Annotated in this window: 53 protein-coding genes and 2 tRNA genes (1 of these 55 cut by a window edge); 12 read left to right on the forward strand and 43 right to left on the reverse strand. The window is 67.7% G+C overall.

Translation table 11 applies throughout. The features are described from left to right. Window positions 1-472 precede the first annotated feature (472 nt). From murA to NY1_RS37465, 5 genes are all read right to left on the reverse strand, one after another. On the reverse strand, window positions 473-1,735 hold the full coding sequence (murA, locus tag NY1_RS37445) for a UDP-N-acetylglucosamine 1-carboxyvinyltransferase (protein WP_084536091.1): 1,263 nt from the start codon (window positions 1,733-1,735) through the stop codon (window positions 473-475). Window positions 1,736-1,745: 10 nt separating this feature from the next. Beyond that, on the reverse strand, window positions 1,746-2,339 hold the full coding sequence (locus tag NY1_RS37450; RefSeq protein WP_067722073.1) for a cob(I)yrinic acid a,c-diamide adenosyltransferase: 594 nt from the start codon (window positions 2,337-2,339) through the stop codon (window positions 1,746-1,748). A 36-nt stretch (window positions 2,340-2,375) separates the two neighbouring features. After that, a complete protein-coding gene (locus tag NY1_RS37455; protein WP_067722075.1) occupies window positions 2,376-2,798 on the reverse strand; it encodes a DUF2550 domain-containing protein in 423 nt (140 codons plus the stop codon). Window positions 2,799-2,960: 162 nt separating this feature from the next. After that, on the reverse strand, window positions 2,961-3,653 hold the full coding sequence (locus tag NY1_RS37460) for an MspA family porin (protein WP_067722077.1): 693 nt from the start codon (window positions 3,651-3,653) through the stop codon (window positions 2,961-2,963). A gap of 26 nt (window positions 3,654-3,679) precedes the next feature. Next, window positions 3,680-4,321 (reverse strand): MspA family porin, encoded by a 642-nt coding sequence (locus NY1_RS37465; protein ID WP_067722079.1) that lies wholly within the window; start codon window positions 4,319-4,321, stop codon window positions 3,680-3,682. A 219-nt stretch (window positions 4,322-4,540) separates the two neighbouring features. On the opposite strand from NY1_RS37465, the gene NY1_RS37470 reads away from it, so the two are divergent. Beyond that, entirely contained in the window at window positions 4,541-5,629 is a 1,089-nt protein-coding gene (locus NY1_RS37470; protein ID WP_067722081.1) for an NAD(P)-dependent alcohol dehydrogenase, read from the forward strand. Between the two features lie 77 nt (window positions 5,630-5,706). Here the strand turns inward: NY1_RS37470 and NY1_RS37475 are convergent, their stop codons facing one another. From NY1_RS37475 to argS, 23 genes are all read right to left on the reverse strand, one after another. Continuing rightward, window positions 5,707-6,084 carry a F0F1 ATP synthase subunit epsilon gene (locus tag NY1_RS37475; protein WP_067722083.1) on the reverse strand — a complete coding sequence of 126 codons (378 nt, stop codon included), beginning with the start codon at window positions 6,082-6,084 and terminating at the stop codon, window positions 5,707-5,709. A gap of 6 nt (window positions 6,085-6,090) precedes the next feature. After that, window positions 6,091-7,533: a F0F1 ATP synthase subunit beta gene (gene atpD, locus NY1_RS37480; RefSeq protein WP_067722085.1), complete on the reverse strand. Its 1,443-nt coding sequence runs from the start codon at window positions 7,531-7,533 to the stop codon at window positions 6,091-6,093. A 17-nt stretch (window positions 7,534-7,550) separates the two neighbouring features. Beyond that, window positions 7,551-8,522: a F0F1 ATP synthase subunit gamma gene (locus NY1_RS37485; RefSeq protein WP_067722087.1), complete on the reverse strand. Its 972-nt coding sequence runs from the start codon at window positions 8,520-8,522 to the stop codon at window positions 7,551-7,553. Between the two features lie 55 nt (window positions 8,523-8,577). Next, a complete protein-coding gene (atpA, locus tag NY1_RS37490; RefSeq protein WP_067722089.1) occupies window positions 8,578-10,218 on the reverse strand; it encodes a F0F1 ATP synthase subunit alpha in 1,641 nt (546 codons plus the stop codon). 69 nt (window positions 10,219-10,287) lie between these two features. Continuing rightward, window positions 10,288-11,100, reverse strand: coding sequence for a F0F1 ATP synthase subunit delta (locus NY1_RS37495; RefSeq protein ID WP_067722091.1), 813 nt, complete (start codon window positions 11,098-11,100; stop codon window positions 10,288-10,290). 19 nt (window positions 11,101-11,119) lie between these two features. Then, entirely contained in the window at window positions 11,120-11,677 is a 558-nt protein-coding gene (locus NY1_RS37500; protein ID WP_067722093.1) for a F0F1 ATP synthase subunit B, read from the reverse strand. 28 nt (window positions 11,678-11,705) lie between these two features. Then, window positions 11,706-11,951 carry an ATP synthase F0 subunit C gene (locus NY1_RS37505; RefSeq protein WP_067722095.1) on the reverse strand — a complete coding sequence of 82 codons (246 nt, stop codon included), beginning with the start codon at window positions 11,949-11,951 and terminating at the stop codon, window positions 11,706-11,708. Between the two features lie 72 nt (window positions 11,952-12,023). Further along, complete coding sequence (gene atpB / locus NY1_RS37510) at window positions 12,024-12,803, reverse strand: F0F1 ATP synthase subunit A (RefSeq protein ID WP_501193566.1); 780 nt, start codon at window positions 12,801-12,803, stop codon at window positions 12,024-12,026. A 365-nt stretch (window positions 12,804-13,168) separates the two neighbouring features. Continuing rightward, window positions 13,169-13,597, reverse strand: coding sequence for a Cg1360 family ATP-synthase-associated protein (locus NY1_RS37515; RefSeq protein ID WP_067722099.1), 429 nt, complete (start codon window positions 13,595-13,597; stop codon window positions 13,169-13,171). Between the two features lie 11 nt (window positions 13,598-13,608). Then, window positions 13,609-14,802 (reverse strand): MraY family glycosyltransferase, encoded by a 1,194-nt coding sequence (locus NY1_RS37520; protein WP_067722101.1) that lies wholly within the window; start codon window positions 14,800-14,802, stop codon window positions 13,609-13,611. An 11-nt stretch (window positions 14,803-14,813) separates the two neighbouring features. Further along, window positions 14,814-15,479 carry an L-threonylcarbamoyladenylate synthase gene (locus NY1_RS37525; RefSeq protein ID WP_067722103.1) on the reverse strand — a complete coding sequence of 222 codons (666 nt, stop codon included), beginning with the start codon at window positions 15,477-15,479 and terminating at the stop codon, window positions 14,814-14,816. 170 nt (window positions 15,480-15,649) lie between these two features. Then, window positions 15,650-16,657, reverse strand: a complete 1,008-nt coding sequence (locus NY1_RS37530; protein WP_067722105.1) for an RNA polymerase subunit sigma-70 — start codon at window positions 16,655-16,657, stop codon at window positions 15,650-15,652. A gap of 47 nt (window positions 16,658-16,704) precedes the next feature. After that, on the reverse strand, window positions 16,705-17,445 hold the full coding sequence (locus NY1_RS37535; protein WP_067722107.1) for an SDR family oxidoreductase: 741 nt from the start codon (window positions 17,443-17,445) through the stop codon (window positions 16,705-16,707). 82 nt (window positions 17,446-17,527) lie between these two features. After that, window positions 17,528-18,406, reverse strand: coding sequence for a peptide chain release factor N(5)-glutamine methyltransferase (gene prmC, locus NY1_RS37540; protein WP_067722109.1), 879 nt, complete (start codon window positions 18,404-18,406; stop codon window positions 17,528-17,530). Between the two features lie 105 nt (window positions 18,407-18,511). Further along, a complete protein-coding gene (gene prfA / locus NY1_RS37545; RefSeq protein WP_067722111.1) occupies window positions 18,512-19,594 on the reverse strand; it encodes a peptide chain release factor 1 in 1,083 nt (360 codons plus the stop codon). A gap of 120 nt (window positions 19,595-19,714) precedes the next feature. Then, window positions 19,715-19,936: a 50S ribosomal protein L31 gene (gene rpmE / locus NY1_RS37550; RefSeq protein WP_067722113.1), complete on the reverse strand. Its 222-nt coding sequence runs from the start codon at window positions 19,934-19,936 to the stop codon at window positions 19,715-19,717. Window positions 19,937-20,095: 159 nt separating this feature from the next. After that, window positions 20,096-20,425 carry a hypothetical protein gene (locus NY1_RS43930; RefSeq protein WP_169815462.1) on the reverse strand — a complete coding sequence of 110 codons (330 nt, stop codon included), beginning with the start codon at window positions 20,423-20,425 and terminating at the stop codon, window positions 20,096-20,098. Between the two features lie 619 nt (window positions 20,426-21,044). After that, window positions 21,045-23,093 carry a transcription termination factor Rho gene (gene rho / locus NY1_RS37560; protein WP_084536097.1) on the reverse strand — a complete coding sequence of 683 codons (2,049 nt, stop codon included), beginning with the start codon at window positions 23,091-23,093 and terminating at the stop codon, window positions 21,045-21,047. 368 nt (window positions 23,094-23,461) lie between these two features. Then, a complete protein-coding gene (gene thrB, locus NY1_RS37565; RefSeq protein WP_067722190.1) occupies window positions 23,462-24,415 on the reverse strand; it encodes a homoserine kinase in 954 nt (317 codons plus the stop codon). A gap of 26 nt (window positions 24,416-24,441) precedes the next feature. After that, complete coding sequence (thrC, locus tag NY1_RS37570; protein ID WP_067722119.1) at window positions 24,442-25,530, reverse strand: threonine synthase; 1,089 nt, start codon at window positions 25,528-25,530, stop codon at window positions 24,442-24,444. Beyond that, the gene (locus NY1_RS37575) at window positions 25,527-26,861 is read right to left on the reverse strand and encodes a homoserine dehydrogenase (RefSeq protein ID WP_067722121.1); all 1,335 of its coding nucleotides are present in this window, start codon (window positions 26,859-26,861) and stop codon (window positions 25,527-25,529) included. The genes thrC and NY1_RS37575 overlap by 4 nt, the downstream gene beginning before the upstream one ends. After that, window positions 26,858-28,279 carry a diaminopimelate decarboxylase gene (gene lysA, locus NY1_RS37580; protein WP_067722123.1) on the reverse strand — a complete coding sequence of 474 codons (1,422 nt, stop codon included), beginning with the start codon at window positions 28,277-28,279 and terminating at the stop codon, window positions 26,858-26,860. The genes NY1_RS37575 and lysA overlap by 4 nt, the downstream gene beginning before the upstream one ends. Further along, complete coding sequence (gene argS, locus NY1_RS37585; RefSeq protein ID WP_067722125.1) at window positions 28,280-29,938, reverse strand: arginine--tRNA ligase; 1,659 nt, start codon at window positions 29,936-29,938, stop codon at window positions 28,280-28,282. A gap of 123 nt (window positions 29,939-30,061) precedes the next feature. On the opposite strand from argS, the gene NY1_RS37590 reads away from it, so the two are divergent. From NY1_RS37590 to NY1_RS37600, 3 genes are all read left to right on the forward strand, one after another. Continuing rightward, window positions 30,062-31,015, forward strand: coding sequence for a thioredoxin-like domain-containing protein (locus NY1_RS37590; protein WP_067722127.1), 954 nt, complete (start codon window positions 30,062-30,064; stop codon window positions 31,013-31,015). Next, window positions 31,015-31,746, forward strand: a complete 732-nt coding sequence (locus NY1_RS37595) for a DUF305 domain-containing protein (protein WP_067722129.1) — start codon at window positions 31,015-31,017, stop codon at window positions 31,744-31,746. Before NY1_RS37590 ends, NY1_RS37595 begins: the two co-directional genes overlap by 1 nt. A 115-nt stretch (window positions 31,747-31,861) precedes the next feature. Then, window positions 31,862-31,934 (forward strand) — tRNA-Arg (locus NY1_RS37600). A gap of 57 nt (window positions 31,935-31,991) precedes the next feature. Here the strand turns inward: NY1_RS37600 and NY1_RS37605 are convergent. Next, the gene (locus tag NY1_RS37605; RefSeq protein ID WP_067722131.1) at window positions 31,992-32,795 is read right to left on the reverse strand and encodes an SDR family oxidoreductase; all 804 of its coding nucleotides are present in this window, start codon (window positions 32,793-32,795) and stop codon (window positions 31,992-31,994) included. Between the two features lie 123 nt (window positions 32,796-32,918). On the opposite strand from NY1_RS37605, the gene NY1_RS37610 reads away from it, so the two are divergent. Beyond that, complete coding sequence (locus tag NY1_RS37610) at window positions 32,919-34,190, forward strand: alpha/beta hydrolase family protein (protein ID WP_067722133.1); 1,272 nt, start codon at window positions 32,919-32,921, stop codon at window positions 34,188-34,190. On the opposite strand, the gene NY1_RS37615 is transcribed toward NY1_RS37610, so the two are convergent. The 6 genes from NY1_RS37615 to NY1_RS37640 form a co-directional block, all read right to left on the reverse strand. Further along, entirely contained in the window at window positions 34,145-35,530 is a 1,386-nt protein-coding gene (locus NY1_RS37615) for a hypothetical protein (RefSeq protein ID WP_067722135.1), read from the reverse strand. The two genes, NY1_RS37610 and NY1_RS37615, sit on opposite strands and share 46 nt — an antisense overlap. A 140-nt stretch (window positions 35,531-35,670) precedes the next feature. After that, window positions 35,671-36,279, reverse strand: coding sequence for a TIGR03086 family metal-binding protein (locus NY1_RS37620; protein ID WP_067722137.1), 609 nt, complete (start codon window positions 36,277-36,279; stop codon window positions 35,671-35,673). Between the two features lie 48 nt (window positions 36,280-36,327). Further along, window positions 36,328-36,675: a hypothetical protein gene (locus NY1_RS37625; protein ID WP_067722139.1), complete on the reverse strand. Its 348-nt coding sequence runs from the start codon at window positions 36,673-36,675 to the stop codon at window positions 36,328-36,330. A 308-nt stretch (window positions 36,676-36,983) separates the two neighbouring features. After that, a complete protein-coding gene (locus NY1_RS37630; protein WP_067722141.1) occupies window positions 36,984-38,084 on the reverse strand; it encodes an ABC transporter ATP-binding protein in 1,101 nt (366 codons plus the stop codon). Continuing rightward, window positions 38,081-39,631 carry an ABC transporter permease gene (locus NY1_RS37635; protein ID WP_067722143.1) on the reverse strand — a complete coding sequence of 517 codons (1,551 nt, stop codon included), beginning with the start codon at window positions 39,629-39,631 and terminating at the stop codon, window positions 38,081-38,083. The genes NY1_RS37630 and NY1_RS37635 overlap by 4 nt, the downstream gene beginning before the upstream one ends. Before the next feature lie 2 nt (window positions 39,632-39,633). Further along, the gene (locus tag NY1_RS37640; RefSeq protein ID WP_067722145.1) at window positions 39,634-40,653 is read right to left on the reverse strand and encodes an iron ABC transporter substrate-binding protein; all 1,020 of its coding nucleotides are present in this window, start codon (window positions 40,651-40,653) and stop codon (window positions 39,634-39,636) included. Between the two features lie 152 nt (window positions 40,654-40,805). On the opposite strand from NY1_RS37640, the gene NY1_RS37645 reads away from it, so the two are divergent. Next, window positions 40,806-41,288 carry an Rv0361 family membrane protein gene (locus NY1_RS37645; RefSeq protein WP_067722147.1) on the forward strand — a complete coding sequence of 161 codons (483 nt, stop codon included), beginning with the start codon at window positions 40,806-40,808 and terminating at the stop codon, window positions 41,286-41,288. A gap of 54 nt (window positions 41,289-41,342) precedes the next feature. Here NY1_RS37645 and NY1_RS37650 read toward each other — a convergent pair. After that, a tRNA-Cys gene (locus tag NY1_RS37650) sits at window positions 41,343-41,414 on the reverse strand. 110 nt (window positions 41,415-41,524) lie between these two features. On the opposite strand from NY1_RS37650, the gene NY1_RS37655 reads away from it, so the two are divergent. Both NY1_RS37655 and NY1_RS37660 read left to right on the forward strand, forming a co-directional pair. Then, on the forward strand, window positions 41,525-42,067 hold the full coding sequence (locus NY1_RS37655; protein ID WP_067722148.1) for a MarR family winged helix-turn-helix transcriptional regulator: 543 nt from the start codon (window positions 41,525-41,527) through the stop codon (window positions 42,065-42,067). 76 nt (window positions 42,068-42,143) lie between these two features. Next, entirely contained in the window at window positions 42,144-43,193 is a 1,050-nt protein-coding gene (locus tag NY1_RS37660) for an acetate and sugar kinases/Hsc70/actin family protein (protein ID WP_067722192.1), read from the forward strand. A gap of 6 nt (window positions 43,194-43,199) precedes the next feature. Here NY1_RS37660 and NY1_RS37665 read toward each other — a convergent pair whose 3' ends face one another. From NY1_RS37665 to NY1_RS37690, 6 genes are all read right to left on the reverse strand, one after another. Beyond that, complete coding sequence (locus NY1_RS37665; protein ID WP_067722150.1) at window positions 43,200-44,528, reverse strand: hypothetical protein; 1,329 nt, start codon at window positions 44,526-44,528, stop codon at window positions 43,200-43,202. Between the two features lie 116 nt (window positions 44,529-44,644). Further along, the gene (locus tag NY1_RS37670) at window positions 44,645-45,421 is read right to left on the reverse strand and encodes an enoyl-CoA hydratase (protein WP_067722152.1); all 777 of its coding nucleotides are present in this window, start codon (window positions 45,419-45,421) and stop codon (window positions 44,645-44,647) included. Next, complete coding sequence (mmsB, locus tag NY1_RS37675; RefSeq protein ID WP_267888490.1) at window positions 45,418-46,326, reverse strand: 3-hydroxyisobutyrate dehydrogenase; 909 nt, start codon at window positions 46,324-46,326, stop codon at window positions 45,418-45,420. Before mmsB ends, NY1_RS37670 begins: the two co-directional genes overlap by 4 nt. Continuing rightward, on the reverse strand, window positions 46,323-47,408 hold the full coding sequence (locus tag NY1_RS37680; protein ID WP_067722154.1) for an enoyl-CoA hydratase/isomerase family protein: 1,086 nt from the start codon (window positions 47,406-47,408) through the stop codon (window positions 46,323-46,325). The genes mmsB and NY1_RS37680 overlap by 4 nt, the downstream gene beginning before the upstream one ends. Then, window positions 47,405-48,544: an acyl-CoA dehydrogenase family protein gene (locus NY1_RS37685; RefSeq protein WP_067722156.1), complete on the reverse strand. Its 1,140-nt coding sequence runs from the start codon at window positions 48,542-48,544 to the stop codon at window positions 47,405-47,407. The genes NY1_RS37680 and NY1_RS37685 overlap by 4 nt, the downstream gene beginning before the upstream one ends. Window positions 48,545-48,547: 3 nt before the next feature. Beyond that, window positions 48,548-50,047: a CoA-acylating methylmalonate-semialdehyde dehydrogenase gene (locus NY1_RS37690; protein ID WP_067722158.1), complete on the reverse strand. Its 1,500-nt coding sequence runs from the start codon at window positions 50,045-50,047 to the stop codon at window positions 48,548-48,550. A 136-nt stretch (window positions 50,048-50,183) separates the two neighbouring features. Between NY1_RS37690 and icmF the strand changes: the two genes are divergently transcribed. The 3 genes from icmF (at window position 50,184) to NY1_RS37705 (ending at window position 55,618) form a co-directional block, all read left to right on the forward strand. Continuing rightward, on the forward strand, window positions 50,184-53,393 hold the full coding sequence (gene icmF, locus NY1_RS37695; protein WP_067722160.1) for a fused isobutyryl-CoA mutase/GTPase IcmF: 3,210 nt from the start codon (window positions 50,184-50,186) through the stop codon (window positions 53,391-53,393). A 51-nt stretch (window positions 53,394-53,444) separates the two neighbouring features. Continuing rightward, entirely contained in the window at window positions 53,445-54,503 is a 1,059-nt protein-coding gene (locus NY1_RS37700) for an amidohydrolase family protein (RefSeq protein WP_233434659.1), read from the forward strand. Between the two features lie 128 nt (window positions 54,504-54,631). Next, entirely contained in the window at window positions 54,632-55,618 is a 987-nt protein-coding gene (locus NY1_RS37705) for a methyltransferase (RefSeq protein WP_084536103.1), read from the forward strand. Here the strand turns inward: NY1_RS37705 and NY1_RS37710 are convergent. Next, a complete protein-coding gene (locus NY1_RS37710) occupies window positions 55,611-56,027 on the reverse strand; it encodes a hypothetical protein (protein ID WP_067722166.1) in 417 nt (138 codons plus the stop codon). The genes NY1_RS37705 and NY1_RS37710 overlap by 8 nt on opposite strands. 117 nt (window positions 56,028-56,144) lie before the next feature. Between NY1_RS37710 and NY1_RS37715 the strand changes: the two genes are divergently transcribed. Further along, window positions 56,145-56,890, forward strand: partial view of a helix-turn-helix domain-containing protein gene (locus NY1_RS37715; RefSeq protein ID WP_067722196.1) — the 5' portion only. The gene runs 61 nt beyond the window's last position; the window shows 746 of its 807 coding nt (coding positions 1-746); its start codon is at window positions 56,145-56,147; its stop codon lies off the right edge, out of view.

The following is a 56,890-nucleotide window of genomic DNA, read 5'->3' on the forward strand; positions in this document are numbered from 1 at the left end:
CGAATCCATCCTTGCGGATGTAATCGGAAGAATTAACCAGAGTCCGAAAACCTTGGCAAAATCAAACGCCAGCAAAAAGTATTTGCTGACTAAATGTCCAGCCCCATCACACGGGGGGTGTGAGGCCGGAACCAAATTAAATATTTGGCACTGACATTCATCGACACACTATTGAGTTCTCAAAGAACACACGCACACACCAACATCCCCGGTTTGAACCGGCTAGTCGGTGAGGCTGCTTGTTTCTTGCTGGTGAAGCTTAGCTCAACCCTTTCAGCAGAACCAAATCCGCTGTTCGGGTGAAGCTGATGTGATCATCAGGCGCTCGCCGTCCAACCTCGTGTCCCTGGCCTCTCGGCTCCGGGTCGGTGTCCGTGTCGCTCTGACCTGGAATAAGTTACGTGTTGGTTGTTCGCATGTCAAATCGCCTGTTCAGGAGGGGTTTTCGCGAACACGTCCCGACACCTGTTGTTCAGTCGGCGGTTCCGACCCGTTCGATCTCGGCCCCGAGCGAGCGCAGGTTCTCCACGAAATCCGGGTAGCCCCGGTCGATATGGAAGACATCGTGGACTTCGGTGACCCCGTCGGCGACCAGACCGGCGAGTACGAGTCCGGCGCCGGCGCGAATGTCGGAGGACCAGACCGGCGCGCTGGACAGCCGCGGAATCCCGCGCACCACAGCGTGATGCCCGTCGGTGCGCGCATCGGCGCCCAGCCGGATCATCTCTTCCACGAAGCGGAAGCGCGCTTCGAAAATGTTCTCGGTGATCATCGAGGTGCCGTCCGCGATCGCGGCCAGGCCGATGGCCATGGGCTGCAGATCGGTGGGGAAACCCGGGAACGGCAGGGTCGAGAAGTTCACCGCGCGAGGGCGATCCGACTGCACCACCCGGAAACCGTCCGGCTCGAAGGAGATTCGCGCGCCCGCGGAGCGCAGCTTGTCCAGCACCAGGGACAGGTGCTTGGGGTTGATACCGGTGACCCGCACATCGCCCTGCGTCATGGCGGCGGCGATACCCCAGGTGGCGGCGACGATGCGGTCGCCGATCACGCGGTGGGTGGTGGGCGAGAGCTTGTCCACGCCCTGCACGGTCAGCACCGAGGTGCCCGCGCCGGCGATCTGCGCGCCCATCTGGACGAGCATGTTGCAGAGGTCGACGATCTCCGGCTCGCGTGCGGCATTGTCGATGACCGTCTCACCGTCGGCGAGCACCGCGGCCATCAGGATGTTCTCGGTCGCGCCCACCGACGGGAAGTCGAGGCGGATGCGCGCGCCCTGCAGCTCCTCGGCACGCGCCACCAGGCAGCCGTGCTCGATTTCGCTGGTCGCGCCGAGCAGCCGCAGTCCCTGCTGATGCATATCGAGGGGACGCGAACCAATGGCGTCGCCGCCGGGCAGCGCGACGACCGCGCGCTTGCACCGCGCCATGAGCGGACCGAGCACGCACACCGAGGCGCGGAACTGGGTGACCGCCGGGAAGTCCGCGTGGTACTTGGGTTCCGGCGGCGTCACGATGGTGACCGTGGCGCCCGCCACCGTCACATCGCAGCCGAGACCGCGCAGCACGTCCGCCATCAACGGCACATCGAGGATGTCCGGGCAGTTGGTGATGGTGGTCGTACCCTCGGCCAGCAGCGCGGCGGCCATCAGCTTGAGGACGCTGTTCTTCGCGCCGCCCACCGCGACCTCACCGACGAGCCTGCTGCCCCCGGTCACCAGAAACCGTTCACTCACGGCAGTCAGCCTAATGGCCCTCACCCTCCCCCGTGGCTTCTCCGCCCGGGCGCCAGAGGATGTCGCCGTCGGGATTGGCGACACGGCTGAGGATGAACAGCAGATCCGACAGGCGATTGAGGTATTTGGCGGGCAGCACGCTGGTGTCGTCCGGATGTTCGGCGACGGCGGCCCAGGCGGAGCGTTCGGCGCGTCGCGCGACGGTGCGCGCGGTGTGCAGGAGGGCGGCGAGCGGGGTGCCGCCGGGCAGGATGAACGAATTCAACGGCGGCAGAGGCTCATTGAACTCGTCGCACCACTTCTCCAGGCGATCGATATAGGGCTGGGTGATGCGCAGCGGCGGGTACTTGGGGTCCGCGACGACGGGCGTGGAGAGATCGGCGCCGGCGTCGAAGAGGTCGTTCTGTATGGAACGCAGCACACCGAGAATGCGATCGTCCGGCTGCCCGAGCGCGATGGCGACTCCCAGCGCCGCATTGGTCTCATCGCAATCCGCGTACGCGATCAGCCGCGGATCGGTCTTGGCAACTCTGGAGAAATCACTCAATCCCGTCGTACCGTCATCGCCGGTCCGGGTATAGATCCTCGTCAGATGCACACTCACGGGTTCACACTAACCGGGCCCGCGAACACTGGGGAGTCAGCTCGCGCGGCGGCGGCGGATACGTTCCGAGGGGCGGGATTCCACCCAGGAGAGCAGGGAGACCAGGGCGCCGCGATCCAGCGCGACCTCGAAGCTGCCGTCACCGTCGGACAGTTCGATGATGAGCTCGTCGGTCATGATGTCGTACTCGTCGCCGTCCGGGGAGCGCCGCTTGCCGACCTCGACGGTCAGGCGGCGCAGGGTGGAGTCCGGGCCGAGTTTCAGGCTCGAGAGTTTGTAGAAGACCAGCTGATCCTCGTCGTAGCGGATCAGGCCGTGCCGCCAGCCGCCGCCGTGCCCGCGGGCCGGCATGACGCGCATCAAGGCGGCGGTGCCGCCGCGACGAAGCATGACGAGGCGATATGTCGAGGCCAAGGCCAAACCGACAAGCAGCACCACCAGAATGATCAGCACAACCATCCCGGTCCGCAATGCTGGTCCGTCCCTTCACTTCTACCGCGCTGTCGGGTCCGTATCGGCCGGTAGGCCGGGACCCGTTCGCTCGATCCTAGCGACCGCGCGAGCGGAGGTCCCGACCATCCACCGAATGTGACGTATGCCCTGTTCAGGGAACGGGGTCGATCACCCGATGCTGAACGGCTGGCCGTAGAGCACCAGGTTGCCGATGTAGTACGTGCTGTCGACTTCGGCGGCGACGAACGACCGCGCCTGGGCGTACCCGCCGCAGCCGTCCACGGCGAAGGTCTCGTCCACCCAGGTGACCCCGGCGTGCGGGCCGGGCACCTTGTTGTAGCGCTTGTGCGACTCCTGGCCGTAGTCGTCCGGCTTCTCCAGATCGAGCATCAGCAGCGCCTTGGCCTGCCCGGGCCCGAGCGTGATGCCCGCGCCCATGGTCTCGGTCGGCAGGCCCGGCGTGATCCCGCTCTGGCCGATGGTCGCCTGCTCGCTGGCGTTCTCGCTCGGCGAGAAGGAGCCGATGTCCACCTGGCAGCCGACGATATAGCCGGGGCTGATCTTGATGGTGGCCGACGACGCGGTCGGTCCGTCCAGATCGATGGTGGCGCGCGCCGAGGTCCACACATTGCGGTGCATCGGCGTACTGCCCATGGAACCGCTGATGTTCGCCGATTCCTCCGTGATCCGGACCGTCATGACGGTGCCGTCGCCGAGCGTCCGGCTGATGGCCGCGCCCGGCAGCGGAACGAAGGTGTCCGCCCGCGCCACGTCCGCCGGACCCAGCCCGAACGCCAGCGCCGCGGCCAGCGCGACACCCAGGACCCGGCCGCCGCGGACGCGAATTCCCTTGCCGTACATACGATCCCTCCCTAGAAGTGGATCCGTCAGCCGATGCTGAACGGCTGACCGTAGAGGCTGACCTTGGCGTAATCGGTGCCGATGATCTCGACCACGGAGACCTGCCGGGCCTGCGCGTAACCGCCGCAGCCCTGGATCTCCATCGGGACGTCCTGGTAGTTGATGGTGTAGGTGCCGCTCTTGACCAGCTCGATGTTGTTGATCGCCACCCAGACCACCTGTCCCGGCGAGATCGGGAAGCTGAACCCGCCCGCGATGGTGGGCGTCAGGCTCAGGGCGAACGACGAGTTCGCGCTCAGCACGCCCAGGTTCACCTGACAGCCGACGATGTATCCGGTGGTGAGGTTGGACGACCCGTGAGTGCCCGAATTATTGGTGCCCGGGAAATTCTTCGGGCCGTTGTTGGGGCCGACCGTGCCGTCCGGGGTGTCCACCTCGGCGATCACATTGCCGGTCACCCAGGAGGTGCGGCCCGCGCCGTTGGCCGCGAGCGACGGCGAAATGATCGCGCGCTCACCGACACTCGTGAGCTTGACGCCCGCGCGCTCGATGTGACCGTCCGGCAGCGGGACCCACGTATCCGCGTTCGCCGCGCCCGGTGAGAGGAAACCGAGGGCCACGGCGGCTACGACCGCCACGCCCCACTTGCCAATTCGAAGCCCGCTCATCAACCCCTCGCTCGTCGTGCAGATGTGCATCGCATGAGGCAAAGCTGAAAACGCTGGAATTGCCATGGCTTTGCCGGATGCTTCAGATCACATCCGGATACCGGCGAGAGCATTTAACCACACGTCTAGTCCCCGGCCCACTCAGTGGGATAGGGCATGTCCCACAACTGGAACATGTTCTTATGCTCCGGACAATTCGGATGTGTTGGAGGAGATTCCGTGGAAATTACCGCAGCGGTCGCCCGTGGCGCGGCAGCGCCGTTCTCGCTGGAGAACGTGACGATGGAAGAACCGCGAGCCGGTGAAGTGCTGGTTCGCCTGGTCGCGACCGGGGTGTGTCACACCGATCTGGTGACCAAGAGCGTGTTCCCCGCCGAATTGCCGATCGTGGTCGGACATGAAGGCGCGGGCATCGTCGAGGCGATTGGCTCGGAGGTAACCGGCATCGCGGTCGGCGATCACGTACTGATGACGTACGCCAGTTGCGGTACGTGTTCACGCTGCACGAACGGGCTTCCGCCGTACTGCGAGAATTTCGTCATTCTGAACACTTCGGGCGGTCGATCGGATTTCACTTCCGCGCTGAGCGTCAATGGGGAACGGGTGATGGGCTCGTTCTTCGGGCAGTCGAGTTTCGCCACCCACGCCTTGGTCCCCGCGCGTTGCATCGTCGTGGTTGACGAGAGTGTGGATCTGGTGGCGACAGCGCCGTTCGGGTGCGGCGTACAGACCGGTGCGGGTGCGGTCGCGAATGTCATGAAGCCGGGGCCCGAAGACTCCATCGCCATTTTCGGCGTGGGTGGCGTCGGTATGGCGGCGCTCATGGCTGCCCGCGCGATCGGCGTCGGAACGATTGTCGCGGTGGATCTTTCGGCTGACCGCCTGGCGGTGGCCAAGGAGCTCGGGGCGGACGTCACCATCGATGGCGCGGCCGAGGATGTGGTGGCTCAGGTGATCGCCGCGACGAACGGCGGGGCGAATTTCGCGCTCGACACCACCGCACTCAACGCGGTCATCGCCAAGGGCCTGGAAGCCCTCGCCCCCATGGGCACGCTCGTGCTCGTCGGCCTCGGTGAAGCCACCATGAATGTCGAGATCGGACATCTCACCGGAAACGGCAAGGCAATTCGCGGCTGCATCGAGGGCTCCACGGATCCGCAGAAGTTCATCCCCCAGCTCTTGCAATGGCATCGCGAGGGCAAGTTCCCCATCGAGAAGATCAGCAAGACCTACAAATTCGAAGACGTCAACCAGGCCTGTGACGACGCCCACCACGGCACCACGATCAAGCCGATCCTGACCTTCTGATCGGCCCGCAGCACGAAAAAGGCGGCGGCCCCGGGGAATTCCCCGGGGCCGCCGCTTTTTCGCTCTAGCGAGAAAGGCTAGGCCGAAGCCGCCTTCTCGAGGGCACGGATCTGCCCCTGCGCCTTCGCCAGCGCCGCCGGCGAGGCGTCGGCATCGGCGAGCACGGCCTTGGCCGCGGCCTCGTCGATGTCGTCGGAGAAATCAGCGGACTCCGCGAGCACGCGCACCGAAGTGCCGGTGACCGAGAAGAACCCGCCGTGCACGGCCGCGACGATGCGCTCGTCGTTGTCCGACACGATGGTCACGGTCCCGGCCTCGACCAGCTGGCCGAGCAGCGGCTCGTGACCCGCGAGAATGCCGATCTCACCTTCCGTGGTCTGCGCCGAGACGAACTTCGCCCGGCCCGACCACAGCAGTCGCTCGACGGCGACCAGATCAACGGACATATCTGCCATGGGTGACTACTTCCCGAGGATCTTCTTCGCAGCAGCCTCGACGTCATCCAGGCCACCGCAGGAGTTGAACGCCTGCTCCGGCAGGTGGTCGAACTCGCCCTTGCAGACGCGATCGAAGTCGTCGATGGTCTGCTCCAGCGGCACGACCGAACCCGGCTGACCGGTGAACTTCTCGGCCACGATGAAGTTCTGGCCGAGGAACTTCTCCAGACGACGGGCGCGGCCGACGAGGACCTTGTCCTCTTCGGAGAGCTCGTCCATGCCGAGGATGGCGATGATGTCCTGAAGTTCCTTGTACTTCTGCAGGATTCGCTTGACCTCGTTGGCCACCCGGAAGTGACGCTCGCCGACGATCGACGCCTCGAGGATACGAGAGGTCGAGGACAGCGGGTCCACGGCCGGGTAGATGCCCTTCTGCGAAATCGGACGCGAAAGCTCGGTGGTGGCGTCCAAGTGCGCGAAGGTGGTGGCCGGCGCGGGGTCGGTGTAGTCGTCGGCGGGGACGTAGATCGCCTGCATGGAGGTGATCGAACGGCCACGGGTCGAGGTGATGCGCTCCTGGAGCTGACCCATCTCGTCCGCCAGGGTGGGCTGGTAACCCACGGCCGAGGGCATACGACCCAGCAGGGTCGAGACCTCGGAGCCGGCCTGGGTGAACCGGAAGATGTTGTCGATGAAGAGCAACACGTCCTGGTTCTGCACATCGCGGAAGTACTCCGCCATGGTCAGGGCCGACAGGGCGACGCGCATACGGGTGCCCGGCGGCTCGTCCATCTGGCCGAAGACGAGGGCGGTGTCCTGGAGGACGCCCATCTCTTCCATTTCCAGGTGGAGGTCGGTGCCCTCACGGGTACGCTCACCGACGCCCGCGAACACCGAGGTGCCGGAGAACTCGCGAGCGATACGGGTGATCATCTCCTGGATCAGCACGGTCTTGCCGACGCCGGCGCCACCGAACAGACCGATCTTGCCGCCCTTGACGTACGGGGTCAGCAGGTCGATGACCTTGATGCCGGTCTCGAGGATCTCGGTCTTGCCCTCGAGCTGATCGAAGGCGGGCGGCTGACGGTGGATGCCCCACTGCTCGCCGTCACGGCCGAGGCCCGGGGTGTCCAGGCAGTCGCCGAGGGCGTTGAACACGTGGCCCTTGACGATGTCACCGACGGGCACCGAGATCGGCTTGCCGGTGTCGCGGACCTCCACGCCACGCACCAGACCGTCGGTCGGCTGCATGGAGATGGTGCGGACGATGTTGTCGCCCAGGTGCTGCGCGACCTCGAGGGTCAGGGTCTTGGCCACCGACGGGAGCGCGATGTCCACGTTGAGGGCGTTGTACAGATCAGGGATCGACCCGCGCGGGAACTCGACGTCCACGACGGGGCCGATGACACGGGAGACGCGGCCGGTGCCGGCGCCAACCCGGGTTTCGTTGCTGACAGCTGCGGTCATTGGTTCTCTTCCTGGGCCTAGTCGCGGTCCGAGCTCGACGCCAGCGCGTTGGCGCCACCGACGATTTCCGTGATTTCCTGCGTAATCTGTGCCTGGCGCAAGGAGTTCGCGGTACGGGTCAGGCTGTTCACCAGATCCGTAGCGTTATCCGTTGCGGCCTTCATGGCGGTGCGGCGCGCAGCCGACTCCGATGCCGCCGCGTCGAGCAGCGACGAGTAGATCCGGGTGTTGACGTACTTCGGCAGCAGCGCGCCCAGCAGGCGATCCGCATCCGGCTCGAACTCGTACTGCGCGGTCAGCACAGCCTCGTTCGAATCGGTGAAGCTGTCCGGACCGAGCTCGTAGTTCTCGTCCACGTAGCTGACCTGGATCGGGGCCAGCCGGCGAACCTCCGGCTGCTGCGACAGCATCGACACGAAACGCGTGTAGACGATGTGCAGTTCGTCGACGCCGGCCATGGTGCCCTCGCCGTCCGGCGCGGGAACCTCGCCGTCGGCGCCGGCCATGAAGGCCTCCACCAGGTGGTTGCACGCCGCGGACGCGTCCGCGTAGTTGGGCGTCTGGGAGAACCCGGTCCAAGATCCGTTCACGGCACGCTTACGGAAGTTGTAGTAGGTCAGGCCCTTCGAGCCCATCACGTAGATCACCGGCTCTTTGCCCTCGGAACGCAGGGTGGTGACGAGCTCCTCGGCGCGCTTGAGCACGTTGGAGTTGTAACCACCGCACATACCGCGGTCGGAGGTGATGACCAGAATCGCTGCGCGACGCGGGTTCTCACGCTCGGTCAGCAGCGGGTGCGAGAGATTGCCGCTGGCACTGGCCAATTCGGCCAGTACCTTGGTGATCTCCTCGGCGTAGGGCTTGGCCGCGGCAACGCGGGCCTGCGCCTTGCTGATTCGCGAAGTCGCGATCAGCTCCTGCGCCTTGGTGATCTTCTTGATCGAGCTCACGGAGCGAATTCGGGAGCGAAGTTCACGCACGCTTGGCATTAGCGGTCCAGCCTCCCTTCATTCGTCGATTCGGTCAGTCGCATAGCAGTCTCGATTACTTCTCGACGTGCTTGCGGGTGACGGAAAGGGACTCGACCTCTTCGTGGTCCAGCTGGCCCGCGGCGGCCTCGTTGACGACACGGCTGCCGTCGGAAGCCAGGAAGCCCTGCTTGAACTTGTCGGTCGCGGCCTTGATGGCGTCGGCGGCCTCGCCCTCGAGCACCTTCGCGCCGCCCTGCAGGGCGTCGAAGGAGGACTGCACGGTGGCGTGCAGGTTCTCCAGCAGCTCCGAGTTGAAGCGACGCACGTCGGCGACCGGCACCGAGTCGTAGTAGCCGCCGTCGACCAGGAACAGCGAAACGACCTGGTCCTCAACGGAAACCGGGGCGTACTGGTCCTGCTTGAGCAGCTCGACCCAGCGCGCGCCGCGCTCCAGCTGCGCCAGCGACGCGGCATCGAGGTCGGAAGCGAACGCGGAGAACGCCTCCAGCTCACGGTAGGAGGCCAGCTCCAGACGCAGCGAGCCCGAGACCTTCTTCATGGCCTTGGTCTGCGCGGCGCCACCGACTCGGGACACCGAGATACCGACGTTGATGGCCGGGCGGACACCCTTGTTGAAGAGGTCCGACTCCAGGAACACCTGGCCGTCGGTGATGGAGATGACGTTGGTCGGGATGAACGCCGAGACGTCGTTGGCCTTGGTCTCGATGATCGGCAGACCGGTCATCGAGCCCGCGCCCAGCGCGTCGGACAGCTTGGCGCAACGCTCCAGCAGACGCGAGTGCAGGTAGAAGACGTCACCCGGGTACGCCTCGCGGCCCGGCGGGCGACGCAGCAGCAGCGAGATGGCGCGGTAGGCCTCGGCCTGCTTCGACAGGTCGTCGAACACGATCAGGACGTGCTTGCCGTCGTACATCCAGTGCTGGCCCAGGGCCGAACCGGTGTACGGCGCCAGCCACTTGAAGCCGGCGGAGTCGGACGCGGGGGCCGCGACGATGGTGGTGTACTCCATCGCACCGTGGGCCTCCAGCGCGGCCTTCACGCCCGCGATGGTGGAGCCCTTCTGGCCGATCGCGACGTAGATGCAGCGCACCTGCTTCGACGGATCGCCGGTGGCCCAGTTGGCCTTCTGGTTGATGATCGCGTCGATGCAGACCGCGGTCTTGCCGGTCTTGCGGTCACCGATGACCAGCTGACGCTGGCCGCGGCCGATCGCGGTCAGGGCGTCGATGGCGGTGATGCCGGTGGCCATCGGCTCGCCGACGGGCTGGCGCTCCAGCACGGTGGCGGCCTGCAGCTCGAGCACGCGACGCTCGTCGGCCTCGATCTCGCCGAGGCCGTCGATGGGGGCGCCCAGCGGGTTGATCACGCGACCGAGGAACTTGTCGCCGACCGGGACCGAGAGCACGTCGCCGGTACGACGGACCTGCTGGCCCTCTTCGATGGTGTCGAACTCACCCAGGATGACGGCACCGATCTCGGTGTCCTCCAGGTTCAGCGCCACGCCGAGGACGCCGCCCGGGAACTCCAGGAGCTCGTTGGCCATCGCGGACGGCAGGCCACTGATGTGGGCGATACCGTCGCCGGTGTCGGTGACGACACCGATCTCTTCGATGGAGGTCTCGGGGGTGTAGCTCTGGGTGTAGCTCTCGATCGCGCTACGGATCTCATCGGGGGAGATCGTCAGCTCCGCCATGTTCTTCCTGCTCTCGCTGTGGTCTCGAATGTCGGTGTGTTTATGCGCTTTTCAGCGGCCGGGCGTCTCTTAAGCGAGAGACTGGCGCAAGCGCTGCAGCCGGCCGACGGCGCTGCCGTCGATCAGGTCGTCGCCCACGCGCACGACGACGCCGGCCAGCAGGCTCGGGTCTTCCTGCACGTGCACCGTGATCGGCTTGTCGTAGATGCGCTGCAACGAGGCAGCCAGCTGCTCCCGCTGCTGCGGCGTCAGGGCCACCGCGGCGCGCACGTGCGCCACGATCTGCTCCCGGAGCGACGCGGCCAGGTCGGACAGGGCGTCGAAGGCGTCGCCGATATCACCCTTCTTGCTGCGGGCCACGGCCTGCTGCACGAGTTCCAGGGTGATGTCCTCGACCTTGCCCGCGAGCAGACGCTGCACCAGTTCACGCTTGGCCGAGACCGGCTTGCCGTGATCGGTCAGCGCCTGCTCCAGCGCGGGGTTGTCCTCGACGATCCGGCCCAGCCGGAACAGCTCGTCCTCGACGGCGCCCAGGCGACCGCGATCCTCCGCGGCGCGCAGCAGGGCTTCGCGGCCGAGCAGCACCAGCGTGTCGACCAGGTCGCGAGCCCGCGACCAGTCCTGGGCCACCGCGGTGGTCAGCACCGCCTGGGTGGTCCCGCTGATCTTGCCGCCGAACACGCGTTCGGCGAGCTCGGCACGGGCCGAGCTCGACACCGACTTATCCGCGAGCGCCACACGCAGCGAGCGCTGGTCGTCGAGTACGGCGACAACGGCGAACAGTTCGGAGCCCGTCGTGGCCGCGACGGTGTCGCTTCCGGTCAGAGCGGCCCGAAGAGCTTCCCGCGCACGGGAGCTCGCCTCGCGGCTCGCTGCGTACATGCTTCCCACTTTCGGTTCGTTACCTTCCGACCCCGATGCCGGCGTTCGAATCCAGTTCCGCCAGGAACCGGTCGATCGACGCCGCCTGCTTGGCCTCGTCGGCCACCGACTGACCGATGATCTTCTCGGCCAGGTCGACCGCGGTACGGCCCAGTTCGGACCGCAGCTCGGTCACGATCTGCTGGCGCTGAGCCTCCAGCTGGGAGTGACCCGCGGCGACGATGCGGTCGGCCTCGGCCTGAGCCTCGGTGCGCATCTGAGCGAGGATCTGCTGGCCCTGCGTACGGGCCTCTTCGCGGATCCGGGCAGCCTCGAGGCGAGCCTCGGCCAGCTGCTCCTGGTACTGCTGCAGGGTCGCCTGCGCCTCGGCCTGCACGGCCTCGGCCTTCTTGATGCCGCCCTCGATCTTCTCCGAGCGCTCGTCCAGCACCTTGGTCAGGCGCGGGACGACGTACTTGGCGAAAGCGAAAGCGATAACGATGAAGACGACGGCAGACCAGAAAATGTCATACACCTCGGGGATGAGGGGGTTGACTTCTTCGGCCCCCTCAGCCGCGAGCAAGTAAGTGCTGTTCATCGTCGATTCCTAGTCTTGGGAGCCGGAATCAGAAAATGAAGCCGGCGACGAGACCGATCAGCGCCAGGGCTTCGGTGAACGCGATACCCAGGAACATGGTGGTCCGGATCTGGCCCTGCAGCTCGGGCTGACGGGCGATGCCCTCGATGGCCTTGCCGACGACGATGCCGACGCCGATGCCGGGGCCAATCGCAGCGAGGCCGTAACCGATGGCGCCGTAGCCCTTGGCCTTGGTCTCAACGGCTTCCTGGGCCAGGTACGCGAGGGTGCTCATTTGTGTTTATTCCCTTTCTGTCGCCCACCCGCCGATGGCGCGTGTAGCAGATTTGGTGTTGGTACCGGTCGGTCAGTGAGAGTCAGCGTGCTGCGCGAGACCGATGTACACAGCGGTCAGCAGCGCGAACACGTACGCCTGCAGGAAGACCACCAGCAGCTCGAAGAGGGTGAAGCCGAAGCCCGCGAGCAGCGAGAACGGCGAGAACACCTTCATCCAGTTGGCGGCATCGAACAGGAAGAACTGGGTGGCACTGAAGAACAGCACCAACATGATGTGGCCGGCCAGCATGTTCGCCATGAGACGGACGGTGAGCGTGAACGGACGCAGCAGGAAGGTCGAGATGAACTCGATCGGGATCAGCAGCACGTGCAGGGCAGGCGGCACATTCGGCACCACGATGCTCGAGCGCATGTACTTCAGGAAGCCGTACTTCTTGATACCCACGTAGTTGAAGGTGACGTAGGCGACGACGGCCAGGACCAACGGCATACCGATTCGCGCGTTGGACGAGATATTCAGGCCCGGAATGACACCCGAGATGTTCAGGAACAGGACCGTGAAGAAGATCGACGCGATGAGCGGGAAGAACTTCTTTCCGGATTCCTTGCCCAGGACTTCATCGCAAATCTGTTCCCGCACGAACACCAGACCGGTTTCCGCGACGTTCTGCAGACCCCGGGGAACCAGTTTCGGACTCCGGAATGCAAGGAACATGAAAGCCAGCAGCACGGCCGACATCAGGATGCGAATGAGCATCAGACGGTCGAGCTCGAACGGCGTCCCCTCGAACAGCACAGCTGGAGGGAAGAAGTCGTTAAGCGACGGCGCGTGGAACTCGCCCGCCAAAATGGTGACGCTCAGCGTTCTCTCCCGTGTTCGGGCCGCAGAAGATAGTTTTCTCCTGCGGTTCGATCGGACATTGACGATCTGGTGGGTCGACTCAGGTCGGCTCGAAGTTCGTCAGCAGCTGTTCGGGCATGGCCCGGGGCGTCTGTACGCGCGTCGGCGACATCGTCGACGGTGCAGAACCGTGACCCGATGGGTCCGGTACGGCTGTAAGCATAACCTGCTCTCAGGCGGGTCTCAGGTGACCCCCCCTGTTGATTCGGTTGGCTACAGGTAAAGAGTTTATCAAGTTATCTACGACAACGTGTAGGGGGTCGCGGAAACTCGCGGTGAACTGTGTCGCAGGGCCTCGGTTTGCCGGCCGATGGCTACAGGTCGCGGTCGACCTGAACGTACGGAACCTTGTGGCGCAGAAGGCCATACGTCTCCGCGCCGAGCACCACCAGCAGGGCGCCGACGACGGTCAGGAACAGGGCGGGGCGGCTGTAGAAGTCGTAGTTCTGCAGCACCGCGACCACGATCACGGCGACCAGCAGCTTGCCGACCCAGCTACCGAGCAGCACGACGCCCTGCAAACCCGATTCGATCTTGGCGCTGAACAGCACCGAAGCCGCGGTCGTCAGGATGAAACCGCCGCCGATGGCGGAACCGATCAGGGCGCCCCAGAGACCGGGGAGACCGGCGAAGATCGACGACAGAATCGCCGAAATCACCACCAGCACAGCCAAACCGGCAATGCCATAGCGCAGCGCCGCGCGGAGCGGGGCATCGGGATGGGAATCGGAAGGCGTGCTCACGTTCGGCCACTTTACCCGGCGGCGGATTCCGGGCCGGGCGGCGGTTTACGCCCGGCGCGCGCGCTCAGTTCCCGCCAGGACGGGACGGCGGTGACGATCAGCGCGAAAACCAGTCCGGCCGCGAACAACAGCACCACCAGCGTGCGATCCATCAGCGAGGTGCCGACCGCGCCGAATGCCAGCACGCTCACCCACAAGTAGATCAACAAGACCACCCGGCGATGGGAATGGCCGATCTGCAGCAGGCGGTGATGCAGATGCATTTTGTCCGGAGTGGAAAAACTCACACCCGCGCGGACGCGGCGCACGATGGCCATTACAAGATCGAGAACGGGAATGAACATCACCGCCCCCACCAGCAACAAAGGCGACAGCAGACCCACGATGTCGCGCGGGCCGTAACCCTGCAGCGGAATTCGGCCCGAAGCGCCGGTGGAGACCGCGGCGAGCATCAAACCGATGAGCATCGAGCCGGAATCGCCCATGAATATTTTTGCGGGCTGAAAATTGTGCGGCAGAAATCCGAGACAGCCACCGGCCAGCGCGGCGGCCAGCAACGCCGGCGGATAGGTGTCGGTGGCGCCGCCGACTTCGTAGAGCAGGCCGACCGTGAACACGAACACGGCCACCGAGGCGATGAATCCCAGGCCCGCGGCCAAGCCGTCCAGGCCGTCCACGAAATTCATGGCATTGATCATGGTGACCGTGATCCCGACGGTAACCAGGCCGCCCTGCAGCGGATCGAGCACCACGGTTTCGTTGGTAAAGGGGTTGTAGATCGCCACCCAACTCAGGCCCATCACGGCCATCACGCCCGCGGCGGTGACCTGTCCGACGAACTTGGTGAGCGCGTCCAGGCCCCAGCGGTCGTCGATGATGCCGACCAGCACGATCAGAGTGCTGGCCGCCAGCACGGCCGGAATGTCCTTCGGATATTCGAATCCGCGCCGCAGGGCGGGCAATTGGTGCGCGAAGGCGACCGCGGCCAGCACACCCAGATAGATGCCCACACCGCCCATCCGCGGAATCGGCTTCACGTGCACGTCGCGCTCACGCGGGACGGCGACCGCGCCGAACCCGATGGCCAGCGAGCGCACGCCGCCGCCCACCAGATAGGTGATCACCGAGGCGACCAGCAGCACCAGCAGCAGCTCCCGCAGCGGGACGACCGCACCCTGGCTGAAAACGCCCTGACTCAGCAGCATCTATCGGGCCGTCACCGCGTGCCCGGCTCCCGGAGTTCCTCCGGCGACATGCCGAGGACCTCCGCGACCTTCTCCGCCGGGATCGCGCCCTCGCGCAGAATGCGCGGCGAATCCGAAGTCAGGTCCACGATGGTCGAGGCGACCGCGTGATCGGCGGGCCCGCCGTCCAGGTAGACGCTCACCAGATCGCCCAGCTGCGCCTTGGCCTCGTCCGCGGTGGTCGCGGGCGGCTGGCCCGAGACGTTCGCGCTCGACACCGCCAGCGGGCCGACCTCCTTGAGCAGTTCCAGGGCCACCGGATGCAACGGCATCCGCAGCATGACCGTCCCGCGCGCGTCGCCCAGATCCCACGCCAGCGAAGGCGCCTGCTGCACAACGAGACTCAGGCCGCCCGGCCAGAATGCCCGGATCAGCTCGCGGGCCTGCGGGCGCACCGAGAACACCAGTCCGTCGATGGTGTTCCACGAACCGACCAGCACCGGCACCGGCATGTCCCGGCCGCGCCGCTTGGCCGCCAGCAGCGCGCTGACAGCCTGGCTGTCGAAGGCGTCGGCGGCGAGGCCGTAGAGCGTGTCGGTCGGAATGACAGCCAGCCGCCCGGACTTCAGCGCACTCCGCGCCGCATTCAGCCCGGCGGCACGCGAATCGGGATCGGCACAGTCGTAGACGGTACTCACGGCAGACATCTTGGCACGGATGAACTCTCCATAGCTCTCAGGGGCTTCGCCCCCGAACCCCCTCGGGTGGAGAGGGGACAACTCTCGTAGCTCTCAGGGGCTTCGCCCCCGAACCCCCTCGGGCGGAAAGGAGGACGACTATCGCGATTCGCGGGATCCGGCTTTGAACTTCAAAATTCTCGGAAGTGCGGACTTTGCAGCTGTTCGGCGATCGACGGCGGGTCGAAGGCTGGGACGAGGGATGGGTCGTTGAAGGAGGTTATGCGGGAGATGTGGGGGCCGATGAGGGTGAGGACTTGGACGCAGTAGGGGGTGTAGTGGGAGGTGGGGGTGCGGCGGTAGACGGTGAGGGCGGGTTGGCCGTTGGCTCGGGTGGGGTGCATGCGCCAGGTATCGGGGCGGAGGACTCGGGCGGTGAAGAAGCCGATCACGGCGGGGCGGCCGGTGAACCAGGTTGGGATGGGGGGCATTTCGAGTTCGACGTCGGCGCGGAGGAGGGTGACGAGGGCGGCGGGGTCGGAGGTCTCGAAGGCGGCTACGTAGTCGTCGAGGAGGGCGCGTACCGCTTGCTCGTCGGGTTCTCCGAGGTCATCCTGCACCGGTCCGGCCGCGGCCATGCGGGTGCGGGCGCGCCGGAGGGCGCTGTCGACGGCCGCGGCGGTCATATCGAGGATCTCGGCCACCTCGGTGGTCCGGAAGGCGAGTACGTCGCGCAGGGTGAGGACGGCGCGCTGGCGGGCGGGCAGGAGTTGGAGAGCGGCCACGAAGGCCAGGCGGACGCCGGCGCGAGCGGTCACGACGGCGGCCGGGTCGGCCGCCGTCGTCGCATCCGGGATGCCCAGGCGGGCATCGGGGGCGGGCTGCAGCCAGGGGACGGTCGTGTCCCACGCGCCGACCCGGATGCGATGGTCGTCCGACGGCGCGCCGAGGCCGGAGGGCAGCGGGCGGCGGGCCCGGGATTCCAGGGCGGTCAGGCAGGCCCGCGTGGCGATCGCGTAGAGCCAGCGGCGCACCGAGGAGCGGCCTTCGAAGTTCTCGAAACCGCGCCAGGCGCGCAGATAGGTCTCTTGGACGAGGTCCTCGGCGTCGTGGATCGAGCCGAGCAGCCGATAACAGTGGGCCAGCAGTTCCGGACGGAAACCTGCTGCCAGCGTGTCGAATTCGGCGAGCGATGCCATCGCGGGGCTCCCTTGGTCAGGAATTCACGGTAGTCCGGGCACCGGGCTCAGCCGAGCGGTTCCGCGCCCGCGCCGGTGACGCGGTACTCGGCGGCGCTGCCGGGATCGGCCGCGATCTCGAGCACGGTCTTGGCGATCTGGTCGGGAGTGAGGATCGGGGTCAGGCCTTCGACGAAGGTGGCGGTGTCCACACCCGTGCGGGCGGCATAGGCGGCCACCGCCATTGCGCCCATGTCGGTGGCGGGCGTCAATTGCGGCAGCAGGGTGACGAAGCGGATACCGAGACCGGCACGCTCGGATTCCTCGGCCGCGTACCCGCGCAGATAGCGAATGGCCTGCTTGGCGCTGGCGTACCCGCCGCTCAACGGCGAGCCGAGCAGCGCGGCGGCGCTGGACAGCGAGACGACCACGCTGCCCGGTGCGAGGGGCGCCAGCAGGGCGGCCCGGGTCCAGGTGAAGACGTGCCGGGTATCGGTGTTCCAGTTGCGGCTGAAGCTGTCCCAGGTTTGCTCCTGGATAGGCCGCATGAGCGCGCCCACCCCGGCATTGAGGACCAGCAAGGTCGGGCGGTGCTCGCGAATCGTGCTGTCGGCGAGCGATTCCGCGGTGGCGTCGGCGGCGACGGGGGTGAAGTTCGCGCCGAGCTCGGCTTGTACGGCGCGCAGCCGGTTCTCGTCGCGGGCGATGCCGACGACCTGGGCGCCGGCGGTGACGAGGGCGGCGGCGATGGCGCGGCCGAAGCCACGCCCGGCACCGGTGACGACTGCGGACTGGATGGGATCGGACATCGGAAGCTCCCTGGGCTCGAGGGTCGGTCCATATCTAGACCGCCCGCACGCCCGGAATCCGTCGCTGGGATCGGAGAAAGTTTCAGTCGGCGCGGCGGCGCGCGACCACGAAGCGGGGTTTACCCGCCAGATCGGGATGCTCCACCACTTCGGTGAAGCCGCCGTGCATGGTGAAGAGCGCCGCGACGCCGGAACCATTGCTGTCGTCGTGTTCCACCGCGACCGTCCCGCCCGGGCGCAGCAGCCGGGCGATGGTGCCGATCATCGGCCGGATGACATCCAGCCCGTCGGGTCCGCCGAACAGCGCCCGGTGCGGATCGTGGTCCGCCACTTCGGGATCCAGTACGGCGTCCTCGGGAATGTAGGGCGGATTGGACACCACCACGTCCACCCGGCCGTTGAAATGCTCGAGAATGGTGGGGTCGGTGACGTCCCCCGCGTGCAGATCGATGGGTGTGTCGCCCTCGTCCGCGAGTTGCAGCGCATTGCGTTTGGCCCAGGCGTGCGCTTCCGGATCCAGCTCGACCGCGTGCACCTGGACGTCGGGCCGGGCATGGGCGATGGCGAGCGCCAGCGCCCCCGACCCGGTGCACAGATCCACCGCGATCGGCTGGTGATCGTGTCCGAGCGCTTCGAGCTGCCCGAGCGCCCAGGCGAAGATCAGTTCGGTTTCCGGCCGCGGGACGAACACCCCCGGGCCGACCGCGAGATCGATCTCCCCCATCGCCGCGGTCCCCGTAAGGTGTTGCAGCGGAACACGTTCCGCCCGCCGCGCGACGAGTTTGCGGAATTCCTCGAGCTGGTCGGCGGTGAGCATGGGCATGAGCGCCAGCCGCATCCGATCCACCCCGAGCACGTGCGCGGCCAGGTATTCCGCGTCGGCGGCCGGGCTGTGCACCCCGGCGGCGGCCAGGATGTCGATGGCTTCGCGGATGGCCGGACGCAAGGGCACTCTGGTCATGACAGGCCTCCGCTTCTGCGCGCTGGGCTGATGGTCTCGATTCTCCCCCGCACGCCGCTACCCGGTCGCGGTTCGGTGCGGACCGGGTAGCGGTGCGGGCGTGGCTTATTCGGCGGCGAGCCGCGAGGCGCGGTCGGCGGTGCCGAGCGCGTCCAGCAAATCGTCGAGGTTGCCGTCGAGGACGGAGTCGAGGTTGTGCGCCTTGAACCCGATGCGGTGATCGGCGATCCGGTTCTCCGGGAAGTTGTAGGTGCGAATGCGTTCGGACCGGTCGACGGTGCGGATCTGCGAGGCGCGCCCCGCGGCCGCGTCGGCGTCGGCCTGCTCTTCGGCCAGAGCCTGGAGCCGGGCCGCCAGCACCTGCATGGCGCGGATCTTGTTCTGCAGCTGCGAGCGCTCGTTCTGGCAGGTCACCACGAGCCCGGTGGGCAGGTGGGTGAGGCGCACCGCCGAGTCGGTGGTGTTGACGCCCTGACCGCCCTTGCCGGAGGACCGGTACACGTCGACGCGCAGGTCCTTCTCGTCGATCTGCACTTCCTCGACCTCGTCGGGCTCGGGGTAGACGAGCACGCCGGCGGCCGAAGTGTGAATGCGCCCTTGGGATTCGGTGACCGGCACGCGCTGCACGCGGTGCACGCCGCCCTCGAACTTGAGCCGCGACCACACGCCGTCGCGCGTGGGTTCCTTGCTCTTGATGGAGAAGGTGGCTTCCTTGTACCCGTCGAGATCGGAGTAGGTGACGCCGAGCACCTCGACCTTCCACCCGTGCCGTTCCGCGTACCGGATGTACATGCGCGCCAGATCGGCCGCGAACAGCGCCGATTCCTCGCCGCCTTCGCCGGACTTCACTTCCAGCACCACATCGTCGGCATCGTGCGGGTCGCGCGGCGCGAGCAGATCGGTGAGCTGCTTGTCCAGCTCCTCCACCTGTTCCTTCAGCGCCGGCACCTCGGCCGCGAACGACGAGTCGTCGGCCGCCAGCTCCTCGGCCGCGGCCAGATCGTCACGCGCACTGGTGAGCTTGTTGTAGGTAGCCATGATCGGCCCGAGTTCGGCGAACCGCTTCCCGACCTTGCGGGCCGCGCCCGGGTCGTTGTGCAGCGCCGGATCCGAGAGCTGGAGTTCCAGCCCCGCGTACTCGGCCAGAATGTCGTCGATGGCGGACGGTGCCGTGGACTTCTCGGCCATGGCGGAAATTCCTCCTGTGGGAGTCGTACCCGGGTGGGCCGCCCCGGAGTTTATGTCGAGGCCCTGTAAACGCCGCGACGCCCGGCCTGCTGAACAGCAGGACGGGCGTCGGCAGGGTCGCTAGTTGGCAGCCTTGGTGCGCTTGCCGTAGCGGGCCTCGAAGCGGGCCACGCGGCCGCCGGTGTCCAGAATCTTCTGCTTGCCCGTGTAGAACGGGTGGCACTGGGAGCAGACCTCGACCGTGATCTGGCCCGACTCCTTGGTGCTCTTGGTCTGGAAGGTGTTGCCACAGCCGCAAACGACCGTGGTGTCCACATACGTGGGGTGAATTCCCGCCTTCATGGGTGTCCTTTCGAAAGGCTCCGGGTCGCCTGGCCTACGCGAGACGTGAACCGGAACCGACTTGAGGCATGGTTGCCGACGGACCAGTATAAGCGGTTCCCGCACGCACTTATTCCAGCCCCCCGCCACCACGCCCGATCACCGCCCACCCGGCCCCGGTCAGCCCTGGCAGCTCGGCGCGGCCCCGCACGGCGACTGGGGCACGAAGGGGTCCAGTAGCCGGATCAGCAGATGCAGCAGGTTGTCCGCTATCGCGACGGATCCGCCGGCTTCCAGGGATCCGGTGACGATCGGGACATTGGGCAGATTGAACGACCCGGTGCTGTCGGCCGCCGCCGGGCCGGCGCCGGCGAGCACGATCCACGCCACATGCCCCCAAAAGCACTGTGCGACAGGGTGGCCGCGTGACGCCTGCGGGCTGTTGACCTTGCTACGTGGGAGCAGGTAGCCGTTTTGCGCGGCGATCCCCAAGAAAATACGGGCACGCATATTTCCGGGGCTCGAGCGAGGCTGAAAGTCGAGTAGTTCGCTACTCAAGAATGCGAACACTCGTGTTCATAGAGTTTGTCCAGGTGAGAGTCCCACGACGATCGGAAGGGCGATACGTGACCGGGAAGGACGCGACGGGCGGGGGACTTCTCCCCGCTGCCGTGCACGCCGTGACCGGGGGAGGACACCGGCGGCGCGCGGAAATCGTCGCGGGGGCGGTCCTGGGCACGTTGAGCCTGATGGTGGTCGTGGGGTGGCGGTCCGCTCCCGGGGAGTCCGGCCAAGCGGTGGGGAACCAGACCCTGGCCCCTACCCCACCGCACGGGGACGGCGCCCTCACCTACACGGCGGTCACGGCGTCGGGCTCGTCCGACGCCGTGACCGCTTCCATCCTGGCGTTCATGATCGCCGGGGCGGCCCTGATCGGACTGTTCTTCTTCTCCCCCGCCTCCCCGCGACTTCAGCGCCCGGCCAAATGCCGTCAACCGTCTCGCATGCGTGCCGGCGGTTGGGTGCCGAATCCATCCTGGACGTACCCGGCGAGTTACCCGCATCTCACGAAATCAGTTGTCGCCCTAACGAAAGAGGGGCTCCGCCAGTGGCGGAGCCCCTCTTCTCGTTATTCGTCGATGGCGCCCGGGGCGGTCTTGGAGACCGTCATCAGGAACTCGACATTGCTCTTGGTCTTCTTCAACCGGTCGACCAGCAGGTCGATCGCCTGATGTGAATCCAGACCGGACAGCACGCGCCGCAGCTTGTGCAGCACCGCCGCCTCGTCGGCCGACATCAGCAGATCGTCGCGGCGGGTGCCGGACGGGTTGACGTCGACGGCCGGGAACACGCGCCGCTCGGCGATCTTGCGATCGAGCTTGAGCTCGGCGTTGCCCGTGCCCTTGAACTCCTCGAAGATGACCGTGTCACCGGTGGAACCGGTCTCCACCATCGCCGTGGCGATGATGGTCAGCGAGCCGCCGTTCTCGATATTGCGGGCCGCGCCGAGGAACCGCTTGGGCGGGTACAGCGCGGTGGAATCCACACCACCGGAAAGGATTCGGCCCGAGGCCGGGGACGAGTTGTTGTACGCACGGCCCAATCGGGTGATCGAGTCGAGCAGCACGACGACGTCCTGACCCGCTTCCACCAGTCGCTTGGCCCGCTCGATGGCGAGTTCGGCGACCGAGGTGTGATCGCTCGGCGGCCGGTCGAACGTGGAGGCGATGACCTCGCCGCGCACCGAGCGCTGCATATCGGTCACTTCCTCGGGACGCTCGTCCACCAGGACGACCATGAGGTAGCACTCGGGGTTGTTCACGGAGATCGCGTTGGCGATGTCCTGCATGATCGTGGTCTTACCGGCCTTGGGCGGCGACACGATCAGCGCGCGCTGACCCTTGCCGATCGGCATGATCAGATCGATGATGCGGGTGGTCAGCTTGTTGGGCTGAGTCTCCAGGCGCAGGCGCTGGTTCGGGTACAGCGGCGTGAGCTTGCTGAATTCCGGTCGGCGCTTGGCACTTTCGACATCCGCGCCATTGACGGTGTCCAGGCGCACCAGCGGATCGAACTTCTGGCGCTGGTTGCTCTGGTCGCCGTCGCGCGGCGCGCGCACCGCACCGGTGATGGCGTCACCGCGGCGCAGGCCGTTCTTGCGCACCAGGTTCATCGACACGTACACGTCGTTCGGGCCCGCCAGGTAACCGGAGGTGCGCACGAAGGCGTAGTTGTCGAGCACGTCGAGAATGCCCGCCACGGGCTGCAGGACGTCGTCCTCGCGCAGTTCGGGCTCGCGCTCACGGCTCTCGCCGCCACCGGCCACGCCGCCGTCACGGTCCCGGCCACGACGACGCTCCCGGAAACGCCGGCCCCGGCGTCCACCGCGCTCGTCGTCATCGCCGCCACGGTCACGATCGCGGTCCCGGTCGCCCCGCGGGGCGCCGTTCTGCTGGCCGCCGTTCTGGTTGCGCTCACCCTGCTGGCGATCGCCCTGCTGGTCGCGGCCGCCCTGATTGCGCTCGCCCTGCTGGTTGCGGTCGCGGTCGCGGCGACGCTCGCCGCCCTCGGACTCGGTCTTCTCGCCGGCGTCCGCACTGCCCTCGGCATTGGCGGTCGCGGCGGCGGCACGCTGCTCGCGGCCGCGGCGCTGCCGGCCCCGGCCACGCTGACCGCCCTCGCGGTTGTCGTCACCGCCCTCGGCGCGCGCATTGTCCCCGGCCTCGTCACGCTTGGATTCGCGCGCCTCACTGGCGTTTTCGCGAACCTCGGCCGGAGCCTCGGTCTTCACCTCGGCCTTGGACTTGGCCTCGGTCTTCGGCGCTTCGCTGCGCGCCGGAGCGGACTCGGCCTTGGCCGGAGCGGTCTCCCCCGTGCTCTCGGCGGTGGCCTTGGCGCCACGAGTCGCCTTGCCCACGGTGGCCTTCGAGGAGCCACCACCCGACTGATTTTCCTTGATGGCGGCGATCAGATCACCCTTACGCATCCCGGAAGTACCCCGAATACCGAGTTCTCCCGCAAGCGCACGCAACTGCGGCAACAACATTCCAGTCAGCCCCGATCGTGCGACGTCAGTTTGTTCGCTCATCTTCGAAATCTGTCCGGATTCACTTTCGCGGCTTCCCGAGGAATTTTGACTTTCCACCCCGGGTGTCGCGAGCAGGTCCGTATCTGTCACGGAAATCCTTTCCTTCCCTCGACTGCCGTGTGCCTGTTCGAGGGTTCCTCCTGCAGTCCGGTCTCGTGCCGGACTCGGATGCCGTATCGCCTGTCTCGCCGGGTTGGTGGATTACTTACCACCGCGTGGGCTATCGCATCGATTCCTGTGCTCATCGACAGACAAGGTGGGAGAGATCATTCCAGTTGACCGGCTACCCCCAAGTTTCGAGCCTCAAGCCTCGAGCCCGAGTAAGGAGCCTCTGGAGCGATTTGCCCTGATGAAGCACCGGCGTCTGACGCGCACGATGTACGGACTCGCTCAGGATAGCCGTCGCCCGTATCGTCGGCAAGGCAGGCACGCTGTCAATCCACCATTACGGCTTTTACTCAATTCACCAGGACGCCGTCGGCAATACCCGGTTCCAGCACACGCAACCCTTCGGAGATCGCGAGTTCACGCAGTTCCGCGGGAAATTCGCTGGTCACGAAGGCGAGCACGGTCGGACCGGCGCCGGAAACGGTGGCCGGGATGCCCGCGGCGCGCAGCCGTTCGATCCATTTCGTGGTGAGCGGCAGCGCCGAGGCGCGGTAGCCCTGGTGTAGCCGATCCGCGGTGGCGGCCATCAGCAGATCGGGTCGTTGCGTCAAGGCGACTACCGCCAGTGCCGCGCGCGACACATTGAAGGCCGCGTCGACGTGCGGAACCGTGTCCGGGAGCAGGCCGCGGGTGTGCGCCGTGGAGGAATGCTCCTCGGGAATCAGCACCACGGGGCGCAGGCCGGCCTCGGGTTCCAAACGCACCGCGCGGTATACGCGGGGATTGTGGTCGCCGGCGCCGTTTCCGTCTGCGGGACGGTCGGTTTCGGTCCAGGACACCACCACGCCGCCCAGGATGCTGGCCGAGGCATTGTCGGGATGACCCTCGAATTCCGAGGCCAGCTGCACCATCACGTCGTCGCCGTAGGCCAGCGCGGCGTCGAACTTGGCGGCCAGACCGCGGCCGGCGGCCAATCCGCCGACCACCGCCGAGGCGGAGGAACCCATCCCCCGCGAATGCGGAATCACGTTGTGGCACACCACGTCCAGGCCGTCGGCCCAGACGCCCGCGGCCTGCAGGCCGCGCTCGATGGCGCGCACCACGAGATGCGAAGGGCCCCAGGGCACATCGGCGGCCCCTTCACCCTCGACGCGGATGGTGAGACCGGAGTCCGTGGTGGACACCGTGATCTCGTCGTACAGCCCCAAAGCGATTCCGAGGGAATCGAAACCCGGCCCCAGATTGGCACTGGACGCCGGAACCCGCACGGTGACGGAGATTCCGGCGGGCAGGGTCCTGGTCATCAGCTGACCTTCGCGCGAATTCAATGTCAGGCCAGCTCGAGTGCGTGTGCGACGGCGATCGGATCGACCGCGATGGGCTGGACCTCGGGCATGCCCTTGAGGGCGTTGTCCGGATCCTTGAGGCCGTTGCCGGTGACGGTGCAGACCACGGTCAGGCCGGAATCGAGCCAGCCTTCCTGGCGGGCGGCCAGCAGACCGGCGACCGAAGCGGCCGAAGCGGGTTCGACGAACACGCCTTCCTTGGACGCCACCAGGCGGTACGCGGCCAGGATCTCCTCGTCGGTGGCCGCGCGGAACGCGCCGCCGGACTCTTCCTTGGCGGCCATGGCCTGGTTCCAGGAGGCGGGCGCGCCGATCCGGATGGCGGTGGCGATGGTCTCGGGATCCTTGACCGGAGCCCCGTTGACCAGCGGCGCGGCGCCCGCGGCCTGCACGCCGAGCATGCGCGGGCGCGAGGTGGTGACGCCGTCGGCGTAGTACTCGCTGTAGCCCTTCCAGTACGCGGTGATATTGCCCGCGTTGCCGACCGGGAGCACGTGCACGTCGGGGGCCTTGCCCAGGGCGTCCGCGATTTCGAAGGCCGCGGTCTTCTGGCCCTCGATACGGGCCGGGTTGACCGAGTTGACCAGGCCGACCGACGGGAATTCCGCGGTCACCTTGCGGGCCAGCTCCAGGCAGTCGTCGAAGTTGCCGTCCACCTGAATGATCTTCGCGCCCAGCATGACCGCCTGGGCCAGTTTGCCCATGGCGATCTTGCCCTGCGGGATCAGCACCGCGCAGTGCAGGCCCGCGCGGGTGGCGTAGGCGGCGGCCGAGGCCGAGGTGTTGCCGGTGGAGGCGCACAGCACCGCGGTCTTGCCGTTGTACTTGGCATCGGTCATGGCCATGGTCATGCCACGGTCCTTGAACGAACCGGTCGGGTTCGCACCCTCGACCTTGAGGTACACCTCACAGCCGGTCAGCTCGGACAGATGATGTGCGGGCACCAGTGGAGTACCGCCCTCGAAAAGGGTGACGGCTTCCCAGTCGGCCGGAATCGGGAGACGATCCCGATAGGCATTGATCAGGCCGGGCCACGGGGTGTGCACGGCTGCAGCTCGTGCGGTTGCACTCATTCCTCGGTGCCTTCCAATCTCAGAACACTGGTCACGGACGTGACGGAGTCCAGTTCGGCCAACGCCGCAACGGTATCGGCCAGGGCCGATTCCTGCGCGTGGTGGGTCACCACGACCAGGCGAGCGCCTTCGTCGTGGCCTTCCTGGCGGACCGTCGAGATGCTCACACCGTGCTTGGCGAACTCACCGGCGACCGCTTCCAGCACACCGGTGCGGTCGGCTACCTGCAGGTTCACGTGGTAGCGGGTCGGGGTGTCGCCGATCGACGCGATCGGCAGCTCAGCATAAACCGATTCGCCCGGCGCGCGGCCACCGTAGAACTTGTTGCGCGCCGCCATCACCACGTCGCCCATCACGGCCGACGCGGTGGGCGCGCCGCCGGCGCCCTGACCGTAGAACATCAGGCGGCCGGCGTTCTCGGCCTCCACCACCACGGCGTTGAACGCGCCGCTGACCGAGGCCAGCGGGTGCTTGCGCGGGATGAGCGCCGGGTAGACGCGGGCCGAGATCTGCTCCTTGCCGCCCTCGTCCACCACGCGCTCGGCCATGGCCAGCAGCTTCACGGTGCAGCCGACGGCCGCGGCGGTCTCCAGATCCTCGGAGGTGATCTTGGAGATGCCCTCGCGATAGACATCGCCGGAGGTGACGCGGGTGTGGAAGGCCACCGAGGCCAGGATCGCGGCCTTGGCGGCGGCGTCGTAGCCCTCGACATCGGCGGTCGGATCGGCCTCCGCGTAGCCCAGGCGGGTGGCCTCGGCGAGCACGTCGTCGTAGTCCGCGCCGGTCTCGGCCATCGCCGAGAGGATGAAGTTGGTGGTGCCGTTGACGATGCCGACCACCCGGTTCACCCGGTCGCCGGACAGCGACTGGATGAGCGGGCGCACGACCGGGATCGCGCCCGCGACCGCGGCCTCGAAATACAGGTCGGCGCGGTGGTTCTCGGCCGCATTGGCCAGTTCGCCGGTGTAGTCGGCCAGCAGCGCCTTGTTGGCGGTGACGACGGACTTGCCCGCGTTCAGCGCGGCGGTGATCAGGGCGCGAGCCGGATCGATGCCGCCCATGAGCTCGACCACGATATCCACATCGTCACGGGTGACGAGGGTTTCGGCATCGGTGGTGAGCAGCTCGGCCGCGATGCCGCGATCCTTCTTCAGGTCCCGGACGGCCACCCCGCGCAGCACGACGGGCGCGCCGACACGGTTGCACAGATCGTCCGCGTGATCGCGAATGATGCGAACCACCTCGGTACCGACCGTGCCCATGCCGAGGACCGCCACGCCGATCGGATGATCCGATCCCCACACACCGGTCTTGTTAGCGACCTCGGTCATGCGTTCACCTCCAAGCTCAGTAGGTCCTCCACCGTTTCACGGCGGAGAATCAAGCGCGCCTTGCCATCCCGCACAGCGACCACGGCGGGCCGGGTGAGCAGGTTGTAGCGGCTCGACATCGAGTAGCAGTACGCGCCGGTCGCGGCCACCGCCACCAGGTCGCCGGGGCCCACATCGGCGGGGAGCCAGGTATCGCGAATGACGATATCCCCGCTCTCGCAATGCTTTCCGACGACTCGTGCGACCACCGGACCGGAATCGCTACTCCGCGAAACCAATCGGCAGTCGTACTCCGCTTGATACAGGGCAGGGCGAATGTTGTCGCTCATGCCGCCGTCGACGCTGACATAGCGTCGGCGATTACCCCCGTCGAGCACAACATCTTTGATGGTGCCGACCTCGTACAAGGTCACGGTGCCCGGCCCCGCGATGGCGCGGCCCGGCTCGACGGCGATGGTCGGGACCGGCAGCCCCGCGCGCTCGGCCTCCTCTGCGACGATGCGCCGCAGGTTGGCGGCGAAATCGTCGAGGGCCGGCGGATCCTCGTGCGGCAGGTACGAAATACCCAGGCCGCCACCGAGATCCAGAATGTGCACCTGCGCGGCGCGTTCGGCGCCGAACTTGTCGGCGACCTCGCGCAACACGCCCAGCATGCGGCGGGTGGAGATCTCGAAGCCGTCGATCTCGAAGATCTGCGAGCCGATGTGCGAGTGCAGCCCGACCAGGCGCAGATTGTCGGACTCGAAGACCCGGGCGATGGCCTGCATGGCATCGCCGCTGGCGATCGAGAAGCCGAACTTCTGATCCTCGTGCGCGGTCGAGATGTATTCGTGGGTATGGGCTTCCACGCCGACGGTGATCCGGACCAGCACGTCCTGCACCCGGCCGGCGCGCTTGGCGACGGTGTCCAGGCGCTCGATCTCGATCATGGAGTCCAGCACCACGTGCCCGACGCCGCGCGCGACCGCCAGCTCCAGCTCCGGCACCGATTTGTTGTTGCCGTGCAGGGCGATCCGCTCGGCCGGGAACCCGGCGTGCAGCGCCACCGACAGCTCGCCGGCGGAGCACACGTCCAGGTGCAGGCCCTCGTCGCGGATCCAGCGGGCGATCTCGCCGCACAGGAAAGCCTTGGAGGCGTAGTGGACTCGCGAGCCCTCGCCGAAGGCGCGCACCATATCGCGGCAGCGGGAACGGAAGTCGTCCTCGTCGATGACGAACAGCGGGGTGCCGTATTCGGCGGCCAGCTCGTGCACCGGCACGCCCGCGAACAGCACGACGCCGTCCTGATCGCGGGATGCGTTGCGCGGCCACACATTCGCGGGCAGCTCGATCATCTGCTTCGGATCGGCGGGACGCTCCGGCAGACCCGGGGCGTGCGGGATGTCCGCGTGACGGGGACCGGCGGGGTGGGCACTCATCTACATACGCTCCGGTGCACTGACGCCTAGCAGGCCGAGGCCGTTGGCGAGAACCTGACGGGTGGCTTTGACCAGCTCGAGCCGAGCCGAGTTCAAGGGGGTGACGGGATCGTCGCCCTGCGGGATGACCCGCATGTCGTTGTCGGACTGGAAGGCGTGGTAGACGCCGGCCAGATCCTCCAGGTAGCGGGCGATGCGATGCGGCTCCCGCAGTTCGGCGGCGGTGGCCACCACGCGCGGGAACTCGCCCAGGGTGCGGATCAGATCGCCTTCCCGGCTCGAGCTCGCGAGCGCGAAATCGGCGGGGACGGCCTCGAATCCGAAGGCGGCGGCATTGCCGATGATGGAATTGGTGCGGGCGTGCGCGTACTGCACGTAGTAGACCGGGTTCTCGTTGTCGGTCCGGGTCCACAGGTCCAGGTCGATATCGATGCTGGAGTTCACCGAGGACCGCACCAGCGCGTAGCGCGCGGCGTCGACGCCGATCATCTCGACCAGATCGTCCAGGGTGACAACGGTTCCCGCGCGCTTGCTCATCTTGACGGCCTTGCCGTCCTTGACCAGGTTCACCATCTGGCCGATGAGCACCTCGACGGTGTCCGGGTTGTCGCCGAACGCGGCCGCGGCGGCCTTCAACCGGCCGATGTAGCCGTGATGGTCCGCGCCCAGCATGTAGATGCACAGGTCGAACCCGCGCGAGCGCTTGTTCTGGAAGTAGGCGATGTCACCGCCGATGTAGGCGGACTTGCCGTCGCTCTTGATGACGACGCGGTCCTTGTCGTCGCCGTACTCGGTGGAGGCGATCCACCACGCGCCGTCCTTCTCGTACAGGTTCCCGGACGCCTTGAGGGTTTCCAGGGCCTGCTCCACCGCGCCGCTGGCGAACAGCGAGCTCTCGTTGAAGTACACGTCGAAGTCGGTGCCGAAATCGTGCAGGGTCTGCTTGATGTGGGCGAACATCAGCTCGACGCCCTCGCGGCGGAACAGCTCGTGCCGTTCGGTCTCCGGGAGTTCCAGCACGCCCGGATTGGCCTTGACGACGGTGTCGGCGATCTCGTTGATGTACGCGCCCGCGTAGCCGTCCTCGGGGGTCGGCTGTCCCAGCGCGGCGGCCACCAGCGAATTGGCGTAGCGGTCGATCTGCGCGCCGTGATCGTTGAAGTAGTACTCCCGGGTCACCGCGCCGCCCTGCGCGGTCAAGATGCGGCCCAGCGCGTCGCCGACCGAGGCCCAGCGGGTGCCGCCCAGGTGGATGGGTCCGGTGGGGTTGGCGGACACGAATTCCAGGTTGATCTTCGTGCCGGCCAGCGCGTCCGCGGTGCCGTACTTCGCGCCGGCGGCCAGGATCTTCTCCACGATGGCGCCCTGCGCGGCCTTGGCCAGCCGGATGTTCAGGAAGCCCGGGCCCGCGACCTCGGCGACCTCGATGCCCTCGGCGTCCGACAGCGCCTCGGCCAGCAGGTTCGCGAATTCACGGGGGTTGATTCCCGCCTTCTTCCCTACCTGCAGCGCCACATTCGTGGCATAGTCACCGTGCTCGGGGTTGCGGGGACGCTCCACCTTGACCTCGTCGGGCAGGACCGCTGGGTCGGATCCGCGTTCGACAAGTACCTTCGCCGCTGTGGCACGAAGGAGATCTGCAAGGTCAGCTGGAGTCACGAGTCACTATCCTATGGTCTGAGCAGGTAACCGCCGCGCGCGGGCACCTACCGGGCAGGCGCCCAGCAAACGATGCGGCCGCACCGTTTGATTGTCCGATACGTCGAAAAGAGCACCAAAACCATGCCGAGCAGGACCAGCGCCAAGTCGGCCAAGGCCATCAAGGCGGCGGGCAAGTCCGCCCCGTCCAAGAAACGCGGCGGGGGTGGCAAAGTCGGCGGCAAGCGTCAGATTCCCTGGCTGACCATCGCGGCCGTGGTGTCGATTCTCGCCCTGATCGGCGGAATCGCGGCCTATCTGGTGCCGAAGTACAACGCCAAGGAAGAGCTCAAGAACCCTTCCGCGTACATCGACGGCATCGTCAAGAAGGACTACCCGGCCGGGTTGCACGTGGCCTCCACCCAGCGCGTGGCCTACGACCAGGCCCCGCCCTTCGGCGGCCCGCACGACGGTTCCTGGGCCGATTGCATGGGCACGGTCTACGAGAAGGCCATCCGCACCGAGAACGCGGTGCATTCGCTGGAGCACGGCGCGGTCTGGATCGCCTACAACCCGGACAAGGTGGACGCGGCCGGCATCGACACCCTGAAGCAGAAGGTGGCCGGCAAGCCCTACTCGCTGATGTCGCCGTACCCGGGCCTGGACGCCCCGGTCGCGCTGATGTCGTGGGGCCATCAGCTGAAGGTGCAGAGCGTGAGCGATTCGCGCGTGGACCGCTTCATCAAGGATCTGCGCCTGAACGAGAAGTTCTACCCCGAGGTGGGCGCGAGCTGCTCCAACCCGACCTTCGACACCAAGAACCCGCCCGCCTTCGACGCGTCGGCCCCGGGCCCGGACGCGGTACCGATGGACGGTAAGGGCGCGACCAAGGTGCAGAACGAGGGCAGCGGCGGCCTGGGCAGCATTCCGGGCATGCCCGGCGGCCTGACCGGTCTGCCCGGCGGTCTCACCGGCATCGACCCGACCGGCGGCCTCGGCGGCGCCGGCCTGACGCCCGAGGGCGTGCCGAGCATTCCGAACCCGGCCGAGGCCCCGCAGACCGAGCCGCAGGCCGGTCAGCAGCAGCCGGGCCAGTGATGCCGCCCCTCGTGTCCGGCGACGACGTCTTCGATCACGACCAGGCCCCGGACGCCGATCCGGCCGCCCCGCAGCGGAGTCAGCGCACCGCGCTGCTGGTGCTGGGCGTCATCGGCGTCCTGCTGATCGGCGTGGCGCTCGGCCTGTTCGCCCACATTCCGCTGGAGAAAGCCGGCAAGGCCGATCCGAATCCGGTGGATATCGGCTTCAGCCAAGACATGTCGGTGCATCACGCCCAGGCGGTGGAGATGTCGGCGGTGGCGCTGAGCGGTTCCACCGATCCGGACGTGAAGCGGCTCGCCTACGACATCCTCACCACCCAGCAGAACCAGATCGGCCGCATGCAGGCCTGGTTGCAGGGCTGGGGCGAACCGTTCCTCGCCACCGACGGCTACATGTCCTGGATGACAGGCACTTCCGGGGCCTCGCATCACGGCGGCGGCACCGCGGCGCACACCGGGCCGATGAACACCATGCCCGGCATGGCATCTCAGGACGAGCTGGCGGCGCTGAAGAAGGCCACCGGCACCGCGCTGGACATCCAGTTCCTGCAACTCATGCTGCGCCACCACCAGGGCGGTATGGGCATGATCGAGTACGCCGAGCAGCGCGCCGACACCGATGTGGTGCGCGCGCTGGCGCAGAGCATGGCCAAGACGCAGACCAGCGAGGCCGAACTGATGACCCAGATGCTCGCGGCCCGCGGCTCCGCGCCGCTGCCGATGAACTGAATCCGAGGGTGGATCGGGCCGCAAAACGCCCGGTCCACACCGGTTTTTGGCGCAGCGCACCCAATGCGATAGGCTTTCCCAGCCTGCTCGAGGAAACCCGAGCGGGACCATCCCCGCCCTCGTAGCTCAGGGGATAGAGCGTTTGCCTCCGGAGCAAAAGGCCGCAGGTTCGATTCCTGCCGAGGGCACCGATAAGGCCCCGACCGTGAACCACGGTCGGGGCCTTACTCGTTCGCGGGGCCGGCTCAGGCGGTGACCGATTCGCGCTGCGCGGCCAGCCATTCGGCGAAGGTGGGCCCGGCCAGGCGCGCGTGCGCGTTGGGAAGCAGGCCGCCGTTCTCGTTCAGCGGGGTGTCGGGATTGGCGGGATCGGAAACCTCGTCCACCGTCACCGGCAGTTCGAGGTGTTCGGCGAGCTGCGCGGCCGCCTCGGCCAGGCGCTCCTCGCGCGGGCCCGCGATCTCCGGGAAGGGAACCGCGGCAGTGGCTTCGGGATCGAAGGCCAGCCGGACCAGTTCCTCGGCCACGGTGCGGGCCGCGACCAGCTGGGTGCGCATCTTCGGCAGGTTCGCGGTCTCCCCCCGCGTGCCCCAGCGCAGCAGCAGTTCGACGAATTCGTGGAACTGGGCGGCGCGCAGGATCACCGCGGGCACCGGACCGGCGAGCACCTCCCGCTCGTGAATCTGCTTGGCCAGGTTGTATCCGGCTGCGGCGGCATTGATTCCGATGATGGAGACGACCACCAGCCGCCGCACCCCGGCGGCCTGCCCGGCGGCATGCAGATTGCGGGCCGAGGCGGTGAAGAATTCGGTGGCGACCGCCAGGTCGGGGGACGGCGTGCTGGAGGCGTCGATGATCGTGTCGACTCCGGTCAGCGCCTCCGCCAAGCCCGCGCCGGTGACCACGTCCACGCCCTGGGAACGGGACATCTCCACCACCTCGTGACCCTGCTCGCGCAGCACCGCCACCACGTGGCGGCCCAGCCGCCCGGTGGCGCCAGCGACGGCAATCCGGTTGTGCGCCTTGGTGTTCTGGTTCTCGATGGTCATCGTCCGCTCTTTTCTCCGCGCTCTGTTTCCGGGTTCACAGGGATGACGGGACAGCCGGCCCGGGTGTGACACGGGCGGGTTCATTGCCACCACGGAGATCAACGGAACGGTATGTTTTTGGACATGTCGGACATCGGAAACGCCTCCGCGCCACATCCGGCAGCTCGGCGCGCCCGGCGTTCCGGACGACTCACGCCCGCTCTCGCGGCCGCCCTGACCAGCATCGGAATGGTGACCGCGACGGGCACGGCCGCCGCCGCCGGGGAACCCGACCCCCTGGCCTTCTACACCCCGGCCGCGGAACTGGTGGCGGGGCCGCACGGTTCGGTCATCCAATTGCGATCGATCACCGGCGATCCCGGCTTGGCGGGCGCGCGCAACTACCTGGTGCTGTACCGGTCGATGGATATGCAGGGCCGCACCGTCGCCGTCTCCGGCACCGTCGCGATCCCCGAGGGCACTCCCCCGCCCGGCGGCTGGCCGCTCATCTCCTGGGCGCACGGCACCACCGGCGTGGCCGATATGTGCGCGCCCTCGCTGGATTCCTCGCCCGAGTATCCGGCGCACGATTACACCGCCCTGGTGCGCCGGGTCCAGGAACAGTGGGTGGCCGCCGGTTACGCGGTGGCGCAGACGGATTACCAGGGCCTGGGCACGCCCGGACCGCACGGCTATCTGATCGGGACGGCCGAGCAGCGCGCCGTCACCGATATGGCCCGGGCCGCACGGGAAATCGATGCCGAGATCGGCACCCGCTGGGTGGCGGTCGGGCATTCCCAGGGCGGGCAGGCCGCCGTCTTCACCAATTCCCAAGCGCGGCAATGGGCTCCGGACCTGGAACTGCTCGGCGCGGTCGCGCTGGCCCCCGCCTCGCATCAGGGGCTGGGCCTACAGGCGTCGCAACTGGCCACCACGGCCGGCGCCGCGCCGGTGCTGGCGCCGCTCACCGGCGGCGCGACTTCCTTTCTGCCCCTGATCATCCGGGGCGCGCAGACCGTCACCGTGGTCGATCCGGCCCGCTTCCTGACCCGGCACGCCGACGGCATGCTGGCGTTGGCCGACACCGGCTGCATCGGGCAGTTGCGGCAGGCCGACGAATGGGGCGGGCTGAACGCCGCCGAGGTGTTCACGCCGAACGGCGATATCACCGCATTGTCCCGGGTGCTCGACGAAAACGACCCCGGCGCATTGCCTTTCACGCAACCGCTGCTGGTGCTACAGGGGCGCGCCGATACCACCGTGCCCGCGGTCGCCACCGATGCCATGGTGATCCAGCAGCGCGCGTCCGGCCGTCCGGTGGAGTACCGCGGCTATCCGGGCATCGACCATCGCGGCGTGCTGGAGGCGTCCTATCGCGATGCGCTGGCCTGGGTCGACGCCAGATTCGGCCGCTGATCCGGGCGCAGCTTCGCGGCCGCCGGACGCCGGCGGATGCGATAGAGCAACGCCAAGGCCAGCGCGCATCCGGCCGTGACGCCCAGCGCCGCCCAGCCGGGGGCCGCCGAGGTCAGCCCCTGCGGGTCGCGATACCAGCGCGGTGAATACGCCACCCGGCCGAAACTGTTGCCGCGCATGGCGATCACCAGGCAGGGCACCAGCAGTACGGCCAATCCCACCGCCACGCCGGGCGCTCCGCTCGGCAAGGTGGCGGCGAAGCAGTAACCCGTCACCAGTCCGATCGCGGTGATGCCGAGGACCGGCAGCATTGCACCGGTGTGGGCCTGGTTCGCGGTGGCCCCCGCGAAGACCGACAGGGCGGCGATCCCGGCCAGCCCGATCCACGGCGAGGGGAAGCGCCGGCCGGCGAAATAGCCCGCCGCGACGGCGGCGATCGGGATGGGCGCGCTCCAATCCGGCCGGGGCACCGCCACTATCGCGCTGCCCGCATTGGTGACCGCGATCATGAGCAGCAGCACCGCCCCGTCCCGGCCCGGGAGCAGCAGCGCGGCCACCAGCCCGGCCAGTACGGTGCCCACCGCCACCACCGCGACATTCGGCAGATTGTCGGTGTGCCGGACGAACCATTCGGTGGAGAACGCCACGGTGACGACCAGCAGCAGCGCGGCCAGGATGGGGCCGATGGGCAGATCCGAGGTCTCCTCCTCGGTGGGCCGCAGCCATTGCATCAGCAGGGCGCAGGCCAGTGCCGGCACGGTGAGCAGCAGCAGCCACAGCGGCGGTGTGCCGCTGGCGGCCCATTCGATGAGCGAGCGGTCGCCGGCGTGCCCGGCGGGCAGGGCGGTGAGATCGCCGATGAGGATGGCCGACAGCGCGCCGATCAGGAAGGCGGCGCGGGTGAGCGGTGTGCCGAAGGCGGCCACCGCCAGCGCGCCCAGCAGGATGCCGCCGAAGATGGAGTCGATGTAGTTGACGGTGGTGAGGGTGCCGGTGGTGGCCACGTCCCGGTCGGTCAGATGCCCGGCGAACAGCACCAGCAGGCTGCCGAAGGCGGCAACCCAGGCGGTGCGGCGGCCCAGGGCGACGGCGAGCGCGGCGGCCACCGCGGCGAAGATGGCGCCCGCGGCGGCGGCGCGGGGCATATTGAGCACCAGCATGTCGAGTTGCAGGATCGGACCCTCGGCGGTCCACGCCAGATCGAGCGGGGCCATCAGCAACAGTCCGGCGACCACTGCGCCGAGGAAAGCCGCGATGCCCTCGAGCTGCCCCGCGAACCTGCGCAAATCGGGCATGGCGGCCACTGGGGCCGGTCGGGCCATCGCGAATTTCGCGCCCATCTCTCACCTACCTGTCGGTGATGCGACGCCTATCGCGCTGCAAGCAAAAGAATCAGCAAACTTACTCACAGGCTAACAACAAGCGACCACAAGGGCCGACGCGGTGACTTTCCTCATAGTCCGCAGAGTGCTGCGGCGGGTCAGGCGGAAGCGCTGGCGTGCCAGTGCGGATCCCGGCCGAACCAGGCGGCCAGCCGGTCGTAGGCGGGCGCGTCCGCGGGGATCGGTACTTCCGGGCCGAAGGCCTTGCCGGGACCGCGATACTCCGGCCGCAGCAATCGCTTGGACCAGGCCAGCGCGCGTTCGGCGAGTTCCGGGTCCAGTTCCGGTTGCTGCCCGGTGGCGCGGGCGAGATCCCAAGTGTGCATGGCGAATTCGGCGATCTGCTGATCTGCGCGCCCGCGCAGCGGACCGGTCCCGCCCATCGCCCGGACCGGGCGATCCAGGTCGCCCGCACGCCACGCGTCCAGCAGCGGGCCCGAGCGCACCTCGAATTCCGCGCTCCAGTCGGCGTCGATCTCCTCGTGCGGGACCGACGCCCAGTCCACGTCCTCGCCGCGCGCGGCGGTGGTGAAGGCGGGCAGATCCTGCCCGACGAGATGGTCCAGCAACCGGCCCACCCGCCACTCCTGGCACGGAGTGGGAAGTCCGGCCTGGTCCGGACGCACGGCGGCGATGACGTCGCCCAGCTGGGCGACCGCCCGTTCCACCAGATCGACGGTCGGGTCCGAACGCGATGTGTCGCCCATGCCGCCAGAGTAGTCCTGCCGCAAAGCCGTTCGTGGAGCCTTCAGCACTCAGGCGCAGCGGAATCGGAAGGTGGCGGTGGGGGTGATGCCCGGGACGGCCGTGACCTGCTGGGTGGCGTCGCCGTCGAGCGAGCAGCCGGTGGGGGTGGCCACCTTGACCTGGTAGCAGCCCGCGCCGCCGTGGAAGGTCGCGGTACCGTCGGCGGCGGTGGTCACGGTGGCCGGGGCCCCGCCGGCGCACGGCGCGACCTCGGCGGCGACCTCGCCGATCGGGAACTGTTCGGGCCCCCACACGGCCCGCACCTGGACCGCGGCGTCGGCGGGCTCGGCGGCGGCGAGCGGGGTCGCGGCGCAGGCGGCGGCGAGAAGGGACAGGGCGAACAGCGTGCGGCGCAAAGGATCTCCTCGGATCAATCCGGACAGTTGGTCCACCGGTCAATATAGGTGCTCGCCACGGTGGGCCGGTCGCATTCCCACACCGGGCGATCCCGCCGCAGCGCCGGGTCCGCTCGAATTCGCCGCCGTCGCCGGTAGCTTCGCCGCCGTCGCCGGTAGCGCACGGGCGCTATGGACCGAATCGCAGCGTGCGGTGACGCCGACGCCGCGCGTCGACGGCAATCGCTTCGCCGCCATCGCCTCCCGGGCCGGCACCTCGATCGTGCCGTTCGTCGTGCTCTCCGATGGCGTCGCGGCTGCTCGTACTCTCACGCCGCCGACGCGACGGCCGAACCGTTCCGCGCCGCGGCCGCGGCACACTGCTCCGACGTGAAAGCCACTGCCGCGCCGAGGACTTCGATATCCACCCGATCGCCGACGGTGGGTGCGCCGACGCTGACCCGGCGCACCTGGATCGGCTCGGCCCGGCCGTCCAGGTCCAGGCTCAGCATGACGTCCGCGCCCCGGAACTCGACGGCGCGGACCGTCGCGCGGCCGCGGCTGCCGTTCGAAACCACATGGGCGACAAGCTGTTCCGGTCGCATCATGACGGTGGCGGCGGAATTCGGGGCGCCGGACTGGACCGGGATGCGGCCCAGCGCGGTATCGGCGGTGCCGGCCCCGACGGTGGCGTCGAGCAGCACGGTGTCGCCGAGGAATCCGGCGGTGAACAGGTCGGCCGGGGCGGCGTAGACCTCGGCGGGCGCGCCCACCTGGGTGAAGCGGCCGGTGCACATGACCGCGACCTGATCGGCGAAGGACAGCGCCTCTTCCTGGTCGTGGGTGACCAGAATGCTGGTCATGCCCGCCGCGCGCAGGGTTTCGGCGACGGCCTGGCGGGTGGCGGCGCGCAGCCCGGTGTCGAGCGCGCTGAAGGGCTCGTCGAGCAGCATCACCTCGGGCTTGCGAGCCAGCGCACGGGCCAGGGCGACGCGCTGCTGCTGGCCGCCGGAGAGCTGATGCGGGCGGCGGTCGGCGTAGGACGCGTCCAGCGACACCATGTCCAGGAGTTCGGCGATGCGCTGCTTGTGCTTTCGCCGTCCGGCCAGGCCGCCGTTCAGGCCGTAAGCGATGTTCTGTCCCACCGTCAGATGCGGGAACAGCGCCCCGTCCTGCGCCACGTACCCGATATTGCGGCGATGCGCGGGCAGCGTGAACCCTTGGCGGGTAACGGTTTCCGCGCCGACGGACACCGATCCGGAGTCCGGGTGCTCGAATCCGGCGATCACCCGCAGCAGCGTGGTCTTACCGCACCCGGAGGACCCGACCACGGCGGTGGCGCTGCCGTCGGGCACATCGAGGCAGATCCCATCGAGCACCAGGTTGCCCCCGAAGTGCTTCGAAACATTCTCTACGACAAGACGACTCATACCCCCGCCGCCTTTCTGGATTGAGTGAACAGCAGATACGTGACCGGCACCGCCGCGATGATCATGATCAGCGCGTAGGGCGCGGCCGCCGCGTAGTCCAGTTCGCCGGACAGCGACCAGAAGCGCATGGCCAGGGTGCGAGTTCCGTTGGGAGCCAACAGCAGTGTCGCGGTGAGCTCGGTGGCCACCGCCACGAAGACCATGGCGGCGGCGGCAGCGGCGGCCGGGGCGGTGAGGCGCAGCGTGACGCGGAAGAAGGTGACGGCACCCGACTTTCCGAGCGCCTGCGACACCTCCTCCAGGCCGACCGGCACCTGCGCCAGCCCCGCGCGCACGCTCACCAGGGCGCGCGGCAGAAACATGAGCGTGTACGCGGCCAGCACCATGGCGGCGGTCTGGTACACGGCGGGCAGCCATTTCAGCGTCACCGTCACCATGGCCAGCGCGATCACGATGCCCGGCAGCGAACTGGTGATGTAGTTGCAGCCCTCGATGACGCGGGCGAATCGCGAGGTGGAGCGCACCGCGATCCAGGCCACCGGGAAGGCGCACAGCGTGGTGATCACCGCGGCGGTGGCGGCCAGGCCAACGGTCTGCCCGAGCGCCTCGCCGATATCGGCCCAATCCCACACCGCCGCACCGCCGATGCGCAGCCAGCGCAGGATGGTCCACAGCGGCACCCCGAGCGCCGCCACCAGGGCGGCGGCCAGCAGCAGGAACATCGGGGCCTTACCGGCGCCGAGCCGGACCCGCACCGCCGCACGCGGCACGCCGCTGCCGATCCGGGCATAGCGCGCGTGCCCGCGGGCGGCCGATTCCCCGGCCAGCAGCACCAGGCAGCACAGCACCAGCACGCCGGCCAGGGTGCTGCCCGCCGATCCGGCGAAGCTCGACTGGTACTGCTCGAAGATGGCGGTGGTGAAGGTGGAGAACCGCACCATGACGAACGCGCCGTATTCGGCGAGCAGGTGCAGCGAGATCAGCAGTCCGCCACCGAGAATCGCGAGCCGCAATTGCGGCAGCACCACGCGCACGAACACCTCGAACGGCCCCGAGCCCAGCGCCCGCGCCGATTCCTCCACCGCCGGATCCAGCCGCCGCAGGGTGGCCGCGGCGGGCAGATAGACCAGCGGGAAATACGACATGGTGGCGATGAGCACGCCCGCCCACAGGCCGTGCAGCGACGGGAACGCGCTCACCCAGCCGTAGGAATTGACGAAGGCGGGAACGGCCAAGGGAGCGGCGAAGATCGGCCCCCACAGCGCGGTGCCGGGCACGTCGGTGCGTTCCACGATCCAGGCCAGGCCGACGCCCAGCACCACGCAGATCGGCACGGTGAGCACCACGAGACTCGCGGTGTTCTGCAGCAATTCGCCGACGCGCGCCCGGAACACCAGGTGCGCGGTCTCGCTCACGCCATTGGAGATCAGGGTGGACACGATGTAGCCCAAGGGCACGAAAGTCGCCGCCACCAGGAGCAGTGCGGCGATCGTGACGAGAAGCCCGGGCCTGGTGGCCCGGGTGGCTACAGCGGTCCGGACTGCCACGGTTAGAGCAGACCCGCCTCGGTCATGAGCTGGGTGACCTTCTTGGCGTCCAGCTTGGCGGGATCGATCTTGGGCGCGCCGAGCGTGTTCAGCGGCGGCAGGGCGGGATTGGCGCTCACATTGCTCGCCACCGGGTACTCCATCGAGTCACCGTCGCGCAGCACCTCCTGGCCCTGCTGCGAGGTGATGAAGGCGACGAACTTCTGCGCGTTCTCCTGCTTCTTGCTCGACTTCAGCACGCCGCCACCGGAAATGGAGACGAAGGCGCCCGGATCCTGGTTCTTGAAGTAGTACAGCGCGGTATTGCCGCTGTTCTCCTTGGTCTTGGCCTGATCGCGGTACCAGTAGTAGTGGTAGATCACGCCGCCGTCGAACTGTCCCGCATTGACGCCCTTCATGGTCGTCACATTGTTCTGCGAGACGATGGCGTTCTCCTTCATGCCCTTCAGCCACGCCCTGGTCGCGTCCTCGCCCTTCAGCTCCAGCAGGGCGGCCACGATGGCCTGGAAGTCGGCGCCGGACGCGCCCGCGCTCCACTTGCCCTTCCACTGCGGCTGCTGCAGATCCAGCAGCGACGTGGGCAGCTGGTCGGCGGTCAGCTTGCCGGTGTTGTAGACGAAAACCGTGGAGCGCGCGGCGATTCCGGTCCATTTGCCGGTGGACGGGCGGTATTCGGCGGGCACATTGGCGACGGTGCCCTGGTCCAGATCGGCGAAGAGCCCGGCGTTCTCGACCAGCGCCATGGCGGGCGAGTTCTCGGTGAGGAAGACGTCGGCGGGCGAGTTCTTGCCCTCGGCCACGAGCTGGTTACCGAGATCGGTGTCGCCGCCCTGGCGCAGGGTGACCTTGATGCCGGTCTGCTTGGTGAAGGCCGCGGCCCACTCCTTGGTCAGCGACTCGTGCTGGGCGTTGTAGACGAGGATCTCGTTGTCGTCGCCGGACGAGTTGGAGCAGGCCGTGACTCCGAGCAGCGTGATAGCCGCGAGCGCTCCGGAGACGAGTTTCCATCGAGCCGCCGTCATGACCGTCCTTTCGACACGCCAATCCTCATCGCTGAGGTTTGGCTAACCAACGTACAACCATTGAAACCGGACGGAGGCGGCACCCCACCGAATCGCAACGGTTTTGCCGTAGTCTGCGGACATTCAGTGGTGGCGCGAGCACAAGGAACCCGATGACCTTCCCGCCCGGCGGACAACGGTACAGCGCAGTTCAGGACGTTCAGCAATCTTCAAGCAAGCTTCACCTACTGATCGGGGCGCTCGCCCTGGGCGCCACCCTGCTGAGCGGCTGCACTGCCGCGGCCGGCTCCACCGGCACCGCCAAGACCGAGGAACAGCAGGTCGAATCGGCGGTCCGGGACTTCTATCAGGCCCTCAGCAAGGAGGGGCCGGGCGTCGCCTCCACCAAGGCCTGCGCCCCCGATCGCACCGAATACCAAGCACTTTCGGACGCCCAGAAGAAAGCCGCCGAACAGGGCCGCTTCGAGATCAACATCGATTCGGTCGGCAAGATCGCCATCACCGGCGACCGGGCCACCGCCGAAATGAAGGGCACCGTCGCACTGCCCGGCGCGGAAGGCAAACAGACCACCGGCAATGAGCACCTCCGCCGGGAGGACGGCAGCTGGAAGGTCTGTTCCTCGGACGGGAAATAGCGGCCGGCGCACGAAAAGGCCCCGGTGAGAATCTCACCGGGGCCGATCCGACAGAGCGAGCGGCGGGAATTGAACCCGCGTGAAGGGCTTTGCAGACCCTCTCCTAAACCACTCGGACACACCCGCATGCTTTGTCCGGTCCATTCTGGCCGTCCGGAGCGGCCGTGCCCATCGTTGAAATCAGGGTGATTCCAACGATGTCGGACGATACGGGGCCGCCGTGCGATGATCGGGGCATGTCTCGGCCCCGTCCCCTGCCGCTCGATCCCATCGAGGAGGCGCATCGCCAGTGGTCCGAGCACGGCTGGGGCGATGTCGCCGACGGGATGGCGGCGGTCACCTCGCTGGTGCGGGCGCAGCAGATCGTGATGGCGCGGGTGGATGTGGCGTTGAAGCCCTCCGGGCTGACGTTCTCCCGCTACGAGCTACTGATGCTGCTGAACTTCAGCAAAACGGGTGCGTTGCCGATGGCGGTGGCCAGCGCCCGGCTGCAGGTGCATCCGACCAGCGTCACCAATACCGTGGACCGGCTCGAGGCTGCGAAGCTTGTGAAGCGGGTCCCGCATCCCAGCGACCGCCGGGCCACCTTGATCGAAATCACCGATGCCGGGCGGGAATTGGTCGACAAGGCCACCGGTCAATTGAATCGGCAGGTCTTCGCCGATGCCGGCCTGCCGCCGGAGCGTTTGCAGTTGTTGCTGCAATTGCTGGCGGAATTCCGGCAAGCCGCGGGCGACTTCGACACCGGTAGCGAGGCCAGCCGCTGGGCCGGACAGTAACCGTCCAGCATCCGAGTAGCCAATTTCCTGCGTCATAGTCTTGGATTCGGACCGGAATAGGTTCACCATGGAGGCCATGGTGCTGGTCCTCGGGGTGTCGGCGGGCGCTGCTGGCGCACGCGCCATGCTCACCCATTCCGACCAGCCGCATCTGCCGCCCATCGACCGCTGCCTGGTGCCCAGGCGCAGCGGCGGCGGCATCGAAGAGGGCGTTTTCGAGGCCATCCGCCTGATGCGCAAGTCCGCCGCCAAGCGCGACGAATTCATTACCGGCATCGCCGCCACCTGCCGTTGCACCTCGCACGCCGATGCGCTGCGCACCACGGCCGGCCGCAATCGCCTCACCGTCATCGACGAACCGGTCGCGCAGCTGCGCTATCTGCGGTTCACCGGCCGCCTGCCCGCCGAGGGGTCGGTAGTCCTCTACGACCTGGGCGCTTCCGGTCTCACCCTGACCCAGATCGACTGCCGCACCGACGCCATCATCGCCACCAAGCGCAGCACCGTGCTCAGCGGCGACGGCCACGACGCCCTCCTACGCTGGTTACTCGTGCGGGGCGGCGTCACCGTGGATATGGGCGTCACCCGCCGGCACAAGGAAGCGCTCGCCTCGGACCGGGTATTGACGGTCTGCGATCCGATCTCCGGCCACCGCACCGTGGTCACCCGCAGTGATTTCGCCGAGCTCGTCGAAGCCGGCATCCACCATTCGGCTTCTTTCATCCGGCACATGGTCGAGGAGACCGGCGTGCACCCCTCGGCGGTGGCCCTGCTCGGCGGCTGTTCCCGCAACAAGAGCATCCGCGACGAGCTGAAACACCAGCTGGCCATGCCGCTGATCTACGACCCGGAACCCGAGTTCGTCTCCACCCGCGGCGCGGTCCTGCTGGCCGCCGAACGCCCCTCCGCGCGCCGGGTGCGCAGCGTCCGGTCCGCGCCGGTGGTGCACGCCCACGCCAATCCCGATTCGCCGGTATCGCGCAAGAAGCTGGTGGCCGCGGTCGCCGTCACCGCCACCCTGGGCGGCACCATCGTGGGCGCGCTCGCGCTGGACCGGCAGACCGGCGACCACACCGACGGCAAACCCCCGACCGTCGAAGTGGTCGGTCCGCCCAAGCACGGCTGAGCTACCTCACCGCCCGATACCCAGCCCGGTCAGCCGCAGCACACCGCGCCCACCACAGGACGCGTCGGTGCGGCGGAGTTCGGCCGGCGACCGCACCCCGCGCGCCTGCGCTTCCGCGACCAGCAGCGCCGCGGCCGCGACGGCACACTCCGGCGCACCGGCCGGGAACGTCGTGGCCCATCCGTACCAGGTCGGGTTCTGCCAGCCGCGCGCTCGCATCACGGTGGCGGGGGCCGTGGCGTAGCCGGCGTCGGAATGCAGGAGCTGCACGCTCAGGCCACCCGCCCCGAGCGATACCGCAATGCGGGTCGTCTCATCGGGCAGCAGGATCTGGAATTCCAGCGACTCGGCTCCGACCTGCGGGATCAGCTGTTCGAGCAGGGCGGTGAACAACAGGGTCAGCGCATCGTGCCAATGACTCATGGCCTGCGCCGGTCTGCCGCCGGGGAACCATTCCGGATTGTCGCCGGGGCCATTGCGATCGAGCTGCCAGAGATAGGGCAGGTCGCCGAAATCGTGCGGGTCCGACTCGAATCGCGTACCGCCCCATTCGAATTCGAGACTCTCGTCGCGTTCGACGGTGTCGGTGTCGTGCCCTTCGAAGCGGATCTCATCGACCCGGCCGCGCAGGATCAGCGTGCGGTTCGCGCTGCGCCAGCGCACTTCCGGGCCATCGGACCGGCCACCGTACAGCGTGGGCCCGCCGATGACGCCGACCACCGCGTCCAGCACCGCGCCGAAGATCGCCCCGCGTTCGGCCACCGCCGCGCGATTCCGGTGTTCCCACAGGGTGATAACCGAAATCTGCTCTGCGGCAGCCATTTCCAGCCCGTCCGGCGGCCACGGCCCAGGTCCGAGGTCGTGTACCGTTCGCGCCACCCGCTCGATGCGTTCCAGATCTCGTACCGGCACCACATTCGTGACCGGCCGGGTCGGGCGTAACTCCAGCCAGGCCAACCGGCTGCTGCGTTGCAACAGCAGGGTGCGATCGGGCAGTTGCCAGCGCAATCCGGTGGCGACGGTCGTCGAACGATGCGGTACGGGTGTGCCCGCCCGCGCCAATTCCGCGGCGAGGGTGGCGAAGTCGGCGGCGTCGTGCAGATGGGGCGGTAGCGACAGCTGTGCGCCCCGGTATTCCGGGCCCGGGGCTCCGGCCTTCCCCCGCTGGAAGTCGAGATAGCCTGCGGGCGTGGCGATCCGGGTCCAGGCGTGCGTGGACTTCACCGTCCACCAGCCCGGCGTGGTGGCCGCCGCGCGCAGCACCGCCCGCATCGACCAATCGCCGAAATCGGTGGCGCACAGCTGTTCGACCGTGTGGACCAGCTCCGCCCGCATCGGCAAACCCCCAACTCGATCGACCTGCACCGCAATGCTGTTCGGCCCTACCGACACGAAACGCCCCGCCTTTCCGGAAAGAAGGGCGGGACGTTGCGGTGGAGCGTGAGCGCAGCCTACTTGTTGCCGAAGTTCGGCGCGCGCTTCTCGACGAAGGCGGTCATGCCTTCCTTCTGATCGTCGGTGGCGAACAGCGAGTGGAAGACGCGGCGTTCGAAACGCAGGCCCTCGGTGAGGGTGGTTTCGAAGGAGCGGTCGACGGCTTCCTTGGCGATCATGACCGAGGGCAGCGACATGGAGGCGATGGTGGTGGCCACCTCGAGCGCGGTCGAGACCAGGTCGGCGGCCGGGACGATGCGGGAGACCAGGCCGGCGCGCTCGGCTTCCTCGGCGTCCATATTGCGGCCGGTGAGAACGAGATCCATGGCCTTGGCCTTGCCGACGGCGCGGGTGAGGCGCTGCGAGCCGCCCATGCCGGGGATGACGCCGAGCTTGATCTCCGGCTGCCCGAACTTGGCGGTGTCGGCGGCGATCAGGATGTCGCACATCATGGCCAGTTCGCAGCCGCCGCCCAGCGCGTAGCCCGCGACGGCCGCGATGATCGGCTTGCGGAAGGCGACCAGGCGGTCCCAGCCGGCGAAGTGGTCGGCGAGGAACATGTCCATGTAGGACTTGGTCTGCATCTCCTTGATGTCGGCGCCGGCCGCGAAGGCCCGGTCCGAACCGGTGAGCACGACCGCGCCGATCTCGGCGTCGTGCTCGAGTTCGTCGAGCGCCGCCGAGATGTCTTCGAGGACTTGCGAATTCAGCGCGTTCAGGGCCTTCGGCCGGTTGAGCGTGATGAGGGCGACGCGGCCCTTCCGCTCCAACAGAATGGTCTCGAACTCACTCACGCGGGTTCCTCTCCAGATCGCTTACGGATATCGGTGACGATAGCCGAGAAGTCCTTGCCCGCTTCGTCCTGGTTGAAGCGCTGGTAGATCTCGGCCGCGAGCTGCCCGATCTGCCCGTCGACCCCGTTGGCCTGCAACGCACTGGCGGCCAGACCCAGATCCTTGGTCATCAGCGCGGTCGCGAAGCCCGGCTGGTAGTCGTTGTTCGCGGGGCTGGTCGGCACCGGTCCCGGCACCGGGCAGTAGGACGTCAGCGCCCACGACTGCCCCGACGCGGTGGACACCACATCGAAGAACTTGTCGTGCGTGAGCCCCAGCTTCTCCCCCAGCACGATGGCCTCGCCCAGCCCGATCATCGAAATGCCCAGCAGCATGTTGTTGCAGATCTTGGCGGCCTGGCCGACGCCCGCGCCGCCGCAGTGCACGACCTTGCCGCCCATGACCTCCAGCAGCGGCAGGGCGTCGGCGAAGTCGGCGTCCGCGCCGCCCACCATGAAGGTGAGGGTGCCCGCCGCCGCGCCCGCCACACCGCCGGAGACCGGGGCGTCCAGGGCCCGGTGTCCCGCTGCCACAGCCAGTTCCGCGGCCCGCTTGGCATCGGCCACGTCGATGGTCGAGCAGTCCACGAACAGCGTGCCCGGCTTGGCGGCCGCGAGGATCTCGGAGTAGAGGTCGAGCACGATGCGCCCGTTGGGCAGCATGGTGACGACGAGGTCCGAGGCCGCCACGGCCTCGCCGGCGCTGCCGACCACGGTCGCGCCGTCTGCCTTCGCCTGTTCCTGCGCCGCGGGCACGGGATCGAAGGCCAGGACGTCGTATCCGGCCTTGACCAGGTTGGCGGCCATCGGTCCGCCCATGTGCCCGAGGCCGAGGAAGGCGACCTTCTTGTTCACATCTGTGCTCACTGCTCGTCCTTCGGTGCGGCCAAACCCAATTCGTGCGCGCCGAGCGGGACGAAGTAGGCGTCCACGTCGGCGTCGGTGACGTCCGCCAGGGTCGCGGGCGACCATTGCGGATTGCGATCCTTGTCGATGACCTGGGCGCGAATGCCCTCCACCAGGTCGTGGGTGGCGAGCGAGGCGATCGACACCCGGTATTCGGAGTTCAGCGCGGTCTCCAGGTCCGCGGCGGTGCGCGCGGACCGCAGCGAGCGCAGCGTGACCTTCACCGCGACAGGCGATTTCGCCAGCAGATCGGTCGCGGCCTTGGCGGCCTCGGCGCGGCCGTCGTTGCGCAGCCGGTTCACGATCTCCTCGACGGTGTCCGCGCTGTAGCAGGCGTCGATCCAGTCGCGCTGGGCCACGAACTCCGAAACCGGCGCGGGCTGCGCGAATTTCGCGATCGCCACATCGGCGGGGTTCTCCCGCAGCGCGTCCAGCAGCGCCGGAAGCTGTTCGGACGGAACGAAATAGTCCGCGAATCCGGCGGCGATGGCATCCCCGGCGTTCATGCGCGCGGTGGTGAGCCCGACGTGGGTGCCGATCTCACCGGCCGCGTGCGACAGCAGGTAGGTGCCGCCCACGTCCGGAATGAAGCCGATGCCGACCTCGGGCATGCCGACCATCGAGCGTTCGGTGACCACGCGATGCGAGGCGTGCCCGGACAGCCCGACGCCGCCGCCCATCACGATGCCGTCCATGACCGCCACGTACGGCTTCGGGTACCGGCCGATGTAGGCATTCAGGATGTACTCGTCGCGCCAGAACTTCCCGGTCGCCGATTCCGCGGCGGCAACGCCACTCGCCCCCGCGACGATGCTCTTCGCGTCGTTGTGGATGGCCACGATGTCGCCGCCCGCGCACAGCCCGCGTTCGCCCGCACCGGTGAGCACCACGGTGCGCACCTCGTAGTCGTGCTCCCACGCGCGCAGGGCGTCCAGGATGACCAGCGCCATCGCATGGGTCAGCGCGTTGATGGCCTTGGGCCGGTTCAGCGTGATGAGTCCGAGCCCGTCGCGCTTGTCGATCAAAACCTCAGGCTCGCTCATGCTGCTCCTACTACCGAGCGGGCGACAACCACCCGCATGATCTCGTTGGTCCCCTCGAGAATCTGATGCACCCGCAGGTCGCGAACGATCTTCTCGATACCGTATTCGGCCAGGTAACCGTAGCCACCGTGCAATTGCAGGGCCTTGTTGGCCACATCGAACCCGGCGTCGGTGGCGAACCGCTTGGCCATGGCGCACAGCTCCACCTTGTCGGGGGCGTCGGCGTCCAGGGCCCCGGCGGCGCGCCACAGCAGGGTGCGGGCGGCCTCCAAAGACGTGCGCATATCGGCCAGCTCGAACTGCAGCGCGGTGTTGTCCAGCAGGCGCGAACCGAAGGCCTTGCGCTCGGCCAGATAGGCCACGGTCTTGTCCAGGGCCGCCTGCGCGCCGCCCAGGGAGCAGGCGGCGATATTCAGCCGGCCGCCGTTGAGCCCGTTCATGGCGATGCGGAAGCCGTTGCCCTCGGCGCCGAGCAGGTTGGCGGCGGGCACCCGGGCATTGTCGAGAATGACCTGGCGGGTGGGCTGCGCGTTCCAGCCCATCTTCTTCTCGTTGGCGCCGAAGGACAGTCCCGGTGTATCGGCGGGCACGATGAACGCGGAAATCCCCCGCGCCCCTTCGGTTCCGGTGCGCGCCATGATCACGTAGACGTCGGTGCTGCCCGCCCCGGAGATGAATTGCTTGACCCCGGTGAGCAGATAGTCGTCGCCGTCACGAACGGCCCTGGTGCTCAAGGCCGCCGCGTCCGAGCCCACCGACGGTTCGGTGAGCGCGTAACTGGCCAGCAGGTCCATCGACGTGAGCCCCGGCAGCCACCGATTCCGTTGCGCCGCATCGCCGTACGTGTCGATCATCCACGTCGCCATATTGTGGATGGAGATGTAGGCGGCGATGGCCGGGCAGCCGGTGGCGAGCTGTTCGAAGATGCGCACCGCGTCCAGCCGCCGCAGCTCCGACCCGCCCACGTCCTCACGCACGTAGATGCCGCCCAGCCCGAGCGATCCGGCCTTGCGCAGCACATCCACCGGGAAGTGTTTGCGCTCGTCCCATTCCAGCGCGTTCGGCGCCAGTAGCTCGTCGGCGAAGGAGCGGGCGGTCTCGACGATCGCCTGCTCTTCCTCGTCTAGTACGAACATCGGTCAGTCCATGGTCGGGATGACGAAGGCGTTGGACTCCTTGAGACCGGAGGGCCAGCGCTGCGTCACCGTCTTGGTCTTGGTGTAGAAGCGGATCGAGTCCGGGCCGTGCTGGTTGAGATCGCCGAAGCCGGAACGCTTCCAGCCGCCGAAGGTGTGGTACGCGATCGGCACCGGGATGGGCACATTGATGCCGACCATGCCGACCTGCACGCGCGCCGCGAAGTCGCGGGCGGTGTCGCCGTCACGGGTGAAGATGGCCACGCCATTGCCGTATTCGTGCTCGTTGGGCAGCGCGAGGGCCTCCTCGTAGTCCTTGGCGCGCACGATGGCCAGCACCGGACCGAAGATCTCCTCCTTGTAGATCCGCATCTCGGGGGTGACGCGATCGAAAAGCGTTGCGCCGGAGAAGAAGCCCTCCTCGCCGCCCTCGACCACCAGGCCGCGCCCGTCGATGACCAGCTCCGCGCCTTCGTCCACGCCGATCTGCACGTAGTTGTTCACGCGGTCCACGCCGTCGCGCCCGACCAACGGGCCGAAGTCCGCACCCGGATCGTCGGAGAGGCCGACATTGAGCTTGCCGACGCGCTCGATCAGCTTGTCGCGCAGGCGATCCGCGGTCTCCTCGCCCACCGGCACCGCCACCGAGATGGCCATGCAGCGCTCGCCCGCCGACCCGTAGCCCGCGCCGATGAGCTGGTCGGCCACATCGTCGAGGTCGGCGTCCGGCATGACGATGGCGTGGTTCTTGGCTCCGCCGAAGCACTGCGCGCGCTTGCCGTTGGCGGTCGCGGTCTCGTAGATGTACTGCGCGATCGGGGTGGAGCCGACGAAGCCGACGGCCTTGATCCGATCGTCGTTGAGCAGCGTGTCGACGGCTTCCTTGTCGCCGTTGACCACGTTGAACACACCGGCCGGCAGCCCGGCCTCGAGGAACAGCTCGGCCAATCGCAGCGGCACCGAGGGGTCGCGCTCGGAGGGCTTGAGCACGAAGGCGTTACCGCAGGCCAGCGCCGGTCCGGCCTTCCACAGCGGGATCATGGCCGGGAAGTTGAACGGGGTGATGCCCGCGACCACGCCGAGCGGCTGCCGCATGGAGTACACGTCGATGCCGGTGCCGGCGCTCTCGGTGTACTCGCCCTTGAGCAGATGCGGGATGCCGGTGGCGAATTCGATGACCTCGAGCCCGCGCTGGATATCACCCTTGGCGTCGGGGATGGTCTTACCGTGCTCGGCGGAGAGCAGCGCGGCCAGCGAATCCATCTCGTCCTGCACCAGGGTCAGGAACTTCATCAGCACACGGGCGCGCTTCTGCGGATTGAACGCGGCCCATTCGCGCTGCGCCGCGGCTGCATTCGCGATGACGGCTTCCACCTCGGACTTGGACGCCAGGGGCACCCGCGCCTGCACCTGCCCGGTGCTCGGGTTGTAGACGTCGCCGAATTTGCCGGACGTTCCCGGGACGTGCTGCCCGCCGATGAAGTGGGTGAGTTCGCGAACCATGCCAGTCCTGTCTCGAAGCTTGCGCGCGAATTGCGCGGTACGTTGGCGATCCTATAGTTGGACATCCAAGTATTGGTTGTGGGATAATTCACAGCAGCTACCGGTGTGCAATGACTCCCCGAAACTTGGAGAACCCATGGCCGACCTGCATGTCCCGGCCCATCCCGTGCGGTTCGTGACCGCCGCGGCACTGTTCGACGGCCACGACGCGGCTATCAACATCATGCGGAGAATCCTGCAATCGCAGGGGGCCGAGGTGATCCATCTCGGGCACAACCGGGCGGTGAGCGAGGTGGTGGACGCCGCCGTCACCGAGGACGTGCAGGGCGTGGCCGTCAGCTCGTATCAGGGCGGGCACATCGAGTACTTCGAGTACCTGGCGAAGGCATTGCAAGAAGCCGGGGCCGGGCATGTGCGGATCTTCGGCGGGGGCGGTGGGGTGATCATTCCGGAGGAGATCGCGCGGCTGGCCGAGTCCGGGGTGACGATCTTCTCGCCGGAGGACGGACAGCGGCTCGGCCTGCCGGGCATGATCAATCAGCTGATCGCGGGCTGCGATGTGGATCTGTCGGTGTCGCCGCCGGATATCGACGCGGTGCTGACCGGCGACCGCGCCGCGCTGGCGCGCACGCTGACCTGTTTGCAGCAGGACAATCTGCCCGCGGAGGCGCTGGCGACTCTGACCTCCGCCGCGGCCGCGCGCCGGGTCCCCGTGCTGGGCATCACCGGCACCGGTGGTTCCGGAAAGTCCTCTCTCACCGATGAATTGGTGCGGCGGCTGCGCACCGACCAGCAGGACAAGCTGCGGGTCGCGGTGCTCGCGGTGGATCCGACCCGGCGGCGCGGCGGCGGCGCGCTGCTCGGCGACCGCATCCGGATGAACGCCCTGGACGGCGACCGGGTCTTCTTCCGTTCCCTCGCCACCCGGGGCGAGCGCGAGGTGCCGCGCAATATCGACGAGATGGTGATCGCCTGCCAGGCAGCGGGTTACGACCTGGTGGTGCTGGAGACCCCCGGTATCGGGCAGGGCGATGCCGAGATCACCGGGCACGTGGACGTATCGCTGTATGTGATGACGCCGGAGTTCGGCGCGGCCTCCCAGCTCGAGAAGATCGACATGCTCGATTACGCGGATGTGGTGGCCATCAACAAGTTCGAGCGGCGCGGGGCCGAGGACGCGCTGCGGGACGTGTCGCGACAGCTGGTCCGCAATCGCGAGGACTTCCACGCCCTACCGGAGGACATGCCGGTATTCGGCACCAGCGCGGCCACTTTCAACGACGACGGGGTGACGGCGCTCTATCAGGAACTGAGCGCCCGGCTCGCCGAGCACGGACTGCCGCTCGAACCCGGCGTGCTGCCGCGGGTGGACACCCGGGCCTCGACCCGGTTCGCGCAGATCATTCCGCCCGCGCGGGTGCGGTATCTGGCCGAGATCGCGGAGACGGTGCGCGGGTATCACGCGGAGACGGCGCGGCAGGTGCCGGCGGCGCAGCGGGTGCAGCGGTTCGAGCAGGTGCTGGCCGAACTGCCCGGGGAGGCATCGGTCGCGGAGCTGCTCGAACGCGCCCGGCGCGAATTGCCCTCGGAGAGCGCGGATCTGATCGCGCGGTGGCCCGCCCTCGCCGAGTCGTATCAGGGTGACGAGCAGATCGTGCGGGTCCGCGACAAGGAGCTGCGCACGCCGCTGCGCCGGGAAACCCTGTCCGGCAGCTCGATTCCCCGGGTGGCGCTCCCCCGCTACACCGATCACGGTGAGCTGCTGCGTTTCCTGCGCGCCGAGCACCTGCCCGGCCACTTCCCGTACACGGCGGGGGTGTTCCCGTTCAAGCGCGACGGCGAGGATCCGGCCCGCATGTTCGCGGGCGAGGGCGATGCCTTCCGCACCAATCGCCGGTTCAAGGTGCTCTCCGAACACGCCGACGCCAAACGGCTTTCGACCGCCTTCGACTCGGTGACGCTCTACGGCCACGATCCCGCCGAACGGCCCGACATCTACGGCAAGGTCGGCACCTCCGGGGTCTCCATCGCCACCCTCGACGATATGAAGGCGCTCTACGACGGTTTCGACCTGGACGCGCCCAGCACCTCGGTGTCCATGACCATCAACGGCCCCGCGCCGACCATCCTGGCGTTCTATCTCAATGCCGCCATGGATCAAGCGCTGGAACAGTTCTCGGCCGCCGAGGGATGCGAACCGACCGCCGCGGAAGCCGCGGAATTGCGGGCCCGCACCCTGGCCACCGTGCGCGGCACCGTGCAGGCCGACATTCTCAAGGAGGATCAGGGCCAGAACACCTGCATCTTCTCCACCGAATTCAGTCTGCGCATGATGGCCGACATCCAGGAATGGTTCGTGCGCAACAGCGTTCGCAATTTCTATTCGGTCTCCATCTCCGGATATCACATCGCCGAGGCGGGCGCGAACCCGATCAGCCAGCTGGCCTTCACCCTCGCCAACGGCTTCACCTACGTGGAGGCGTATCTGGCGCGCGGTATGCGCATCGACGATTTCGCGCCGAACCTGTCCTTCTTCTTCTCCAATGGCATGGACGCGGAATACTCGGTGATCGGCCGGGTGGCGCGGCGCATCTGGGCGATCGCCATGCGCGACAAGTACGGGGCCAACGACCGCTCGCAGAAACTCAAGTACCACATTCAGACCTCCGGCCGGTCGCTGCACGCACAGGAGATGAGCTTCAACGACATTCGCACCACGCTGCAGGCGCTGATCGCGGTCTACGACAATTGCAACAGCCTGCACACCAATGCCTACGACGAGGCGGTGACCACGCCCACCGAGGAATCGGTGCGCCGGGCGCTGGCCATTCAGCTCATCATCAACCGGGAATGGGGGCTCGCCATGAACGAGAACCCGCTGCAGGGCAGTTTCGTCATCGACGAGCTGACCGACCTGGTGGAAGAGGCGGTACTGCGCGAATTCGAGCGGATCAGCGAACGCGGCGGGGTGCTCGGGGCCATGGAGACCGGATATCAGCGCGGGCGCATCCAGGACGAATCCATGCTGTACGAACGGCGCAAGCACGAGGGCAGCCTGCCGATCATCGGCGTCAACACCTTCCGCAATCCGCACGGCGAGGAGCAGCGGGTGCTGGAATTGGCGCGCGGCACCGAGAGCGAGAAGCAGTCGCAGCTGGAGCGGGTGCGCGAGTTCACCGCCCGCCATCGCGGGGAGGCCCCGGCGGCGCTGGCGGAACTGGCGGCCGCGGCGGCCGGCGACGCCAATGTATTCGAGGTGCTGATGAACGCGGCCCGGGTGTGCACGCTGCAGCAGATCACCGATGCGTTCTTCACGGTTGGAGGTCAGTACCGCCGGAATGTGTGACAATCCGAATCAGCCGATTCGGACGGAAGGGACGTCATGGACCTTGCGGGAATGACAGTCGTCGATGCGCACATTCACCAGTGGGATCCGCTGACCACCCCGCGCGAGTTCAGCCCGGTGGCCAAACTCTTCCGGTATCTGCCCGTTCCGATCGATGTCGCCAAACGGGTGGCGCCGCGCCGGGATCGTGAATTCGTCGGCGACCCAGCGCCTTTCGTCGCCCCGTATCTGCCCGCCGACTATCGCGCCGATGCGGGCGAGGTGCCGGTCGAGGCGATCGTGCACATCGAAGTGGAATGGACCGGGAAGGGGCCGCTGCGCCAGGTCGACGAGACCCGCTGGGTGGCGAGCCTGCCGTTCGGGGTGGACACGCCGCTACTGGGCGCGATCGTCGGCGCGGCCGATCCGGCGCGACCCGGATTCGCCGAACTCCTCGACGCCCATCGCGCGGCCTCGCCGCTGTTCCGGGGCATTCGCACCCGGGTCGAATACCACCCGGATTCCGGTGTCCGCGCGCACAACAAGGAACCGGGCGCGCTCACCGCCCCGCGTTTCCTGGACGGTTTCGCCGCGCTGGCCGAACGCAAGCTGGGTTTCGAAGCCTGGGTCTACTCGAATCAGCTGCCCGAGGTGACGGCGCTGGCCGGGCACTACCCGGACGCCACCATCGTGCTCAACCATCTCGGTACGCCCGCCGGGATTTTCGGGCCGGTCGGCAAGCACACCGGGCGCAATCCGGGTGAGCGCCGCGAGCTGTTCGTGCGCTGGCGCGACGATATCGCCGCGCTGGCAACGCATCCGAACGTGGTGGCCAAGGTGAGCGGGCTGATGATGCCGATCCTCGGCCACCCGGTGCCGCCGCGCGGCGAGCCCACCCCGGTACCCGTACTGCTCGACCGCATTTCACCCCTGCTGCACCACGCCCTGGACGTGTTCGGCCCGGACCGGCTGCTGTGGGGCTCGAATTTCCCAGTGGACAAACCGATTACGAGCATTCCCAATGCCGCCGCGGCGGTCGCGACGGCGCTCACCGACCACGGCGCGGACGCCGCCGCCCTGGATCAGGTCTTCCGCACCAACGCGCAGCGGGTGTACGGGGTCGGGGACTGACCGCCGCTACCCGGGTTTCGGGGCCTTGCCCCTGAGAGCTACGAGAGTTGTTCCCTTCATGAGCGAATCCCGGCCATAGGTGTGGCGCACCCATAGCCAAGGGTTTGCCATGACTAGGGTTGCTCGCCATGGAACGGATTCTCGGGATCGGAATGGCGTTCTGGGAGTCCAGGACTTTGCTCAGCGCGGTCGAACTCGGCGTGTTCACCGTGCTGGGCGACCGGGAACTCACCCTGGAGGAGTTGCGCGACAAACTCGGCCTGCACCCGCGCTCGGCTCGTGACTTCCTGGACGCGCTGGTCGCCATGGGGATGCTGCGGCGCACCGGCGGCCGCTACGCCAACACACCCGAGACGGCCGCCCATCTGGACCGCACCCGGGACGAATACGTCGGCGGTTTCCTGGAAATGGCCGCGAGCCGCCTCTACGGCTTCTGGGGCGACCTGACCGAGGGCCTTCGCACCGGCCAACCGCAGAACGAGGCCAAGAACGGCGGCGACTTCTTCGCCACCCTGTACCAGGACGGCCGCAAACTCCGGGACTTCCAGCGCGCCATGACCGGTCTGTCCCTGCCCAGCGCCCGAGCCATAGCCAAGGCGTTCCCCTGGGAGAAATGGCAGACCATGACCGATATCGGCACCGCCCAGGGCGCACTGCTGCGCACCGTCCTCGACCACCACCCCCACCTCACCGGCACCGGCTTCGACCTACCCGCCGTCGCACCCCTCTTCACCGAATACGTTGCCGCCCTGGGCGATCGCGCCCGCTTCCACCCCGGCGACTTCTTCGCCGACGAACTCCCCGCCGCCGACGTCCTGGTCTTCGGCCACATCCTGCACGACTGGGACCTCGCCACCAAACGCCTGCTCCTGGAAAAGGCGTACCGCGCCCTCCCCGCCGGCGGCGCGATCATCGTCTACGAAACCCTCATCGACGACGACCGCCGCACCAACCTGACCGCCCTCCTGATGAGCCTCAACATGCTCATCGAAACCCCCGGCGGCTTCGACTACACCGGCGCCGATCTGCGTGAATGGCTGGCGGACGCCGGATTCCGCGATGCCCGCACGGTCCCGCTGACGGGCGCGGAATCCATGGTCTGGGCACTCAAATAGCTCCCAGCGCACGCGCACCCGCCCATTCCAGCGCCGCGAACACCGCGACGAAGACCGCGCCGATGAGCAGGAACGCGATGCCCCACCCGGTCAGATCGATCAGCCCGGACCAGGTCAGCGCGATCAGCCCGACCGCCGATGCCGCATTGACGGCAACCACCGAATAGCCCAGGCGCACGGGTATTTCCGGGTAGCCGGCGATCAACAGCAGCGCGATGGCCCCGCCGAGCATGGCGACGCCGAACGGAATCGACCAGGCCGTCGGCAGGCCGAGCGGATCCCGCAGCGCCCGGGCGGCGGCCAGCATGAAGATGCCGAAGACGCCGGTGCCCGCACCGTCCAGGCGCAGGGCCGTCCGCAGCGGAACGACCGGCGCGGCGGATGTGGCGGACGCGGTGATGACGGTCATGAGCGAAACCTCCCGTAGCTGGCTGAATTCCGCCTCCGACGCTCCCCTGCCGCGAGCAGCGTCTCAATAACCTCGGAGGTTATGGGACGCCCGCACCTGCGTGGCTACGCTGCGCATATGACGCAGACCGCACCGCGGCTCTCCAGAATCGGCGTGCTGCTCCGGGATTGGCGGCAACGGCGCCGATTGAGCCAGTTGGACCTGGCGCTGGCCGCCGGCACCTCGGCGCGGCACCTGTCCTATGTGGAGACCGGGCGCGCCGAACCCAGTCGCGGCATGGTGCTGCGACTGTGCGAAACCCTGGATATCCCACTACGGGAACGCAATACGCTCCTGCTCGCCGCCGGATACGCCCCCGAATACCGGGAGAGCAGTCTCGACGACGCCGGACTGGCCGCCGTGCGCAGCGCGCTCGACACCATGCTCACCACCCATGAGCCGTACCCGGCGGTGGTGGTGGATCGGCATTGGGATGTGGTGACCGGCAATCACGCCATGGGGGTGCTGATGCGTGGCATTCCCGATCATCTGCTCGCCCCGCGCCCGAACGTGTACCGCCTGGTCCTGCACCCCGAGGGCCTGTCCCGGCACCTGGTCAATGCGGCTCAGGTTCGCGAAGCGTTCCTGGAACGCCTTGCCGCCCAGGTCAATGCGACCGGCGATGCCCGGCTGCGGGCGCTGCGCGAGGAGATATCCGGCTATCCCGCGGCCGATTCCGGCGAGCGCACGGATGCTCCCGAGACCGGGCCGTTCCAGGTTCCGCTGCGCATCCGGACGCCGATGGGCGAACTGTCCATGTTCAGCACCATGGCCACCTTCGGCGCGCCCGCCGATGTCACCCTGTCCGAGCTGGCCATCGAATT

The organism is Nocardia yamanashiensis NBRC 100130 (assembly GCF_001613325.1).
In the GTDB taxonomy this organism is placed as follows: domain Bacteria; phylum Actinomycetota; class Actinomycetes; order Mycobacteriales; family Mycobacteriaceae; genus Nocardia; species Nocardia yamanashiensis.

What these genes read in the sequence shown, in the direction of transcription:
- NY1_RS37500 (WP_067722093.1), bottom strand. Translation starts at nt 11,677, where the DNA reads ATGAACAGCACTTACTTGCTCGCGGCTGAGGGGGCCGAAGAAGTCAAC.
- NY1_RS37575 (WP_067722121.1), bottom strand. Translation starts at nt 26,861, where the DNA reads ATGACCGAGGTCGCTAACAAGACCGGTGTGTGGGGATCGGATCATCCG.
- NY1_RS37475 (WP_067722083.1), bottom strand. Translation starts at nt 6,084, where the DNA reads ATGGCAGATATGTCCGTTGATCTGGTCGCCGTCGAGCGACTGCTGTGG.
- NY1_RS37655 (WP_067722148.1), top strand. Translation starts at nt 41,525, where the DNA reads ATGTCTCGGCCCCGTCCCCTGCCGCTCGATCCCATCGAGGAGGCGCAT.
- NY1_RS37485 (WP_067722087.1), bottom strand. Translation starts at nt 8,522, where the DNA reads ATGCCAAGCGTGCGTGAACTTCGCTCCCGAATTCGCTCCGTGAGCTCG.
- NY1_RS37615 (WP_067722135.1), bottom strand. Translation starts at nt 35,530, where the DNA reads ATGGGCGCGAAATTCGCGATGGCCCGACCGGCCCCAGTGGCCGCCATG.
- NY1_RS37680 (WP_067722154.1), bottom strand. Translation starts at nt 47,408, where the DNA reads ATGAGCGAGCCTGAGGTTTTGATCGACAAGCGCGACGGGCTCGGACTC.
- NY1_RS43930 (WP_169815462.1), bottom strand. Translation starts at nt 20,425, where the DNA reads ATGCGTGCCCGTATTTTCTTGGGGATCGCCGCGCAAAACGGCTACCTG.
- NY1_RS37665 (WP_067722150.1), bottom strand. Translation starts at nt 44,528, where the DNA reads ATGCGGGCGGAGCTGGTCCACACGGTCGAACAGCTGTGCGCCACCGAT.
- NY1_RS37640 (WP_067722145.1), bottom strand. Translation starts at nt 40,653, where the DNA reads ATGACGGCGGCTCGATGGAAACTCGTCTCCGGAGCGCTCGCGGCTATC.
- NY1_RS37700 (WP_233434659.1), top strand. Translation starts at nt 53,445, where the DNA reads ATGACAGTCGTCGATGCGCACATTCACCAGTGGGATCCGCTGACCACC.
- atpA (WP_067722089.1), bottom strand. Translation starts at nt 10,218, where the DNA reads ATGGCGGAGCTGACGATCTCCCCCGATGAGATCCGTAGCGCGATCGAG.
- NY1_RS37590 (WP_067722127.1), top strand. Translation starts at nt 30,062, where the DNA reads ATGCCGAGCAGGACCAGCGCCAAGTCGGCCAAGGCCATCAAGGCGGCG.
- NY1_RS37710 (WP_067722166.1), bottom strand. Translation starts at nt 56,027, where the DNA reads ATGACCGTCATCACCGCGTCCGCCACATCCGCCGCGCCGGTCGTTCCG.
- NY1_RS37530 (WP_067722105.1), bottom strand. Translation starts at nt 16,657, where the DNA reads ATGGCATCGCTCGCCGAATTCGACACGCTGGCAGCAGGTTTCCGTCCG.
- NY1_RS37620 (WP_067722137.1), bottom strand. Translation starts at nt 36,279, where the DNA reads ATGGGCGACACATCGCGTTCGGACCCGACCGTCGATCTGGTGGAACGG.
- atpD (WP_067722085.1), bottom strand. Translation starts at nt 7,533, where the DNA reads ATGACCGCAGCTGTCAGCAACGAAACCCGGGTTGGCGCCGGCACCGGC.
- NY1_RS37465 (WP_067722079.1), bottom strand. Translation starts at nt 4,321, where the DNA reads ATGAGCGGGCTTCGAATTGGCAAGTGGGGCGTGGCGGTCGTAGCCGCC.
- NY1_RS37460 (WP_067722077.1), bottom strand. Translation starts at nt 3,653, where the DNA reads ATGTACGGCAAGGGAATTCGCGTCCGCGGCGGCCGGGTCCTGGGTGTC.
- prmC (WP_067722109.1), bottom strand. Translation starts at nt 18,406, where the DNA reads ATGACCAGAGTGCCCTTGCGTCCGGCCATCCGCGAAGCCATCGACATC.
- NY1_RS37630 (WP_067722141.1), bottom strand. Translation starts at nt 38,084, where the DNA reads ATGAGTCGTCTTGTCGTAGAGAATGTTTCGAAGCACTTCGGGGGCAAC.
- prfA (WP_067722111.1), bottom strand. Translation starts at nt 19,594, where the DNA reads ATGGCCGAGAAGTCCACGGCACCGTCCGCCATCGACGACATTCTGGCC.
- NY1_RS37645 (WP_067722147.1), top strand. Translation starts at nt 40,806, where the DNA reads ATGACCTTCCCGCCCGGCGGACAACGGTACAGCGCAGTTCAGGACGTT.
- NY1_RS37605 (WP_067722131.1), bottom strand. Translation starts at nt 32,795, where the DNA reads ATGACCATCGAGAACCAGAACACCAAGGCGCACAACCGGATTGCCGTC.
- thrC (WP_067722119.1), bottom strand. Translation starts at nt 25,530, where the DNA reads ATGAGTGCAACCGCACGAGCTGCAGCCGTGCACACCCCGTGGCCCGGC.
- NY1_RS37505 (WP_067722095.1), bottom strand. Translation starts at nt 11,951, where the DNA reads ATGAGCACCCTCGCGTACCTGGCCCAGGAAGCCGTTGAGACCAAGGCC.
- icmF (WP_067722160.1), top strand. Translation starts at nt 50,184, where the DNA reads ATGGCCGACCTGCATGTCCCGGCCCATCCCGTGCGGTTCGTGACCGCC.
- NY1_RS37685 (WP_067722156.1), bottom strand. Translation starts at nt 48,544, where the DNA reads ATGTTCGTACTAGACGAGGAAGAGCAGGCGATCGTCGAGACCGCCCGC.
- NY1_RS37660 (WP_067722192.1), top strand. Translation starts at nt 42,144, where the DNA reads ATGGTGCTGGTCCTCGGGGTGTCGGCGGGCGCTGCTGGCGCACGCGCC.
- NY1_RS37595 (WP_067722129.1), top strand. Translation starts at nt 31,015, where the DNA reads ATGCCGCCCCTCGTGTCCGGCGACGACGTCTTCGATCACGACCAGGCC.
- rpmE (WP_067722113.1), bottom strand. Translation starts at nt 19,936, where the DNA reads ATGAAGGCGGGAATTCACCCCACGTATGTGGACACCACGGTCGTTTGC.
- NY1_RS37455 (WP_067722075.1), bottom strand. Translation starts at nt 2,798, where the DNA reads ATGGTTGTGCTGATCATTCTGGTGGTGCTGCTTGTCGGTTTGGCCTTG.
- lysA (WP_067722123.1), bottom strand. Translation starts at nt 28,279, where the DNA reads ATGAGTGCCCACCCCGCCGGTCCCCGTCACGCGGACATCCCGCACGCC.
- NY1_RS37495 (WP_067722091.1), bottom strand. Translation starts at nt 11,100, where the DNA reads ATGTACGCAGCGAGCCGCGAGGCGAGCTCCCGTGCGCGGGAAGCTCTT.
- NY1_RS37535 (WP_067722107.1), bottom strand. Translation starts at nt 17,445, where the DNA reads ATGTCCGATCCCATCCAGTCCGCAGTCGTCACCGGTGCCGGGCGTGGC.
- NY1_RS37520 (WP_067722101.1), bottom strand. Translation starts at nt 14,802, where the DNA reads ATGCTGCTGAGTCAGGGCGTTTTCAGCCAGGGTGCGGTCGTCCCGCTG.
- NY1_RS37705 (WP_084536103.1), top strand. Translation starts at nt 54,632, where the DNA reads ATGGAACGGATTCTCGGGATCGGAATGGCGTTCTGGGAGTCCAGGACT.
- thrB (WP_067722190.1), bottom strand. Translation starts at nt 24,415, where the DNA reads ATGACCAGGACCCTGCCCGCCGGAATCTCCGTCACCGTGCGGGTTCCG.
- NY1_RS37610 (WP_067722133.1), top strand. Translation starts at nt 32,919, where the DNA reads ATGTCGGACATCGGAAACGCCTCCGCGCCACATCCGGCAGCTCGGCGC.
- NY1_RS37690 (WP_067722158.1), bottom strand. Translation starts at nt 50,047, where the DNA reads ATGGTTCGCGAACTCACCCACTTCATCGGCGGGCAGCACGTCCCGGGA.